This is a genomic window from Candidatus Omnitrophota bacterium, from assembly GCA_041650805.1.
GTDB lineage: Bacteria > Omnitrophota > Gorgyraeia > 2-01-FULL-45-10 > 2-01-FULL-45-10 > JBAZKM01.
The window spans coordinates 115,343-173,013 of the sequence record JBAZKM010000004.1 but is presented as its reverse complement, the minus strand read 5'-3'; the positions used below and the strand labels follow the sequence as shown (position 1 = coordinate 173,013).

Below are 57,671 nucleotides of genomic sequence, written 5' to 3'. Positions count from 1 at the left end.
GGCCTCTTCCCTGGTCATGCCTGAGACCTTCTGCAGCTTCTCCTTCTCCTCCTGCAGCATCGCATTTAGCTCGTTCTCTTTGGCACGGGCCGCCTTCTCCTTCTCTACCAGGGACTGGTCCCTCCTCTCCACATCCTTTTCCTTCCTGTCCAGTATGTCGAGCTTCCTGTCCAGATTCTCCTCTTTTTGCAGCAGCCTCTTCTCAAGGACGATGAGTTCCTGGCGGCGCTCCTTTGTCTCATTCTCAAACTCGTTCCTCATCTTGAGGAGACGGTCTTTGGCCTCCAGTTCCGCCTCCCGGCGGATCTTGTCGGCGTCTACCTTGGAATTTTCAAGTATCTTTCTGGCCTTGTCCTCGGCGCCCTTCAGCTGCATCTTGGCATGGTATTTCCTTATAAAATAACCGAGCGCAAAGGACAGAGCGGCCCCGAACACGGATAGCCCTATGTAAATCACCGTATTTTCTGTGTGCATTTTTACCTCCCAAAATTACACTGTTGGATTTCAGCTTTCAGCTGTCAGTCTTCAGCTTTCAGCTTTTATTTTTTTGCTGATAGCTGACGGCTGAAAGCTGATAGCTCAGTTTTACGCTGTGATGGTTTTCCAGACGGGAATATCGTGCGGGTCTTTGGGAAGATCGGCGATCACCTGAAAATCGAATGCAAGCCCTATTGTTCTGGTCCGTTCGGAGAGACACGACAGGAACCGGTCGTAATAACCGTGCCCCCGGCCCAGCCTGACGTTATCTTTGTCAAAGGCTATACCCGGGACTACAACCAGATCTATATCCTCCAAAGGAACCTCTCGTACCTTGCCCGCTTTGGGCTGGTAGATTCCAAAGTGCTGCTTTTCCAGATCTTCAAGTCTATTCTTTATTTCGCCTGCTATCAATCGTTTCTCTTCCTTTAAGATCACGGGAACACATACCCGCTTTCCCGTCTTTAGCGCCTCGTCTATCATAGAAAGCGTGTCAACCTCGTCCTTCAGCGAGACGTAAAACATCACAATTTCCGATTTTTTAAACTCCTCCGCGTTTAACAATTTCTTTTTTATTATACCACTCTTCCGGGATTTTTCAAGCTCAGAGTGATCTTTGAGCTTTGCGGTGATCTCTTTACGTATCTTGTGCTTCACGGGTCTATCTTTTGCCTTTTTTCTTGAGGTAATCGTCTATTGCCGATTTGAGAGCCTCTTCGGCCAATACCGAACAGTGCATCTTGATCTTGGGAAGGCCGCCCAATGCCTCGGCTACGGCATGGTTTGAGACCTTAAGCGCCTCCTTTATGGTCTTGCCCTTGACCAGCTCCGTGACCATGCTCGAGGTCGCTATAGCCGCCCCGCAGCCGAAGGTCTTGAACTTGGCATCGGTAATGACCTCATCCTTATCGACTTTTATGTACAGCCGCATTATATCCCCGCAGACCGGATTCCCCACGTTCCCTACCCCGTCGGCGTCGGGTATCTCTCCGACGTTGTGCGGGTTCCTGAAATGCTCCATCACCTTCTCCGAATATTGGCCTTCCATCGTATTCTCCTCGTATTAGCAACTTCAGTCCATAGCCCACGGTCGACGGTCCACAGCAAAAGCAAGATCTGTGGACCATGGACTGTGGTCCGTGGACTATTTCTTTTCGTACAACGGCGACATATCCCTGAGCCGTGTTATGATCGGCGGCAGTATCCCCAGGATATAGTCCATATCTTCCTTTGTATTGTCCCTGCCCAGCGAAAATCTTATCGACCCCTGTGAATCTGCGGGGTTTATCCCCATCGCCGTCAGGACATGCGACGGTTCAAGGCTCCCGGAGGTACAGGCAGAACCGGTCGAGACCGCAACCCCTTCCATATCAAGGTTCAGGACTATCGACTCCCCTTCTAAAAATTTGAAACCGACATTCAGGGTATTGGGCAATCTCTTCTCCGGATGACCGTTCAGATCCACATCCTCTATCTTTGAGACGATCCCTTTATGCAGGTAGTCCCTGAGGTCTTTCAATTTCTTTGCCTCCGCCGGCGTCTCTCTTACAGAAAGGGACGCGGCCTCACCCAGGCCTACGATACCAGCGACGTTCTCCGTGCCGGCCCTCTTCTGCATCTCGTGATGGCCGCCGTGAATGAGCGGCGTTATCTTCGTCTTCTTCCTTATATATAACGCGCCGATCCCCTTCGGCCCGTATATCTTGTGGCCTGACATGGAGAGGAGGTCGATGTTCATATCTTTCACCGCAAAAGGCACTTTGCCGACCGCCTGGACGGCATCTGTATGGAAATATATACCCCTCTCTTTAGCTATCTTGCCGATCTCTTCTATCGGCTCTATGGTACCCACTTCATTATTGGCATACATTACGGTGATCAGTATCGTCTTGTCGGTGACCGCCCTCCTTAGCTCCTCCGTATCTATTATGCCATATTTGTCAACCTTTACGTAAGTGACTTTATACCCCTCTCTCTCAAGGAACTTGCACGCGTTCAATACGGCATGGTGTTCAACCGTGGATGTTATGATATGGTTCCCTTTTGATCTCATCGCGCCTGCTAAGCCCTTTATGGCAAAGTTATCCGCCTCTGTGCCACCGGATGTGAATATTATCTCTTCCGGGCTTGCGGCCCCCAGGAGCCCGGCGACCTTCTCCCTTGCCTCGTCGACGGCCCGCCGCGCCGTGCGGCCGAACTCGTGGACACTGGAGGCGTTTCCGTATATATCCTTATAATAAGGAAGCATCGCCGCCAGGACCTCCTCCCTCATCCTTGTGGTCGCGTTATTATCGAGATAGACCTTCTTCATAAGAACCTCCTCGTGGACCTGGCCGGCGCCTTAGCCGCCTTTCCGCACAGGTCTTCCAAAGTCATGGAGTCCAGACAGTCATTTATCGATTTCGACAGCTTCATCCATACGCCTTTCGTCACACAATCTTTACTGCGTTTGCAAAATCCTTTCGGTCTGCCGTCTGCCGTCACGCAATGGACCGGGGCCATATCCTTCTCAAGCGCCTTCACGATGTCGCCCACGGTTATATCATCCGGCTTCTTTGACAGGAGGTACCCGCCCTTCGGGCCGCGAACGCTCAGTACGAGGCCGTCCCGGCGGAGCTTATTGAGAAGCTGCTCGAGATAGTCGGTCGACAACCCCTCCCGTCTTGCTATATCCGATATGGGGATGGCCCCTCCCCGCGATCCGAGCGCTATGTCGACCATGGCCCTGAGCCCGTATGTGGATTTTGTCGATAATTTCATACTCTCAATATAGCAAAGCTGAGCGTTTTTGTCAAGTATAAATTATGCGTCTTTGCCGGGTGCGGCACGGCGCCTCTTTGCGCCGCGCGAAAGGCGTTCACGCGCCCAGAGATACGGCATTGAGAGGCCTCTAAGGCGGTAAAGAAGGCGCGTCTTCGCATCATACGGCTCAAGGCCGTAAAATTTCGCAAACTGCTCCTCCGGGATATGATATATGTAGGAGGCCGGTTCCCATAAACTGTCAAAGAGCAGGAAGTGTTTCATCGTGTATAATGACTTATTCCTCGCGGCGATACGCGCGGATAAAGCGTTCCGCCTTATCATGTTTTCTATCGCCTTCCTTTTGTAATAGGGCACGCCTAATCCCGCCGGTACACCCTGCGGGATATCGGATTTAAAAAATATTTTTGCCGCGGAGAGTATGAAGAATACGGCGGAGCTCATCTTCCCTGCCCTTGCCTCATCGACTATATAATCCCAGTCGAGCGCGTCGCCTTTATTTTTGAGGATCAGCGATACGTCCAATATATTCTTGAGCCCCAGCGTCCTGCCGAACCTCCGCTCGTGTAAGGCAAGGCTGAAGAGCGCGTCTTCATAGGAAAGAAAACTGACGCCGTGCCCGTCTACGGAACGCTCCCTGACCCTTTCCCAGAGACGCGGCAGGATATTCCTGTTCCCGCGTTTGAAATCGAGCCCGAAATGCACCTCTACATAGATGCGCTCCTTGACAAATGTAATGTGGCATTGGTTTAAGCGCCAGTACGCTTCATCCAGCCCGAACGACTCCTCCCTGTATCCCGCCTCCGTAAGCAGGGCCCTGGCCATATCCAGCGAGCGCTCTTCTACCAGGATGTCGATATCCGCCATCGGCCGGCACGGGTTGGACGCGTAAATATCCGCGAGGAAAGACGTGCCTTTGATAGGTACCATCGCCGCATTCCGGTCCCTGAAGGCCTTCGATATCCGCAGGAACTCGGCCCATAAACTCTGGCCTTTTGCGATAGCCAGGTAATAACTCTTCTCCAGGCGATCGCGTAATCCGGACGGCAGCCGGATCCCGGTATCTTTGATGCGCAGATGCACGAGCGGCGCTATGTCGTGATAAGCGATAAGCCTTTCGATCGTTCCCCAGTCCACCGGACGAGGAGCGTCCGAAGCCAGGTCGGCCGTCTCCTTAATATCATTTCGCATGATCGCGGCCAATAAGGCCGCCTCTTTACTTTTCATAAAGGGATACGAACAGGCCGTCAAATTCTCTTACGGATACCGGCCTAAAATGGGTGTCCATATACTCTTTGACCGAAACGGAATTTTTGTCAAGTTTGCCGCTCCGCTCGAAATCGGAAGCGATGAGCCATATCCGGCCGGCCTCCGGGAACGCTATCTTGTGAACCGGTATATTGTATCTCGACTCCTGGATCGGCCTCTGCCAGTCCAGGTCCGCATAACGCGGGTCGAAAAAATAGCGGTAGGATATCCTCCGCCCCCCGGAGTAAAAACCGAAAGGCACCATCGGGGCGGTATTGGTGAACGCGATGATATCCCCCTCCGCCAGGTTCTCTTTAATAAATCGCACGACCGGCTTGATCGGTTTTTTCCCGTATGCTCCGACGCGGTGAAGGCTCGACGGGGTGACCTCATCGGCATAATAGCGGTAACCGCCTACCAATAAAAGCGCCAGGATCGCCGCCCCGGCAACGGCCCTCATCTTTCCGGAGAACGACACGATACCGAGGGCCAGGATAATATAATAATAGGGGCTTGAGAATATCAATCCGCGGTCTAGATATACCGGGAAAAAGTGCCGGGAAAATAAAAAGGCGATCAAAAGGGGCGCGGCAAAGAGAACGGCGCAAATACCGAAAGGCAGGCCGAGCGATCTCTTATATGCGTATATGGACGCCGAGATCACAAGCGCTGCCGCGATGACATTTGAAATAAAATAAAGGGAGGATGAGCCGTTATAACCCAGCATGAAGTTCTCCAGTGTCGTAATGATCGATCCGGGCACAGGCAACGGCACCCAGAAACCGCCCTGTACGAACTGTAATTTGCTTATAAATCGCGGGAGGTACGGCAGGAATGAGGCTGTTGCGGCTGAGAAATACGCGGCTGCCCTGTAACCGGACCGTTCCCTCAGGAAAAAAACGGCGCATATCCCGTGGGACAGGAAGAGAAACATGTAAAAATAATGGGTATAGATACCGATCACGGAAGAGACAAGGAAAAGCACCCACGCCCGTCTTGAATTATCCGTGATAGCCGTTAACAAAAAGTAAGAAGAGACGGTCCCGGCAAATAAGAGCAGGCTGTAGTCGCGCGCCTCCTGCGCATACCACAGGTGGAAAGGGGAGAGGGCCATTATGACGGCGGCGCAGATCCCGACCGTGTCGCCGAAACACTTCCTCCCTATGTGAAATAACGGCACGATAGCCAGAACGCTGAAGAGGGCCGAGGGAAAGCGAAGCGCGAACTCTGATGCGCCGAAGACCTTTGCCCAGAAGTGGATAATTATGCCGTAAAGCGGGGCATTCCATCCGAATATGATAACGCCGGCGCTGCCCGCGGTATTGATCTCGTCATACCAGAAGTCATGGGCCCCGAGCCCCCATATCCTCAAGGACATGGCACCGAGCAGGACCGCAGGGAAGATCCAACTATTGACCCGTGTACGCATCGGCCTCGACTATGGCCAGATTCTCCATGGCCCTCTTATTTTTAGGATTTATCTTTATCGCCTTAAGGAGCAGATCTCTGGCCTTTGCCATATCCCCCCGTCTCATATATTCAACGGCAAGGTTATTATAGAGCATCTCGGTATGGGGGGCGTGCTTTATATTGTATGTATAAAAGGCGATCTCGTCCTTCCATATACCGGTCTGGCGCACAGTCAAAAATGAAAATACGCATATGGCCGCTGTAAAGAGGGCGATCGCCGATCTCCTTGCCCATGCTGTACTGGCGAAAGAAAATACGGAATAGATAACGAATAGCACAAAGCCCATCTCCGGTATATACAGCCAGTGCTCGGCAAAGAGAGAGTTCAACTGAAAGAATATGTTCAGGTACGGCACGAGAGCTATTATGAACCATCCGATCCCGAAAAATGCGATCCTGTAACCGGTAGAGCGCTTCCCCATATGCCATATATAAAATATGACGGGCGCCAGGAGACACAGGAAGAAGGCCGGCTCGATATAGCCCGCCTGGAATGCAGACCTCGGAAATTCCAGTTTATATGAAAAGTGGAGGCCGGCCGGGATGATAGAGAGCCGTATATAATCAAATAACAGGCGGGGTAACGCTATTATGTACGCGCTGAAGGCAACCGTCTCCTCTACCATGCGTTCCGTCGGTATGACGGTGTTCTTCCATAAGAACCAGACCACGGAGATGAGAAAGAGAGGCACGTAAAAAAATATATTAACGCTGCGGTAATTTCCGCGGTCTCTTATGCAGTATTCGAAGAATATCAGAAGAAAGGGAAAGACAACGGCTGCCTCTTTGCTCAAAAGGGCTGCGATAAAACTCAGGAGAAGGAGCGCATAGAAGACGGCCTTACCCTGTTTTCCGCCGGTCCAGTATCGGCGCTGAAAGGCCATCATCAAAAGCAGGAAGATGAACGACAGCGGGTCGGCCCTGCCGGAAATATATGCCACCGCCTCCGTGTGGACAGGGTGCACCAGATATAGAAGCCCCGTAAGCGCGGAGACGACAGGATCTCCGGTGATGAAATATATCGATCCGAAGACCAGGATGGTGACGAATATGTGCAGGAGGGTATTGGTCAGATGGTATCCGAACGGCTCGGAGCCCCACAGGAAATGATCGACAGCAAAGCTTATCGACTCTAACGGCCTGTAAAACCTCCCGGGCTGCCCGCTGAAATGCGTCAGATGGTGGGTGAAGATCGCCGGTATGTTGGAAAAGCTTTTTATCGCGGTATTATCGACGACATGGCTGAAGTCATCCAGTATGAAGCCGTTGGAAAGCGAATTGAAATATACGGCCATCCCGACACAAGCCAGGAGCACGATAATGATATAGCCCGGCACACCCCTCTTTTTTATTTCCGACCTATTCTCATGCATACCGGGCCCCATATTATAAGTATGCTACGGCCTATTGTACGGTGTGCTGGCGCGGTTTGGTGGATTTCGTGTGGTCTTTCGGCGGCTTCACCTCTTTCAGGAGGTGTAATCTGTTCTGTTTCTTCAGCTCGTTATATATCAATATCCATGCGCAGTCCCTGTTCCTGTCCACTTCGCACTTCCCCTTGTCCTGCCCTCCGCACGGGCCGTTAAGGAGAGACTTCGCGCACCTGGTGAGCGGGCATATCATCGCCGTAAGTTCCAGTACACAGTCGCCGCAGGCGGAGCACCGTTCGAGGAACGCCCCGCCGGAATCTATCGCACCCATGAAGAGCGTGTCGCATCCTATGTGCAGCTGCTTCTCCGCCCTTAAGTTCTCTTTCACCGACTGGGCCCCGAGGCCGCAGGCAAGTATCAGGATAGAATCCGACGACTCTATCGATTTCCTGTTCCTGGCAAGTTCCAGTTTGACCTTCGCGGCTATACATGGCGCTTCGGGCACACAGTATCCGGTGACCGTCTTTCCCTCTTTTTCAAGCGCCTCCTTGATCTTTTTGACATCCTCTTCCCCGCCCGTCTTGCATGTCGTCGAACACTCCCCGCACCCTATCAGGAATATCCTTGTCTGCCCTTCCAGGTATTTCAGGATATCTTTCAGTTCTTTCTGTTTCGTTATGATCATATTACCGCTTCGACCTTTTTCACTTCCGGCACTTCGCGCTTAAGTTCGCTCTCGACAAAATTGGTCAGCGTCATCTGGCTCATCGGACATCCCGAGCACGCGCCTTTAAGGCGGACCTTCACAACGCCCTTCTCCACGCTCACGAGCTCTATGTCACCCCCGTCCTGCTGTAACCCCGCCCTGATCTTAGACAACGCCTTCTCGACCTTTTCTCTCATTGTAAAAACCTCCGATTTGTATAGTATCTATTTCAATAACTCCTGTATATCCTTCTCAAATACCTCTTTCGTCTTATATCCGATATACATTTTCGATATCTTGGAATCCCTGCCTATAACGAACGTCGTAGGTATCGACCGTATCGGGCCGTAATTACCGCTAACCTTCCCGTCGTCGATCAGCACGGGATAATTTATGCCCGCCTTTTCCGCGAAACTCTTCGCCTCATCCCGGCTGACGAGCGCAACCCCTACCATTGCGAATCCCTTATCGCCGTATTCGCTCTGCAATTTTATAAAATCCGGTATCTCTTCCCTGCACGGCGGGCACCACGGGGCAAAAAAATCGAGGATCACGACCTTGCCGTTAAAATCCGAGAGGTTGAAGGTTTTGCCGTCGAGGTCCGTGAGGGAGAAATCGGGCGCCGCCTCGCCCGCCTCCATCGCACCGCTCTTTGCGCATGCGCCTGTCATCAACAATACTGTCGTTATCAATAATACTCCGATATGTCGCATATTCATATCACATCCTCCTCTTTTATCCTATACCCCATACCCTACTTAGTAAACGCTCCCAGAAGCCGTTCCGAGATCACGGCAAGATAATTCGTCGCGACGAGGGCTCCGATCATTATCAGGAATAGGCCGCCTACTATATTTATGACCCGGATGACCTTCTGGACCTTCTTAAAATATTCTATAAAAGAATTTACGAGAAGGGCCGTCATAAAGAACGGGGCCGCTATCCCGAGCGAATATACGCTTAAGAGCTTTGCCCCGGATACTACATCCGTCTTCGTCCCTGCCAATACCAGTATCGACCCCAGTATCGGCCCTGCGCACGGCGTCCAGGCCGCGGCGAATGTCACGCCTATAAGGAACGAGCCGATGTAACTTGCCCCTTTCGTTGAAACCGAGAATCTCCTCTCTTTCGCCAGGAAGTCCAGCCGTAATATGCCGGTCAGGTATGCCCCGAAGATCATTATGAGCACCCCTCCCGCGATACGTATGATCTTTTGATATCCGAAAAGAAGTTTTCCTATAAAGGTCGCCGTGAGGCCCAGGAGAACGAATACCACGGAAAATCCGAGGATAAAAAGAAGCGAGTGGATGACGGTCTTCTTCCTCACCTCACCCTTCTTTGCGGTATCCCTGAGGTCGCTGAACGAGACCCCTGTGATATATGCTATGAAAGACGGTATCAAAGGGAGGAGACAGGGGGACAGGAATGTCAGGAACCCCGCGGAAAACGCCACCATGTAAGAAACGTTGTCTCCGGTAGCCGTCATTGTTGCTGTGTCACCCTTATTTTGACTATCTGCACCTCTTCCCTGAGCGACTTGATGCCGTCCAGGACCTCTTTCTGGGCCCGGAGCACCTCATCCAGCTTCTTCAATACTTCGGGCGAAGAGCCCTCGTTTTGAGCCTTTGCCGGCCTGTTCGTGATCGCAAGCAAAAGAGATATCACGATCAAAGATATGAATAACCCCAGGAGAATCTTCTTCATCCTTCCCTCCTTCTTCAGTGCGCCGTATGGCATAGTGAGTGCTCGATCTGGCCTATTTTATGATATATATCCGATAGCATGTAAGTTACGCTTATAGTATAGACCACCACCGCTATTATGAGAAGTTTTTTGTAGATGGGCCTTGCCCCTTCCATTCCATACCTCCGATCTTATTGGACTGCCAACTGGAACCCCAGGCCCAGCAATAAAGAGGTCACCACGAGCGATGCCAGAAACACCGCAAGCACCTTCGTGCCGTATTCTTTTCTCAATACCAGCATCGTGCCGTAACTGGTGACGGGACCTATCAAAAGGAGCGTCATCCCGGCACCCGGGTTCATCCCCTGTCTCATAAGGCTGTCTACCAGAGGGACGCTCGCCGTAGAGCATAGATACGTGAATATGCCAAAAATTATGCTGAAGAGATACCCCAGCCAGCCACCAAGATACAATTTCACTATCCTGCCTAAAGGAACGAATGTGGCTACAACGGCGGCAAGCAGGATACCGATGATCAGCTCCAGACCTATCTCCTTCGGGAGTTGTATATATGCAAATCTTAGCACGTCGATCGTCTTTTGAGCAAATGTTTTTTTCTTATGGAACTGCTCGTGACCCGGATCCATTTCGCAGTGAGGACACGATATCCTGTCGGGCCTTTTGTGCTCCTCATAAGGTATCCTGTCCCCTATGATGCCTGTTACCAGACCCATGATTATAACGGCAAAGAATATATATACGGCAAAGAGTGGGCCCAGGACGCTGTATGCTACCATCAGCGCGCTGATGGACGTTGCCGGTGTGGCCACCAGGAACGCCAATATGGGTCCCAACCGGGCGCCTTTTTTGTAAAAACTCACCGCTATAGGGAGGCTGCCCCAACAACATACCGGAAGGAGGGTGCCTATGATCGTCGAAGCGAATATGGGCCTTATCCCGCCGGACCCCAGATATTTAAGCACCTTATCTTCCGGTATGCACTCGTGCACTATGCCGCTTATGAAAAACCCTATAGCGAGAGCGGGGATGATCTCATACAGGTAGTGCAGAAAGACGTGAAAGAAATGTTCCATATACAGTTACCCCTCTTTCACCGGTCTTTCCTTGAGCGGCTTAAAGCTAAGCCCCGAATCCGCTCCCGGCAGCGCCTGAACATATTCTGTCAGGAAGAATTTCCTGTCCTTTATCCACTTCTTCAGCGTTTGGGCTATCTCCACCGCCTTCGGATAGCTTGAGAGAGATGCGGTCGACACCTCTTTTCCCTTTACGGTTATCTTACCGCTCTTAAGCTGGGCGTAATTGACTTCGCCCAATGATCCTACCTTGCCGTTAGGATAGTCCTCACTGTAATCTATCACCTGCGCCCACAGGTCCTCGTCCCTGACAGCGGCGGATCTCAATATCCCCTCGTCCAGTATGGGTATCGGTATACCTATGCCTACGGTGAGTGTGACCCCGTATCCCTGGAACGAAGTCCCGACAAGCCAGTCCGGGGACATCTTTTTCAGGTCTCCGGTGACTGCCAGCGTGCCCGCGGGCGCCTGCGGTACACCGTTATCTTTTCTCTTTACCGAAGGATTGTGCTGGGTCCCCTGCCAATACACGTATCCTACCCCGCCGCCCAGGAATATCCTCGTCCCGATACCTATCGTCTTATAATGCGGGTCTTTCAAAAGCGGCGAGAGCTGTCCCGCGGAACAGTAGTTTGCGTTCCCCAGACCCGGCTTCAGTGCGCCCATATAGGTATATATGGTCTTCTTATCGGACAGGTTGACCGCTACATTATAGTTCTGGTAGCAGTTACGCGGGTTCAAAAGCACCGCCTCGTTCACATCATTTATGTTTATGTATGTCTTGATGTGCTTGCGGGGATAACAATCGGTGCCGTATGCGAACCCTTCGAGGATGACATCCTTGCCTCCGACGAGCTCTTCTATCACGTGCGCGCCCCCGTACCTGAACTCTCCCGGATACACCTTATTGCGCGGGTCTTCGTCCGACATGGCGGTAGCCCCCATATATATGTCGACGGCCGCGAACCCGGTATATGCCGGGATACCGTTCAACGTCACCTTCCCTCCGCCCAATTTTATCTTTGGTTTGGCGTGGCCGAGGTTAAGATAAGCCCCGCTTGAGCACATCGGGCCGAATGTGCCTGTCGTCACCACATCGACCTCCTGCGCGGCGGCCTTCAGCCCTTTCCTGTCGACCAGGTCTATGACCTCTTCAGCGGTCACGACCACCACCTCGCCGCTCTTTATCTTTTCGTTTATCTCTCCTATCGTCTTAGCCATATTATTTTGCCGCCTCCTCTTTATTAACCTGTGAAATTCTTCTCCGAAGAAAAATAGCGTTCTCCTGTATCGGGAAATAGCGTAACTACCCTCTTTCCCTTGCCCAGTGTCTCGGCTACTTTGAGCGCTGCCCACGCGGCAGCGCCGCTCGATATGCCCACCAGAAGCCCTTCCTCTTTAGCCAATCTCTTTGATATCTCGAACGCGTCATTGTCGTCGACCGTTATGACCTGGTCTATCACCTTCCGGTCCAGGACATCCGGCACGAACCCTGCACCTATCCCCTGTATCTTATGCGGTCCGGCATTCCCGCCGGAAAGGACGGCGCTCCTGGCCGGCTCAACCGCTACGATCTTAATGCCGGGATCGTGCTTCTTCAACGTTTCTCCCACTCCTGTAATGGTCCCTCCCGTACCGACACCTGCCACAAAAGCATCGATCTTTCCGTCCGTATCTTCAAGTATCTCCTGCGCGGTCGATACACGGTGGATCTCCGGATTTGCCGGATTTTTGAACTGCTGCGGCATAAAACTTTTCGGGGTCGTCGTGAGGAGCTCCTCCGCTTTTTTGATCGCCCCTTTCATGCCCTCAGTTCCCGGGGTGAGCACGATCTCTGCGCCGTACGCCTTAAGTATCGATATGCGTTCCGCGCTCATCGTCTCCGGCATCGTAAGCACGCACCTGTAGCCTTTTACAGCCGCTATCATTGCAAGGCCTATCCCGGTATTTCCGCTTGTCGGCTCTATGATCGTCGCGCCTCTCTTGATGGATCCTCTCTTCTCCGCATCCTCGATCATTGAAAGGCATATCCTGTCCTTGACGCTGCCGCCCGGGTTGAAACGCTCTATCTTCGCAAGTATCTCGGCCATGCCGGGGGCGACGATACGATTGAGGCGCACGAGAGGCGTATTCCCTATCAACTCCGCTATGTCGTTCGCTACCTTTGACGCGGGATGCCGGCCGCTCGATAGCTTATCTCTTTTATTTGCCATTTGTTCTCCTTCTTATCTTATATTATATTGAATACTCATAAGCCGATCTCAGGTTCAGCTTCTTCTCTTTATGCCGGACCGCCAGCTCTTCGAACGTCACCGTATCGACAACGGCGGATATCGCGTCACTGACCTCTTTCCATAAGCCCCTGAATATACATCTCGCGAGGTCCTTACATCCTTTGTACCTGTCTTCCTCTATACATGATATAGGCTCTATGGGCCCTTCTATGAACCGTATGACCTCTCCTACCGTTATATCCCCCGGCGGTTTCGCCAGGACAAACCCGCCCTTTACCCCGCGCTTGCTCTTAACGAACCCGCCCTTCTTAAGGACCAGCAGTATCTGCTCCAGGAATTTTTTAGGAATATCACCGGCGTTCGCGAGCTCCTGTATCGAAACTATCCCGCCGGGATCATCCATATAACGCAGCGACAACCCAAGAAGCGCCTTTAGCGCATAGTCTCCTTTATAACTTATCTTCACCTTAGTCCACCTCCTGGTACAAACACGATAAATATGATTGACTTAGTAGTGATTATACCTTATTTTTCCCTTTTGTCAATAACTTTTTTTAATTTTTTCTTTTTTGGGATACTCCTCGAACTTTCCCGGGATAGGTCCGCCGTCGGCGGGTATCTATTTGACGGCTTTTAACCAAACCTCCACGCTGGATGCCGGAAGCGTATGGCTTAGATGCGCATCGTACAGCCTGGGGAACCTATTGACAAGCCATTCGACCCCTGAAATTGTTTTGAAACCGCCTCCGAAATAGATCCTCCTTTTCGATATTTCGAATCTGGTCTTATACCTGTTGGTATTACAGAAGAACTCGAATGCCGAGTACGAAAGAGCGTGAAAATGTTCCGGTTCCGAATAACATCCTATAGCAGAAAAATGAGGATAGACGATGATGACAGACCCGTTAGGCCTTGTAATACGGTATATCTCCTCCATGGCTTTACATATATACAATATATGCTCTATCGAATGCCTGCAGATCACGATATCGAACGTGTCGTCTTCTATAGGGTACGGGAAAATATCCAGGTCATGGATTATATCTGCTGCCGTATTGGGGCTGCGATCGACACCCGTGGCTTTTTCGAACTTTCTATTTCCGCATCCTAAGTCCAAAATTTTTTTGCCGGAAAAATCCGATCTTTCATACATGTATCTTTGTTTTATTATATTCATCGCCTTATATCCTGACTTTTTCTACCTCCTGTATCGCCGCGGGCTTAACATACACGGTGGCATGCTCCGGGGACGGCAAGACCCGGCACACGACCCCGACGGATCCTTCTTTCTTAAATTTTGTATGATGAGCGACTATCGACGCTGCATGATCTATCATGGTCTTATCCGCGTTTCCTCTTAAAACAGAAAATGGGCCTTGGCGATCTTTCAGCTTTAAACATATATCACCGGGCCGGACCTGCGCCTCCAGGATGGCATTCTCCTTTTCGTCCCTTCCTATTATCAGTTTGACATTCGGCGAGAGCCGGAAATGGCGCCCGAATTTCAGGAGCCGCACATTGTCAAGCGTGAGGGAATCGTGGACCATCAGGTCTTTGATGCGCTTGGCAAATCCCGGGTCCGTCAGGAGACACCCGCCGGCCGGGCAGGGATAGTCGTTTATGCCGAACTCTTTGGCGAGGCCTATCTGAGGCTTGCGGCTACGGCCGGATATATCCAGCAGCTTCTCCCTGTCCACTATCCCTTCCGTCTCGGGTATCGTAGGCGCGAAGAGCTTTGCCGAAAGCGGCCGCACGATAAGCCCCTTGAGGCCCGCCTCCTTCTCTATCAGGAGTATCGCATCCCGCCTCTGGGACATCGGCCTTTCGCCCAGCACTTCTCCCGTGACGATGAAGGACGCCCCGACTTCCTTCATGTACTCTTTAGCTTTCCTGAATATGAATATCCTGCAGTCTATACAGGGGTTCATATTCGACCCATACCCGTGCTTCGGGTTCTTTATTATTCCCAGATACTCTTCCGTGATATTAAGAACTTTTAGAGGTATACCAAGCGTCTCTGCCGCTTTTGTCGCCGCATGCTGGCACCCCTTATTGGTGCACGTGCAGAATACGGTAAGAAAATTTATCGCCTCGACAGCTATCCCCTGCTCAAGCATGAGTTTTGTGGCCAGAATGCTGTCAAGCCCTCCGGATAATAACGTCAACGCTTTTCTGTTCATCTCTTCTCTCTTCAAAACCCGCGTCTATTTTCGAAAGGTCCGTTACCTATTAAGGACTCCGGAGGGACCATGTTCTGATTTGAAAATAACGCGCGGAAATCTTGATCATTATCCAGCAGGCTTCCGGCGCTTTCTATTTTCATGGCGGCCGGGTTTTTTAAATAATAGACCATATCCGTGCCCAGCACCGTCGATAAACGATGGGAAACGGTTATAACGGTCATACCTTTCCGGAATTCTTTCATGCGCATCAGTATCTCCTCTTCGCTTGCCGAATCCATCGATGACATCGCTTCATCCAGGATCAGTATCTTAGGCCTTTTGATCAGCGCCCGGGCTATAGATATCCTCTGCTTCTGCCCTTCGGAAAGCTTACAGGCGTCTTCTCCGATGACCGTTTCATATCCTTTTCCCAGGTTATTGATATACCCATCCATCCCTGCGATGCGGGCCGCTTCTTCCACTTCTTCTTTGCCGGCTCCGCTGGTGCCGTATCTTATGTTGCCGGCGATCGTGTCGTCCCACAGGAACGGTGCCTGCAGCGCGACCCCTATCTGCATCTTAAGCGATCTCAATTTTATATCCCTTATGTCATTACCGTCGATATAAACGGCTCCGTTCCTGGGATCGTAAAGCCGCAATATAAGATTTACTATGGTGGTCTTGCCGCACCCCGAAGGTCCGACAAGAGCAACATTGCCTCCGCTCTCTATGCTGAATGATATGCCCTTCAGGATGGACCGCCCCGGCTTATACCAGAAATCGACGTCCCTGAAGACTATACCCGGCCTTTTGAATACCACATCCTTCGCATCGCTCCGTTCGGGGATCTCATCGTCGCATTCCAGTATCTCGTCAAGGCGCTGGCAGGATACGAGCCCGACGGCTATCATCTGCGAAAATACGGCAACCTGACCCCCCAGCCCTATCAGCTGGACCAGATAGACCGTCGTAGCGGTAAATGTCCCGAGCGTTATCTCTCCCGTTATGACCTGATACAACCCATAGAGCGCTACGATACCGATCACGATCTTGCCCGTTAACTGATTGGCAAGGCCGCTCATAATATCCAACCGTATATTGTCGGCCTCTATCCTGATGTTACGTATAAGCTGTTTCAAGTAATTTCTTGTAGTCCCGGTCTCTTTTCCCAGCGCCTTTATCAGGTGTATGCGGGAAAATGCCTCCGCGAGCCCTTTAAGGATGCCCTGCGAACTTTCGATCAACGACCGCCATGACCTCTTCATCTTATTGTTGAAATGATACGTCGGTATATATATAAGGGGTAGTATGAATAAGGAGACGACCGCCATCTTCCAGTTGAGGAATGATAATATGATAAGGATGAAAAAGAGCTGAGGAAATACGGATACCGCCTGAGGCGGGACGCTTGTGATGAAATTTCTTACTCTTTCCACATCGTAATTTATTTTATAGAGATGCTCACCCGCAGACCTCTCCCTGAACCATCCGAGGGAGAAGGTCTGTATCTTTTTATGTACCGCCCTGTTAAGATCAAATCCCGTCTTCAGCCGTATGAACCTTTCCAGGGATTTCCTGACTCCGTCTACGAGGGCGCTGAGCACAATGATGACTATCGCCGCCAGTGCCAGGGTAAGGAATAGCCCGACCTCCTTGCGGGCTATCGCATTGTCGACAACCAGCTTGGTGAGATACGGATTTATCAGATTGAGCAGGCTGCCCAGGACGCTTGCGCCTAGCAGCATGAACCACTTGTTCCGATACGGCACCAGGAACCTTATAAAAGTCCAGAATATCCTGATATTATCATTCTTCATACACAACGTATTTTACCATAAAAGCGGCGCCTGCGGTCTCTTTAATGCAGCCGCCCGATCTCCCGCAGCTTGGAATATCTCAAAAAGACCTCAAACGACTGCATTACGGCTATGACGAGACCTGCAAATCCGTCCTTAAACCCCTGTTTAAATATATAGCCCTTAAGAAAACGGGCGCACGGCCTTGTGAGCATATGATAGCACCGGACCTTTTCGCGGCGCTCCAGCATGTCGTGTGCCGATAGAGTGCTGTAAAGGTTGAATTTCTCCATATGGTGTCTTATGTCGCGATAGGTATAATGCTCCATGAAATTGCCGAGGAGGCCTGCCTCTCCTCCCAACACGAACTCCTCGTGCACCCTGTGCGAAGACCATTCCCCTGCGCCCTTCCTGACGAGCCTTAACTTCAGATCCGGCTGCCACTCCCCGTACCTTATCCACCTGCCCAGGTAAAAAGACCGCCGCGGTATATAATACCCGTCGTACAGGCCTTTGTCGGCATCCAGCCTTTCCTTTATCTCGGAGGCAAGCACATCCGGCACCCTCTCGTCCGCGTCTATGAAGAAGACCCATTCACATCTACTCTTCGAAAGCCCAAAATTTCTCTGTGCGCCGTAACCCTGCCATTCCTCCCGGAAGACGGTTGCATTATGCCCCTCTGCTATCTCCGCCGTCCTGTCGGTGCTGAACGCGTCCACAACGACGACATCATCAGCCCATTTTACGCTGCGCAGGCATTCCCCTATGTTCCTTTCTTCATTATATGTAATGACAATACAGCAGATCTTTTCCATTTGTCAGGCTCGATCCTTTATCTTCCCCCGGACGGCTTCCATGACTTCTTCGACGTTTATCGACCTCAGACATCGGTAGGTACCAAAACGGCACGTGCGCCTGAAACACGGGCTGCACGGAACGGGATCACGGATGACCGTATCTCCCTCCCCCAGAGGTCCTGTCCATCGCGGGCTCGTCGAACCGAAGATGGCGATTATCTTTGTGCCGACCGCACCGGCGATATGCATAAGCCCGGAGTCGTTAGTTATAAGAACGGCGCATCTTTTGATCAATGCCGCCGCTTCGGGCAAGGGCCGGTCTATACAGAAAAAGAGGGAAGTGCTTGATGCCCTCTCCCTGATCTTTTGACAGATATCTTCTTCGCCCGGGCCTGCGAATATGACCACTTTCGCTTCATATTCTTTTATCAGGGCGGAGGCAAGGTCGGCATATCTCTCTCCGGGCCATCGTTTTGCCGGGCCATAAATGGCGCCTGGGGCCAGGCCTATTACAATATCGTTAACGCCTATATTATTCTTTTTAAAAAGTTCGTCTCTCCCGGATAACATCTCTTCTTCGACGGCAAGGACAGGCGCGTCGAAGTTGACAACGGCACCGAGCGTTTCGGCGATATGCATATAGTTCCTGATCATGTGCTCTTTCCTGACAGACGCATCATATTTCAGGATATGGCTCAGAAAGATGCCGCGCCATCTCACATCATACCCGGCCCTGCAGGGTATCCCCGCGAGAAAAGCGAGCAATGCATATCTGAAGTAATGGGGGAGGACGATCATGGCATCGAACTTCTCTTTCCTGATCCTGAGGAATAACCTTATATATGACGCTAGATGATATGTCCCGGGCGCGGTGAAATCCCATACTTCATCTACGGCACGGTTACTCCGCCACAACGGCGACAGGTGAGGCCTTGTGACCATTACGACACGGCTATCCTTGAAATACCTCTTCACCGAGTCGATAAGCGGTCCTGACATTATGGTATCCCCTATCCAGTTCGGCCCGAATACGAGTATCTTTTTTATATTTTCCGTCCGTCTTTCTTTTTCCATCATTTCTCTCACCGGCACAGGGCTTCGTTATCTTTCACAAATTTTCCGGCTTTCCTGAAGATCTCTTCTCTTGCCCCGTCGTCATATAATGCCCGTCTTATCGTCGGCACTAACTCTCTCCGGTCATGCACCGCGAAGGCGGCCCCGCTCTCCAGATATGGCATCGACTCATGCTTGCCAAGATAGGGCCACAGGTCCAATATGACCACCGGTTTCCCAAGGCACATCGCCTGTAAGCCGGTTATCGACGTATTGAATGTTATCAATAGTGCGGATGACTTTACCAGGTCTAAAAAATCGAAATTTTTGACTACGCTCACATTCCTGAGTTTCGCTCTCCGCGCTGCCCATAGGCTCCTGAACCTGGACTCGCTTGGATGGAGTTTTATCATAAGGTGATACTCCGGAAAGTTTTCCATGGCCCTTATCAATAAACGGTGGATCATGTCGCTGTCGGGGACCGGCGGCAGGGCCTGGCTTGTAAAGAGCAGGATCCTTTTCGACTTATCTATTCCCGATCTTTTACAGATCTCGTCCTTCTCCATGAATTTTTTACCGGAAAGGCTGTCGGCTATGTACGTGTCCGCTATCAATACCGTATCACCGGGCATCTTCTCCATCGACCTTCTTAAAAAACCGTTCCAGACGGGGTCGTAGGCGGCCCTGAGGGGCGAGGCTATCATGAGCCGGATATTCCTTTTTGTCGCTATCCGTGCCGCTAATTTTCCGAATTTGGTAGTATCGTCTCTCAACAATACGGCCCCCGGCCTTTCTCTGTCTAAAATAGATCCTACGGTCAGCTTGAAACGCACCAGTCGCCTTATGCCGTATCTCGACAGATGAGATCTTACGAACTTTTCTATATGAAATTTGACCGGCAGACCCGTTATCTTCATAAATCGTCCTGCCAGCAAATGAGGCCCGATCTTCTTCACTCTATCGTATAGGTCCCGGGATAATTTAACACCCTCTCTATGCTTCTCCCTGTCAAAATATTCATAATGGGTCGCATAATATAAATTTTTTATGCTGCATATAGACCTGAAATCCTTCGTCAGTTCATCGGCCCTTATGAGCGTTATCGGATATCCCGCCTTCTCTTTCGAAAGATTACTGACCGAACGGATGAAGTGGAAAGGAGTGGAATATGATATGGCCACGATCCTGTCCCGCGCATGCGGTTTCCCGTCCCGGACCGCGGGGGTTTGAAATTTAAGGATAAACCGTTCTTTAAGGTCCTTGGCCCAGTCCAATAAGATGAATATATCCGGGGTCTTCTTAAGGATGTTTATCACCGGATACGGGACATTCACCAGATAATTAAAGGCCGATCTAAAGGCCGATCTCGTCCCGGCCACAAATCCAGGCGGGCATATTGTTACCTCCAGGGAATTTATATTTGCTGCCGATCTGAGGATATCTTCCGCGAGGTTATTCCTGCTGAATATTATCACCCTGGCGGGTCTTACCGTATTTATGACCCTGGTAAATATCTTATACAAAAAATATTGCTCGAATACCTCTTCGCAAAAGTGCATTTTTAGTAGGTCCCATAAGACGATATCGCCGGACTGTAAAAATTCGTTTAAAGAGCGGCCCCCGGGACCCGTTCCCGATTTGACGGCGCCGAAATTCTCAACCATCTCTATCAGCTCATCCGCGAGAGAAGCATATTCTTCCCTTGCGAAATGATCTCTTATGCTGACGTACGGTATCCCTGAATCCTGAAGGATAGATATGGCCTCCGGATCCATGCCCAGGATGACCGTCTCATCCGTTTTTGAATTCAACTTATCCTTAAGAGATGATAATTCTTTCGGCGAGGGCCCGCGAAAAAGGGCTATCAGTTCTTTCTTCTTCATATCGTTATCCAAACTCGGCCTTCCTCAATCTCTTCATTACCGGGATCTCGCTTTTGTAGACCTTCTTCTCCCCGTTCCCGGATGCTACAGGTATCGTCCTTATATACCTGACCAATAACTCCAGCCCTCTCGGTTCCAGGCTGGCCGCGTGGTCACTGCCCCACATCGCCCTGTCCAGGGTTATATGCCTTTCCACGAGACAGGCGCCCATCATGGCGGCCATGACCGAAGTTATGACACCGGTCTCATGGCCACTATAGCCCGTCGGACACTTGAACTTATCTTTCATCCTTTCGATCACTCTCAAGTTCAGTTCACCTACGGCGGCCGGATAAGAAGAGACGCAGTGCAGCAGCACGAGGTTTCTCCTGCCTATTATCTTCACCGCGCGGGCGATCTGCTCCATGGTGCTCATGCCGGTGGAAAGGATGACAGGCCTATTTTTCGATTTAATATATCTGAGCAATCTCTCATCCGTAAGGCAGGCCGATGATATCTTATAGCAAGGCGGGTTGAACTTCGAAATGAAATCGACGCTCCCGGTGTCCCAGCACGAGGCGAACCACAGGATGCCCTTCTTCCGGCAATACCTGTCGATCTCCCTGTACTCTTTTGGTCCAAATTCCAGGGCTTGTTTCAGGTCCCTGTTGGTCGTGCCAAAAGGGCTTTCTACGGGCAATGCCAGCTCCTCTTTGCTATATACCGCTTCGATGGTCCTCTTCTGGAATTTGACGGCATCCGCCTTATGCAGGACGGCGATATCTATCAGTCTCCTGGCGATATCTATATCGCCGTTATGGTTCCGCCCTATCTCGGCCGCTATGAAGCATGGTCTATTATCACCGACGATGCGGTTACCCAGTCTTATAACAGGCACTAGCTTAGCTCCTTTTGGGCCGCTGCATGGTTCTCCCTGAACCCGCAGCGTCTGCATAACGGGACTTCATCCATCCTGCCTTCCAGGTGCAGCCTTCTTATCTCTTTTAAACGGGCGCCCCCCCAGATATCTTTTATGCTCTGGACGCGCGCGTCCCCTAATTTCACCTCATTATCGGAATCGATACAGCATAACCCCGCTTCGCCGTTCCAGAATACGGGTATGCGCTGCCATAACCGAGAACAGATTATATCCGACCTCTCGGCCCGGTAATTCATCTCTTCTCGCAACCTTCTGTTCGCGGGAACAAAACAGTCGATAGTGGCAACGGTATCTGCCAGAGGCCTCCACTTCTTCAGGAATTCTCTCTCTTCTCCCCTGTTCCCTTCCGTCCTGACCATCTGGACCCTCACGAGAGGCCGCGGCAACCTCTTCCGCCTCCTCTTATCAAGGAACCTGTGTATGTTATCCATAATAAGGCCGTAGTCGGCCCCGACCTCTATATCCTCGACCGCTCTTTTTGTATGCCCGTTCACGGAGAACATTATCTGGTCGAGCCCGCTTTCAAGCAGGGCCTCGGCAAGGTCCTCTCTCAGCAAGGTGGCGTTCGTCGTGAACATCACATCTATTATTCCTTTCCGCTTTGCGTATCTTATCATCTCCGTTATCCTTGGGTGCAAAAGCGGCTCCCCCCTGAAGTGTAGCTTTATCGCATAGAGGCCGTTCCCGGCGCCCTCATCTATGATCTTCTTATATAATTCAAAGTCCATATAACCTTTTTTATCGGTCAGGGTATTTTGCGCACACATCCTGCACCTCAGGTTGCATATATTGGTCGCCTCTATATCCAGATGCATCGGAAAAGACGGCAGGAAAAGGCGTTTTGTGGCAAGGAGCCATTTGAACCGGTATATCCAATAACCCGGGTCAAGGCCGATCCTTCCGATAATGGCCATGCGGTCCCTCTGTTGTCTGTGGCCGTGATCTATATTATCTTTGGTCATATCTTCTTCTTTGATCTCAGGACCTGCTCTGCCAATAAGAGATCCGCCTTATGATCTATCTCGATGGAATCCTTCTCATCCATAACAAAAAAATCTATCTTACCCCATAGCCTGTTCCCGTGCTCGACCAGGGTTTCTCTTCTGGTAATGTAGACAGCCCCGTTCTCCTTGTATAGAGGCATGACGTCCTGAGAGCGCCTTCTCTTGTTTATGTCATACAACGGCTTTATCCTCTTATTCTGCAGTCTCCAGCGGTAAGCCCTGTCCTCGCAAACGGTTAAAAGCGAATCGGCCCCGCTCTTTATGAACCTTTCGATGCACCCGTCTATGATCTTCGCGCCCCTCAGCGGGGAGGTCGCCTGCAGCAGCACTACTATATCGGGGAGATACCCCTCTCTTCTTTTCAGATACTCAAGCGCGTGCAGCAAGACCGGTTCGGTAGGGGTCCTGTCCCGAGCCAGCCGTCCGGGCCTCTTTATGACCCCGGCCCCGTATCGTCTGGACATCCCGATGATCTCTTTATCTTCGCTTGATACGACTACCCTGTCCAGATATCTGGACCTGAGCGCTTCTCTTATGGTATAAAAGATGAGGGGTCGCCCGTCCAGGCGCGCGATATTCTTACGCGGGATCCTTTTAGAATTGCCCCGCGCCGGGATGATGCCCAAGATATTGCGTTCTGCCTTCATATCCCTTCCCGCTGTTTTGATCACCTGAGCGCAGACCATATATCGCATTTTGCGCACATGGGATAATTTTTAAAATCCCTTACCGTGTGCGCCCTTCTGAACCTATGATACCCCTCTCCGGACCAGATATCATTAATAGATGCCCTGCAAATATTACCCAGGACCATCTCCCCGTTAAAATCATAAGTGCAGGGCGTAACATCCCCGTTCCATAGCACATGCATACGGTTCCGGTAGATCATCTGGCATTTCATCCCGTTCCCGCTATAAACAGTCTTATTGTATTCCCTTCCGGTAACGAAGTTGTGTAAAAAGGCATACTGTATCCTCAGGTGCCGTATCCACTGTAAATAAAATTTAAGGGAGAGAAAGGCATTCATGGCAGGCCCCCTTCTTGTATCTATCAGATATTGTATGGATACGGAAGGGTTACTTTTTTTTAAGCGCCTTTTCAGCAGTAACAGGTTCTTTATATTTCTCGACGACTCCTCAAAATTCAGTCTTCTATGGACGCTTTCGTATTCTTCCTTATTAGTGCCGTAGAAACTTATTTTGAGCCGGTCCAGGCCGGAGAGTATGAGCTCTTTTGAAAATTCCGTTGTCAAGAGATGAGCATTTGTCGAACACCTTACAACCCCCACGTTCTTTCCTTTGGCATATCTTATCCTATTTATGAGGCCGGGGTCCAATAACGACTCGCCGAAACCGAATAAGGTCAAAAAACGGAATTCCCTGTGTCTGACACATTCGTCGACGATCCTTTCATACAGCTCCCTTTTCATCTCTCCCAGGGGCCTCGTCAATTTTTCGCGCGGGCACATGACGCAGGCCGCGTTACAAAAATTGGTCGTCTCGACGAAGAGATCCTGCGGGAACCCCAGAATGGCCGGATTTTTGGGCGGTTTGGCGCCCGTCCCTCCGGAGGACGGGATAAGACGGTCTCTCAATCTTCCGCAAGCTGTTAAGATAGGATTTTGTTTCACCTGCCACCCTGCGCTATTTTGAGCCCGCCCTCTGTTATAGGAGCAGGCGATATATTATTTTACCATAATAGCCTCTTGTACAATATTATTTTAGCCTTATAGAAAATCTGCTGTGACAGCGGTTTCTTTTGGGGTATAATCAACGGCATGGAGAAGGATATCTCCCCCAGGATCGATCTGCGCACGCTATGCTGTCCCCGATGGTATCTGCCATGGAGCCCTTTAGTCCAGCCGAGATGGGGTATCGGAAAAAAGATCATACAGCTCGAGATCACGGAATTTTGTAATGTCTCATGCATAAATTGCGAGTGCTGTTTTGAACACGCGCCCAGCGGAGGGGCCATGTCCGGTGAACAGATCAGAAAATTTGTCTACGAATCGATCGATCTGGGCTGGAAGTGGGATCTTATAAAGATCCGCGGCGGAGAACCGACACTGCATCCGTTGCTTTTTCACATAGTCGAGTCGTTAACCATATACCGGGATTTCAATCCGGACTGCAGATTTTCCATAATAACGAATAATTTTTCGGATGAGACGAAGAGGACATTGTCCGGGATGCCCTCGTGGATCACGATCCTCAGGAAAGACAAAAAAGGCGCCAACGATAATGCGGTGCCGGGACATGACAGTATCAATATTGCCCCGGCGGACCTCTTCATATACAAATTTGCGGATTTCAGAAAAGGCTGCCCCCGGACCGTACACTGCGGCATGGGGTTATCCAGATACGGTTACTACCCCTGCGCCCCGGGGATACATGTGAGCAGGATATTCGGCCTTGATGTCGGCATAAAAAAATTGTCCCTGGTAAATGATGATGCAATGAGAAGGCTGCTGGGGGTCCTCTGCAGGTATTGCGGTCATTATAAACAGCCTAACGATCATCCCGCTAAAAACATCGTTTCGGCCAGCTGGAGAAGGGCCTTCAAGAAATACAGAGAAGAGAGGCCGGATCTCTCTTTGTATTGACCATTTTTTCTACGGCCTCTAAAACCTTAGCCGTACCGATGTCGTCAAAACAGATACTCCTTTTCAGTTTACACCTTTTTTCGCCCCACCGGCTGCATGGGCTGCATGGTACATCGCTGTAAAGCGCGACATTCCCGTCCCCGACAGGCCGGAATCCCAGCTTCGGATGGGTCGGGCCGAATATGGAGATGACGGGCACGCCCCTAGCGGCGGCCAGATGCATAAGGCCGGAGTCGTTAGCGATAAAAATGTCACACTCGTCTATCAGGCGTATCATCTCTTTTAAACCCAGCCCGATCGCTAAGCGCGCCTTTCCGGTATCGACGCTTTTCCCGATACGGTGTATCAGCTCCGATTCCTTTCTGCTTCCAAAAATGGTAAGCAAATACCCTTTTTCTTTTTGCAAAAGTTTGCAAAGCTCCGCAAATCTATCTTCAGGCCACCTTTTGACCGGGAAGCTCGCCCCGGGATGTACCCCTATGCGGCACCTGCCGTCTTCTTTAGAATGGATGGCGCGCGAGGCCGGTTCTTCGTCTTCCGGCAAAAATACCGCGGGGGGAGAATATGCGGACGGCCCCAGTTCGGCCAGGGCGGCATAAAAATCATCGACGATGTGCCCGGCCGCACCGATCGCACCTCCCCTTGCCAGGGCCGCAAAGTCCTTTCTCTTCGCTTTGATCTTACGACGGGCCGGTATGGCCAGCTGCAGCATAAAAGCCCAGAAAGACGAACGCATGGGGCTCCAGCCGGAAGGGTGAAGATCTACCAGCATATTACGGCCCCTGCCGAACTTTATACGCATGCCCCATATCTGCATCATACCCATTATGAAATTTTTGTCTTCGAAATAGACGCGGTCATCTATGAACGGATTATGCTCGATAAGGTCGGCGTATCGCCGCGCGGTTATAAAACTTAAATGAGCGCGCGGGAACCGTTCCCTGAACGCTTTCAGCACAGCGGTGCTCAGGACGACGTCTCCCAGCGAGCTGAGGCGTATTATGATGATAGCGTCAAACTCCTGCAACATACGTTATCGTATGATCCTCTCTCTTTGTGTATCAGCCGGAAGGACTCTTCTACCTTATTCCGGCACAGGTCAAACAGCTCTTCCTTCCTTACACCGCGGCCCTGCGATACCCTTTCCAGCAGACCGCGTTCTTCGCGAGATACCCCCGGATCCTGCATTAAGAGATCTGTGATCCTTTCCGGCGAGGTTGCGATCACCTTCCGCTTCAGGAATATATATACTGCCAGGGTCCTGTAAAGGCAGAACTCCCTGTAGTGATCCGGCTTATCGGGGCGCAGGGCGTCGCGTATCGCTCCCGAAAAGACCGGTAGGCTGTTATATGCGCTATCGATGAGGGCCTCCCGTGACGGGACCGTCAGGCGGTCCATTATCCCGTCACCCAGCAGGACCTTCCCGGTGCGCTCTATGTGGAAATAGCCGAAAATGGACCGGAGGTCGGACAAAAATATCCCGTCCAGTATATCGGCCGTCACGATGGCTGGAAATATCGCGTCCTTCTTCAGCTTTCTATGATACTCGCCTGCCGCGTATCTTATAAGCGACGGGAAGAGATCGTTCTTCAGCCCCTCTCCCAGGATTATCCACAACCTGTATGCGTCTCTCTCAAAAGGTTCCGGCGCTAAGATGACCGACTCGATATCTCCCTCTCCTGCGCCAAGACCGCCGCAGAAAGCATCTGCGGCCTCTTCGATCCTTTTTTCTACGCCATTTTGCCCGATAACAACGGAAAACTCTCCGGGGCCGCCCGCACTGCTGCCCATTAAAGCGCTTCTCTTCCGTAACCTATCCGACGCGCAGAGAAGGCCCTGCCGTAACCCTTCTACCACGAGGTCCCGACGGGTCTCCGGGGAGGCGGGATGCCTGTCCATCCGCGCCGTTATCTCTCTAAGATCACGAAACGGTCCCGTCATCTCATCCGCGGACCGCAGGATCTTCCTGAATGAAGAGCGGTACCTGTGGAGCGGGCCCGGACGCGATCTCTCCTCCAGCAGCAGTATATACGCATACATCCAATCACCGTGTCTATATCCTTTTATTTCGGCTGAACGTCCCATATCCTCCCGCAAAAGATGTCCGCCTTCTTCGCCGGGACCCTCGACAGGCATGATATTTTCCCTTAAGTAGCTCAACTGCCCCGAGCTGTCGCTGATGATGGCGGCAAACTCCTGCCTGTCGAAGATATCTATGTGTCTGAATATTGAACGGAAACCGGGATAGCGGAATACCTCTTTCCAGAACTTATTCAGGAAGACGGTCTCTTCCTCCCGGCCTAAGAGACGCGTCACTATGGTTATATCTATATCGCTCTCCCAGGGGGTCCAGCTGCCGTCCGCAAAACTGTTCCGCACATATACCGACTCTATCTCCGGGAAGCCGCCGGCCACCTTCCGGATAAAGGTCCTGAAACTGGAATCATATATCCATCGCCCGATCTTCTCGAAACGGCTGACGGAATTCGAGAGTACGAGCATCCGGCGCATAGCCTCACGGAAGCCCTTCATCGAACCCCCTCTCCTTTCCCCTCATAGAGAAACACCGTTATCCTGTCGTCGAGAAATATCTTATCGATAAATTTCCGCTTGATAGGCGCATGCTCATCGTGAAGATACTTCCTGGTCTCGACCAGCACAAAATTGGCGTTAAGCCATTTGCCGAACGCTTCGCTGCGTCTCTCCAACTCTTCTTCGGTCATAAGACGGGACATCAATAGACCCGGCGCGTTCTTTATATACCATACGCGCCTTACGGATCTTCGGTGTGCCTCGAGCGCCTTTTCGGAGACATTGAAGACGAAGCCCTGCATCTCCTTTTTCAGGGAAAAAGAGATAGTATAGAAAAGCTGCCGGTCGGTCTTTCCGTAGTAATATAGGAGAGGCATATTAGGCCTTACCGTTACTATGATGTCGCCTTCCCTGATGTTATCCCTGATATATGATGCGACTTCCCGCCACGGGTCGAGATAGATGTTATTATGATACTCTCTACCGGTATAGTAATTAAAGAGGGAGTAGCCGCTCGATGCTATTATCACGAGGATACACGCCGTCTTAAATACCCTGTTCCGCACACCGGATAACCCGCAGGATATGAGGGCCGCATAGAACGGCAGCGCCGGAAAAAGATATCTCGGGAAAAAACTTTTTAAGCTGTTCAGGGCCAGGACCGGGATGAACAGGAAGACTAAGAAGACAAGGGACCTGTCTCTTCCGTGCGATAGGGACCTGCGTAATCCAAGCCAGGCCATTGCGGCGAAGGCAAAAAAAGACGGGATCGTGATATGCCACGACCACGGCAAGACCGTCTCCCCGACGCTGAATACGAAAAATGTATAAAATATCTTACTTAACGGGCTGTACGGCAGAAAATTATACTTGTCCCTGAACAGGGCGAAGTAAAAGATGTTCTTAAAACGCCCCTTCATAAGGAGCTCTATCAAGACCAAAAATAGGGCGGCCATGAGTATGATCATAAATGCGAGCTTCTTCTTCCCGTCTCTGCCGCCGGTGCCGGAGAATACCGCATGGACCGCTTCCATGGCTAACAGGTATAACAATCCCTCATGAACCAGTAATCCCGATATCGCGGTTATGACATACAGGGCCCAGCGGCGTGGACTCTTCCCGCGCAGAAGGGAAAAATAACAGTAGAGATTGCACAGCGAAATGAAGAGGAAGATCGCGTATGGCGTAGCCTGCCGGCACATAAAGATAAAGAACGGCGATACCGACATGATAAGAACGGACAATGACGCTATCTGCTCATCGAATACCAGGCGCATCAGAAAAAAGAGGATAAAGAGCGAGGATACGCCGAAGGTGACCGAGAAGAGGCGCAGGGAGATCTCCGGCGGTCCGAATTTAGGCCAGAGCCGCAGGAGGAAATAATATAAAGGGCTGGTCCTGTACTGGAGGCCTTCTGTCTTCAACGACGCGAGATTGGCGCTGCCCACCTCGTCGTAAAAGAGATCTCTCTGCCCCAGATCATATGTGCCCAGGAATACCGCCAGGACCAGGATCAGAGCATAGAGCACACGCTCTCCCCGGACCGGCCCGCTACGCGCAATATGTAAGCTCATTGCATATACCCCAGACTTTTCAGGTCTTCGATGAACGCGGGTGTCAATTTTATCTTCCTTGTATTCGCCTCTTTACCGGCCCCGCGCCCGGCAGCGCGGTAATCTTCCAGTATCTTTGACATGCGCGCCGTTTCGGAAGGTTCGGCGTCAGCAATATCGTGCCGTTCGGCCGGATCTTCGGCGATGTTGTATAGCTCTACGCTCCTATGGCCGGGGAGATCATTTACCACCAGTTTATGGTCCTCTTCCCGTACCGCAAAAAATTTCCCGCCTTCCCTGTCCTGTAATTCGCTGTATGCGATCCTGTCCATAACGTCTCCGCCGCTCTCGAGCACCCCCAGGAAGCTCTTGCCGTCTATCTCCTCCGGCATCTCCGCGCCGAGGGCATCCAGGACGGTGGGCATCAGATCGATATGCTGCACCAGGCCGTCAAATGCCGTCCCTTTACCCTGCCGGGATGGGAATATCATCATGAGCGGGATATGGACGATCTCTTCGTACATATAATGGCCGTGCGTGGACCTGCCGTGCTCAAAGAAGGCCTCACCGTGATCGGCCGTTATGACGATGACGGTATTTTCGTACAACCCCATATCCTTCAGTTCCCTGACCAGGCTGCCTGTAAGCTCGTCATAAAAGGCGATAAGACCGTCATATTGCGAGATCGCGCCTTTGAGCCGGGGCCCCGAAATAGTTCCGGCGCTCTCCTCCCGCTCCTCATATTTAGGCACTTTTGTCATACCCTCCTCAAAAAACAGATCTCCGTAAGGAGAGGGCGGGTTATACGGGTAGTGCCCTCCCATGAAATGCACGTAAAGGCAGAATGGGTTGTCCCTGTTCCGCCTGAGCCAGGAGACGCTCTCGCGCAGCACCTGTTTTGCATAAAATTTCCGGAAATAGAGCACCGATCTCTTATCCTTTGATATGACGTATTTGTGGAGAAAAACCTTTATTGAATCTCTTACCTCATAAAACATCCTGAGGGACTCTCTTGCCCAGCGCGTGTTCTTATTCAGGAGCAGGCCGCTCGTAAAGATATAATCCACTCCCCCGGTAAAGGCAAAGCGCCGTTCTACAAAAGGGGATTCCGATATGACCGCTGTGGCGAAACCGCGTTCTTTCAAAACGCTGAATAACGTTGTCGTGTCGGGCGGCAGATCTTCGTCAAAAAGGAATATCCGGTGCCTTGACGGATAGAGGGAAGTGAGCATGCTGTGGACCGCGGGGACCGTACAGGAGGACTGGCTATAGGCGTGTTTGAACAGGGTCCCTTCCGACGACAATGAATCGATGTTAGGAGAGGTCTTCCGGGGATACCCGTAACACGAAAGATGGTCAGCCCGTACGGCGTCGAGGACTATTATCAGAAGATTGTAATGAGACGCCTGAGGGCCGGAATGGCCCATATGCGGGCATGCCGACAGCATGATGGCGGATATGAAAAGCGCCGACAATAGACATATACGGATATTCCTATGAGGTCTCACGGCCTCTCCTGCCGGGCATATTTATCCGGCATGATCTTCTCTTCCGGGAAGCAGTCGTAAAAACGATAGTGGCATATCTCAGGGATCCCGGCATCACTATTGATCGATCTCCCGCGCTCTTTAAGCAGGCCTTCGTACTCTTTTCCGGTCAGATCGGTAACCCCTACGTACCGCACCTCTCTATTCAACACATAACGCATTGCCGGCTCCGGCAGCCGCCCGGAAGATAATGCCAGTTTACCGGTATGATATGTCATAATGGCGTTCGCCTCCGGCACAAGAGCGGAAAAGTTATAGCCATCCGTTCTGTCTTTTATATACTCTCCCACGGCTTTATATATCCTGCACATCTCATCCCGGGGATATCCCTGTGCGGTGCTCGGATAGCCTGTCTTCAGGATAGAGAACGGCGGATGCAGGAGGACCATCGGCCTTATAGCAAGCGCCGCAAGAGCAAAGACGGCGGCGGCCGTTCTCAGATGCCTCATCCTGAACCTGTCATACAGGGCACACATTACGATCGAAATGATGACCGCGTATATACAGAAGAGGGGCGCCATCCGCCTCCAGGCGGGGGAGTTCAGGAGAAAGACGGGGATGAAATACAGGAAGAAAGAGGAGAGTAATATGATGAGCCCGTGCCTCCTCCTCTCTTCTGTCGCCTGTTGCCGTCTCATGAACAATGCGGCCGCCATCATAAAGGCCGCAAGGACCGGGATCACTATGTCGACGCGGTTCTTAAAGAATCCGCCGGCCTGTCGAAAGAGATCTATATGGTGATCCAACCTCGCCGTAAGATTATACCTGAAGAGCAGATACCAGACATTATGCCCCTGGCACCACAGGAAACCGTCGTATCTGTCCGGCGTAAGCCACACCATTACATACCATATAAGGGAAAGCAGGATCCCGCCCATAAGCGCTAAAAGCGCAAGGCCTATATACGTTTTGCGCTCCCTCCAGTATATGATCGAGAGGCCCGACAAGATCCCCAGCAGGATCGCTATCTCCGGACCTCTTGTCAGCATTAGAAGTGCGGTCAAAAAGATAGCGGCGATCAAAGGCCTCTTGTCCCTGTCATATGTGCCTTTTATAAAGAGATAAGCGATGAGCGTTGTATAACAGAGGGAGGCGGTCTCAAGCAGGATCGAACTCGATAGTATGATATGGGCAGGATATGATGCCAGCAAAAAAGCGGCCAGCAGCCCTGTCCTCCTGTCGAACAAGACCCTTGCGAAGAGATAGACGGCAAGCACGGTCGCCGAACCGCAGATCACGGAAAAGAACCTCATGCTCTCTTCGTTGCATCCGAAAGGCCGGGCGCATAGCGCGCTTAACCAGAAGAAGGCTGGCGGTTTATTTATCAATATCTTCCCCGAAGGGGTGCCCGGATCGAAATGATGGATAGACGGTCCGTTAACGCATACCGGATATAAAAAATTTTTTGGATCATTGCATATGTTTTTAACTGTCGATGCGTACCAGCCTTCGTCGCCAAAATAACCTATCGGCTGCACATTCAGATAAGCGCCCCGATAAAAGATCGCCAGGAAGAGTATCGCCAGAAGGATCGTGCGATCCGACATCCCCGCCCGGGCATTCCCATTATATCTATTCATGGCTTTTCGTTAAAATACCCGCTATGGTCTCGGCGTTCTTTTTTTTGTCGCGGCCGAGCAGACACCTATAGACCTTCGAACGGCAAAGCAGTTTCAGGGAAGCAAGCGTCCGGGAGAATAGTATCGGCACCTTGCCGAGATCGCGTATGCCGTTACGCAGGAAGTACTCTACTACCTGGGGAAGGCCCAGGCCTATAACACCGTCCCTGAATAAAAAACGGAAAGCGCTCATCCTGCCCATCGGCTCTACTTTTGTCTCATCCGAAAAGACCCTTTCGCCTATCAATATCAGCCATGGTGCGCCGGCGCTCCCGACTTTGCCGCTTATATGATCGATGTCGAGCAATATCTTTGTGCCGTAACGCTGCCGCGGGAATTCCCGCAAAAGTTCCGGGGGGAGTACGGGCGCGTCTTCCTTATCTATACCGAGCCTCATGGGGAACGGCAAGACGGCCCCGCTCCTGTCGACCAGTATGATCTCGTCGGAAAGCAGTTTTATCCCGTCCTGTTTCAACAGCTCAAGCGCAAGCGTCGTCTTCCCTCCCCCCATAGGCAGCAGGCAGAGGACCGCTTTGCCGCTTACGGATAACGCCAGGCCGTGGATCCTGTGCATGCCTCTCCTGTCAAGCAGCTCTCCAACCCTTGAAAGGACGAGAAGATAGCTTATCTCGTGCAGAAGATCATTGTCGGCGGAATATATCTGCGCCCTCTGGCCGGCATGATCGTAAACGGTCAGGGCCCTGTTGCGGTAATCGACATACCTCTTCCCTTTGACGTCATATACGATAGATGTCGGAAGATAACGGCTGGCCCTGACCCGTGGTACCGTCTCGTAGGGAGGGGGCCGGAAGAGTATCTCCACGGAGATGTCCGGCGGACACTCTCCCGTTATAAAATAGGCAAAATCCCGTTTTAAGTCCCCGGCCACCCGATCGGCATCGGCTCTTATGGCCACCTTTACGCCATGAAAATCGAACCATGCACTATACATATCGGTCCTATCGTCATCTTTCTGTGCACCTTCTGAAAAAGGCGTATATAAATCCTGCCCCATACGACAGGTGTAAAACGGGGAATACGCATGCCGAGATGGGCGCGAGAAGGATATCCCTGCCTTTCAGGGATATCTCAAGAGAGAAAAATATATCCAGCGCCATATATACGTAAAGCGGCACGAGATACGGTCCACTGTGTGCCAGTAAGAGAGATAAGAGATACAGGGCGAAGATGGCCGGCAGAAAGACGAACGGCGGGGTCGATGCGGGCATGCGTAATGTCTGCTGCATCCTCCCCCTGCCGTATTTAAATACCTGCCGGGCGAATTCAAACAGGTCTTTTCTCCTGTCGTGATAAACTGCGAGGCGCGGGCTGTAAAGCATCTTATGGCCCTTTGTGCGCATGCGCTGCAAAAGTATATTCTCTTCATTGCAGACTATCTTCTTATCGAAAAGGGCACCCTCCAGTTCCAGCGCCCTTCTTCTTATGGCCAGATTGCAGAGTATTAGGGCGCTGTCATCGACAAGCGTCTCTGCCGGCAGCACAATATACCTGCGCCTCATCCCGGCCGATCCGAACGGAGAGGCAAGGGCATGCCCTATACATTTCTGGAAGGGGGTATTGCCCGGAGGGGTCAGGTTGGGGCCTCCTGCGATATCCACATCGGCCCTGCGATCGAATATCCTCAGCGCCTCCATAAATATATCTTTCCCGGTTATGACATCGTCATCCAGAAAATACAGTATCTCCCCCAACGCGCGTTTTATGCCCTCGTTCCTCGCTTCACCGTTGCTCGTCCGGCTTATGACATAATGCCGCATATTTAAAACGCCCGAGGATGCGGAAGCCGGGAGATCCGGCGTCTTATCTTCGGTGCCGTTCACTATGACGATCAACTCGTGCTTATCCGGGACCGTGCTCGCCGAAATGCTTTCTATGCACCTGCGCAGCGACTCGGGGCGGTTATGCGTGATCACTATGATACTGAGCCGGATCTTCATTTTCTATTCCTGCGCAGCCGGTCCGGGCTGTCTCTGCGTTACCGTTGAAACAAATTCGCAAAAATTTTTCCTGAATTTATCTTTGCCGAACCTGAGAGACCTCTCCCTGATAAAGGTGCTGTCAAACGATATGAGCTCGGATCTCTTTACTGCAGATACGAGCGCTTCTGCGGAAGGTTCGTCGAAGAGCACGCCGGTTCTGCCGTCCAGGATTATCTCAGCCGCGCCGCCTTTCCCGTAAGCTATCACCGGCCTGCCGCAGGCCTGCGCCTCGGCGAAGACGAGGCCGAAGTCTTCGACGCCGGCATAGACGAAGCCCCTGCAATTTTGATAGTTCCGCACCAGTTCCTCGTCGGGGACCCGCCCGAGCAATTCAATATTGCCGCGCGCCATCTTCCGCAGCCTCCCGGATTCCGGGCCTTCCCCGATTATCTTGAGAGGGCGGCCAAGCCGGTTAAAGGCATCCACTACCACGTCGATCCGCTTATAGGCCTTTAGCCGGGCGACCGTAAGATAATATCCTGCGGTGCCGCCAGGATCGCCGGCGGGCCTGAAGAGGTCCGTATCGCACGGCGGATATATTATGCTGGACTCTCTGCCGTAATAATCTCTTATGCGTCCGGCTACGGTACCGGAAACCGCGGCGAAACGATCAACGCTGCCCGAAGCCCTGATATCCCATGCGCGCATCTTCCCTGCCCAGCCGGGCAGCATCGCCCGCGCGAAGAACGGTATGTAACTGCGTGAGAGATAGTCGTCGTACAGGTCCCAGATATAGCGCAGAGGGGTAAGGCAATACGATATGTGAAATGCGGGCCTGTCGATCATTATCCCTTTAGACCAGGCGTGGGTATTGCTTATAACCAGATCGAACCCCCGCAGGTCGAAAGACCTGACCGCCCCGGGGAATAAGAATATGAAATTTCTATGGTTCCTCCTTGCGAACGGCACTCTCTGGACGAATGAAGGCCTTATATCCCAATCCCCGAACTGCGGGAGCGCCTCTCTGTCGTAAAGAATGGTGAATACGGGGGCTTCGGGGAATATCTCATGGAGCGACTCGAGGACCCTCTCGGCCCCCCCGTACTGGTTCAGATAGTCATGCACTATGGCCGTCTTCATATGCCAAAACTCTCATATTTGTACCGCCCCATGATCTTGAATATGTCCCTGTCGCGGACTTTTTTAAATTTCCGGACATGTACACGTTCAGTCAAGACGCCGGAGACGCAGGCGATGTTCCAGGACCACGCCTTCAGGGAGGCAAAGAGAAGGCCGCCTCTTCGGCATTCCGCCGAACGGGGATCTCTTTTAAACCTTTCGAATTTGAACTTTAAGAGCCCCGCCAAATTACGCAAGAGCGTGAAAAGCTCATAATTCTTGAGCATTATCCTTATCCTGTTACGCTCGAGCATATACTTCGCTTCCGGGTCATCTGACCGGATAGTCCCGCCGAAGGCATGATATGCGACAGAGCCCGGGACATATATCGCTTTATATCCCGCCAGATTTATCCTCCACCCCAGATCCACATCCTCATATATGCTGAGGAGGGTTTCGTCAAAATACCCTACGCGCTCCAGCGCGTCGCGCCTGACCAGTATTGCGGCCGAACATCCGAAAAATATCCTCTCCTCCTTATCATACTGCCCCGTATCTTCCTCAAATACCCCGCGGTCCCAGGCATCACCGTAAATGTTCATCACGCCGCCGGTGCTGTTCACGATACCCGGCCTGTCTTTAAAAAGTAGCTTTGACGCGCATATTGCTGCCGTATCGTCGGCCAGCGCTGCCGCCACAAGCTCCGAGAGCCAGCCCTTATCCGCCTCTATATCATCGTCTATAAATACGACGAACGCGCCTGAGGACTCTTTAGCCCCCCTGTTCTTCGCCGCTGCGGCTCCTTCATTCTTATTATTACGGATCAGCCTCGACCCCTGAAAGGCGCCCACGACCCCCGCGATCCCGGCCGCGTCATGCGAGCCGTCATCCACCACTATCACCTCAAAGCGGTCTCTGGGATATTCAAGCTGCCCGAGATGAAGCAGACACCTCCCGAGCCGGTCTTTCCTGTTGAAAGTGGGTATGACGATCGATACGAATGGTCTATTTTTCACTGTCTTTTCAAGAAATATTTTTTGAGGTCCAGATAAGTCGAGGAGAAGAACGATAAAAGGTCGAGCAGAATAAGGGCGGGATCCCCTCCCCGCACGTTCTCTGCCACCAATTTCACCGTATTTGCGCTGTTGAATACGGGCCTCATGACATAACCGGGCCTATAGTCGTGATATTTCCAGTTCCAGTATGTGCGGAGAGCGGATATGACGGTATCTCTCCTGGTATGGGCTGCGCCTGCGTCCGGCTCATATACCAGTTTAAGCCCGCAGGCCTTGAGCCTCAAAGAGATGTCGACATCTTCATAATTATTCCTGTATATCCTGTCATTGTAATATCCGGCCTTCGCGGCGGCATCTTTCCGTATGACGAGGTTGCTGCCTGAGAGGAAAGGCGGATCGGTCTTAAGGGAATCCCCCCAATGGTGCTTGAGGCGCGTCGCCCGCCACCTGTCGGCCAGACGCTCAACGTTCTCTTCTACAAGGCGTCCCCCGACCGCCGCAACGCGGGGGTCCGAAAAGTGTTTCATGCACTCTTCGAGCCATCGCGGCGACAGGACGCAATCGGCATCTACGGAGGCCACGAGGCCGTTCCCGGCATACCTTAAAGCGGCGTTGCGGGTCGAGGCCAGGCCAACGTTCCTGCCGTTCTCTATTACCCGGACCGGGAACGATGCCGCAACAGCGGCGCTGCCGTCCTCCGATCCGTCGTCTATCACGATGATCTCGTCTACCGGATGAGTCTGCATCTGTACAGACTCGATGCATCTCGCCAGAGAAGAGGCGTTATTATGACACGGTATATATGCGGAAACTTTATATGCCATCTTGATTGTGCGGACCGATCGCCTTTCCGTACGCCTCGAGGAGCGTTTCGGCTGCGCGCCCCCAATTATAATATTCCTCCGCCCTTTTACGCGCCCTGGCCCCCAATTCAGTGCGCAGTCTTTCGTCGCCCAGCAACTTAAGGATGCCTCCGGCCAATGAGGCAGGGGATCCTGCCTCCGTCAATATGGCGCAGTCGCCCACCATGGCGCGCACGTCCCCCACGTCGCTTGCTACGATCGGCCTCCCGGCCGCCAGGTATTCGACTATCTTAAGCGGGCTCTTGCACCTGGTGACATCATTATCTTCAAAAGGGGCAACGGCTATATCTGCCGAGGCGATATAAGCCGGGACCTTGTCATGTTCTACGGCCCCGGTGAATATCACCCTCTCTTCTATGTCGAGGTCCTTTGCCAGTACCTTCAATTTCCCCAACCCCGCACCGTCACCTACTATCATAAAATGTAACATCTCCCCCTTCCTCTCCAGCACGATCTTCGCCGACCTTAGGAAGAGGTCGGCATACTGCGCCCCGTGCAGCTGCCCCAGGTAGAGGGCGGTGCGCCCTTTTAGGCCGAACTTCCTCTTTATCCAGTCGGGGTTGACCGTGGGGTTGAATGACTCCGGATCGGCGCCTACAGGCACGTCGAATATCCTCTCTTCCTCTACACCCAGCCCGATGCATAGCCGCCGCAATTTTTGGCTGCTCACGGAAACGGTATCGGCTATGCGCGGGAGGGCCGTCTCAAGCGTATGCAGGAAGGTCCGCACGGCAGCCGAAGGCGGTCTTACCATATCGCAATATATCTTCTCCTCCCAGTCGTCCCAATCGTAGTGGACCGGCTTATCGTTCGCGAGCGCGCCGAAGACCGCGGGTATGGCACAATAATGGAAACACTTCTGGAAATGTACTACATCCGCCCAGCGCGCAAGTCTGGAAATGGCTATGCCGTGCTTCACGAGCGATGACGGTCCTCCCCGCCTTGGTAACGGGACGAACTCTACGCCGTCTCTCGAGAACGGCGCCTGGCAATGGCCCGCATCTTTTAAAAAATAGACCAGCCTGACTTCATGCAGGCGTTTTGTGAATTCGCCCGCGAGACTCGTTATCCGCCGTGTCCACGGTTCCTCCTTCGAAAAGACGTCATGAGGGTGGAGCAGGAGTATCTTCATCTCTTAATCCCCGAATATCGTCGACTTTTTAAGCAGCCTGTAGATCTTCGAAAAAACGGTAAATAATACGGCTGTGATGAACAGGTACGCGAGGAGAAATAACTTATTGTTCTTTTTCAACTATCTTCCCCTTCAAAAATGGCATAAACCGCATGGCGTTCTCTATCATATAGAGCGCCCCTTTTTCGTATATAGTAAGCGCCTGTATCCTCCTGTACATCTCCATGTTGCGCCCGATGTTATCGCATCCCCGGAAACACCCGATAGCGGAATTGGGGTCATTGCCTATCAAGGCGAAGGCGGGATCCTCTTTGCGCGCGGATTTTGTCTTCATCCTGAAATACGCCTGTCTCTGCCCGTTCCATATATCCGGGAATCGTTCCTTATGTAGATTTCCGACCGGGATCCTGTGCGCTTTCAGACAGCCTATCACGTTCCCGTCGGCCATTATTCTCGTGAATAGCCATCCTGCATAGCACGGGGTATTTTCCAGGATCTTCCTGTCATATTCCCCCCTCAACGCGTCTTCCGATGATAGCCTCTTCAGAAAAAGCGGAAGTTGCGAAAACTCCAATTTGCCGTATTCGCCCAGATACGCGATCCTGTCCTTCGCTTTATTGAACTGGTCCAGGACCTCATCCCGCTCTTCTTTCGACAACAATAGAACGTCTGTCTTGTGCGGTATCGTATCTATCACCGCGAACTCTATGGCGTCTGCCTTCACCTCAACGGCGAAGTCTATCATGGCGGATATTTCGCGATGATTTATATTCGATATCACGTTGTATATCTTGACGAACGGTTTGGGCCTGCCGCTCTTGGCGAGAGCCAGGCGTTTCAATAGATCCCTGAGACGGTAAAAGATGGATCCGTCCTTGCCGGGATGCGTCGCGGCATACGTCTTCGCGTCTCCCGCCCACACGCTGACCGTTATCTGGTCTACCTCAAGGGCGATCAGCTCATCTATCATCCTGTCTTCTACAAGGGTGAAGTTGGTATTCAGGGCGCATGACATCTTCTTCTCTTTTATATACTTTATGATCTGAGTTATGTGAGGATGCATGAAGGGCTCTCCTCCGCCCGCAATATATATCTCCCTGGTGCCGAGGGCATGAAGATCGTCGATCAGGGACTTCACCAGGGGGAGCGGCAGGAGATGCTTTCCTGCGGCCTTCCCCGCATCTTCTCCCAGGAGAGGCGAGTTGCACCAGCACCCTATGCAGGAATTGTTACAGTTGTCCGTTACGTCCAACTGGGCCATATGAGGCCCCAGGTAAGCGGCAGAACCGTTCAGCACGCCCATCAATGTCAGGCGGCTGTGGAGATACCGCCTTGCCTTCTCTTTTATATTTTTTAATTTTGCGATCCGGGAGCTGAGGGAGGAATACGCCCTGCTCCGGCATTTCATATAACGGTGGACTTTTATCAATGTAAATGCCGCTCCAAACCCCCTTAAGCTCGTGATGAGCTTATGCAATGGACCGCCGTACCTGTAATCCCCCCTCCTCCTGCAATGGTCTTCCCAGAGCAGGTACGCCTTTTCTCTCGCAGCGGCCAGATCTCTTGGAGAAAGCGCACGATCACAAGCGGGGCGATCCGGGTATGGCTCGAACTTTGACCTTCGCCTTGATCTCGCGCGGCGAATGGGTCGCGGGTCATCACATGCGGAAAGCGGCGGGGCCGAAGTATTGGAATACCCGCAATCGACGCCGAAATCGGAAAAAAGTTTTGATATCTTCCCGAGGCGTTCTTCGCGCAACTCAAAGGTATTGCCGTCAAGGCCCTGCCACCTCATAGAGTCGATGCCTCCCTGCTCCGGGGCGGCGATATTGTACTTCTGCGGCCGGCGCTGAAGGTCTGACCCGTAATTCACCAGGCACGTATTCAGGGAACTGACCGCGTTTATACAGGATATATGCCGCTTTATGAAATCATATGTCTCCATAAAATCGGATTCCGATTCCCCCGGGAAACCGACTATTATGTTTATAAATGCCTTTATCCCGGCGCGTTTCGTATTCTTCAGGACCCGGCTGACATCTTTTTTTGTGAAGGACTTCCGCATCCTACGCAATACATTGTCTGAGCAGCTCTCCACGCCGTATATGAGCGTGTTACAACCGGCCTTCTTCATCTTCGCTAGGAGGCGGCGCGTCAGGCTCCTGTTGGGGATCGCCTGCGAGTCCCAGACTATCTTCATATCTTCTTTGATGATCATATCGCACAACAATTCCAATTCGCGCGCATTCCCGTTGCACAGGAGGTCCTTAAGACTGAAGTTCGCCACTTTATTATGCGCGGCGTGATATCTTATCTCCTCCATCACGTGCCGGGCCGTCCTCTGCCGGTATGGAAATAACATCCCGTGATCATTGCAAAAACTGCACCTGCCGATACACCCCCTGCTTGTCAAAAGCGGGAGACGCGGCAGCGTGAAGAGATCGAGATGGAATTCCTCGAATGTCGGAAAGGTCATCGTGTCCAGGTCCGCTATCGGCTGCCGGGGCATATGGCCGGAGAGTGGGCCCTTTTCGTTGATTATCGTCCCGGGCACATGCCTTATCCCGCCCTTCTCGTGTAAATCCTTCAGTACTTCGGCAAGCGCTTCTTCGCCCTCGCCGACAACAAATACATCCGCTATATCCTGCGGTATAAGTGCCCTCTGTTCCTCCGTGCTGCATCCCGGCCCGCCGAATATCATGACCCGCGTCCTGTCCCTTTTCCTCACCCGCCTGGCCAGTTCGACCGTAAATAACCTGTTCGCGTAATGGACCGAGAACCCTATGCACTTCGTATCCGTGGAGATTATCTCCTCTGCAAGCTCATCGAACCTGTCTCCGAAAGCGTCCGACAGTTCGGTATCGAAAGATCTTTCGTGGACCCACAGCTCATATGCGTTGGTATTCCACCATCTGCGGTATTCATGATTTACCGTATTGAAGAGGTATATATTGGCGTCGAATACGAGCGCCCTGTACCCTTTATGCTTCAGGTAACTTGAAAGATACGAAATGCCCAGGGGGGGCATGGTGATATCCCATGGCGGGCACAGGACCAATAATATATCGGCCCGGCCTTCTCCCGCGCGATCCTTTATCGCGCCTTTCTTCGCCAATCCTTTGTGGCTGCGTTTGGCAAATAAGGGGTCGTACAGTTCCGTGAAATACCGTGTGCCCGGGAAGGGCGTGGCTATGGAGAACTGGGCGGAATGCGGGTCCAGGCCCAGTGCCAGGTCGATCGTCTCTTTGATCGTCTTCCGCGTCTCCCCCGGCAGGCCGAACATAAAAGTGAGGTGGACCTTGATGCCCAGGGATTTGGTATATGCAATGATATCTTTCGCGTATAATAGATCCAGTTTCTTGCCGCACTTATTTACAATATCCTGGTCCGCGGATTCGAACCCGTATTTAACCGCGCATAGGCCGAGGCCCTTCAGCTCGTTAAGGATATCCCTGTCCATGGAGTCCGGCCTGGTCATCATCGCCCACGGTATATTAAGGTCCGCCTCCCGCATCTCGCGGATAAATTCCTTAAGCCATCCCCTGTTCAACCCGAATGTATCGTCATCAAAATAGACGGACCTAAAGCCGAGATCTCCGGTCAGATGTTTCATCTCGCGGACTACGTCATCCGGCGACCTCGTCCTATAGTTCCGTCCTCCGTACATGACTTGCGGCCACAGGCAAAAAGTGCACCCGTGCGGGCATCCCCTCGATGCGATCATCTGCGCCGAAGGCATCGGGATGCCGCCGGGCGTATCGTTATATCTTTCCATGGGCAGGCCGTCCCGAAGCGGCCACGGCAATGCATCGAGGTCCTCTATCAGCGGCCTGTCCGCGTTCTTTATTATCCTGCCGCCCGCGCCCCTGAAATTCACCCCCGATATCCCCTCCGGGCCCAGGCCGTCCCTCATGGCGCACGCCAGCTCTAAAAGCGTATATTCATACTCGCCCCTGAGCACAAGATCTATGCGCGTATTCTTTTTCAGGAACTCCTTCGTCCTTATAGCTACTTCCGGCCCGGCCAACGCGACTTTTATGCGCGCATCTATCCTGCCAATGATCGTCATGTCATTATTCAATGACACTGCGGCGGTCTCGGCCACAATGAGGTCCGGGCCTATCGCCTGCACCTTCTTCAGGAATTCCTCTTCGCGGATCTCTTCTGCGATAGCGTCGATGATGGTCACATCGAAACCATTCTTCTTCAGTAGGGCGGCGGCATAAGCGAGGAAGAACGGGAACGGAAGGTAGCGAGCCTCGGTGCGGTCTTTGATGTGCGGCCAGCGGGAGCCGGCGCGCACCCCGCAAGTATTCTTCTCGCGCCATGGCATGTTAGTAAGAAGTATGCGCATAAGATCTTCTTTGTCGATTACGCTGTTTAATCGGCGTTAATTGATATCCTGCCTTCGAAATACCTGTATTGGTCAGGCGCAAATTCAAAATCGTTATCGCTATCGGCCCTGACATACTGTAATACCCGTGCCCTGAACGAACTGTCGGAGTTTATGACCTTTGCTATATACGCACTCCGGTCATAAGAACAATGGAACGATACGGACGGCAATGCCCCGCTCCCGTCCCCGGCGCATAAAATGCTCAACGGATCCGGGGTGACGGCGTCCTGCTGCCATATGGTCTGCCATTCGCGCCCCCTGGGAGAAAAATCCTCCGGCAGCGATCCATGATGGCTGCCGGAGGCGCGCCAATTCATGTATCCGTCCGTTACCATGACATTTATCTGTTTATTCCGCAGATGCACCTTCTCTTTTATCTGCATATCCACGGTCCAGTTTATCGTATTATCGTCTTTCATCTCTATCTGCCATACCTGGGCTATGGGCAGGTTTTTCCAGGTACCCATAGCGACCATCTTCGTCGAACCCAGATAGAGGCACCCCCATCCGTCAAAGGCGGAATCGTACCAGGTATCCCCCGAAAGAAGGGACGTGTAACATCCTAGCCCCTTGGAGATCATGCGCCCGTTCCATAATAATGATATCCTCCCGTTGTCGAACGTCACCTTCAAGCGGCCTCTCTCCAGCATCGCGCCGCCCCTCTTCCTCTTCATCATCTCTTCGTATATCTCAATGCCTCTGGCCGCATCCGCGTCGGCCTCGATCGCGCCCTTTCTGAAGACGATGACCCTGTCGCATAGCGCGCCGATAAGATACATGTCATGCGAGACCATTATTATGGTCTTCCCTCTCTTTTTGAATTCCTCTATCTTGTCGATGCACCTTCTCTGAAAATTTTCATCCCCCACCGACAACGCTTCATCGAGCAGCAGGATATCGGGTTCCACGTTTATTGCGACCGAAAACCCCAGGCGCACATACATCCCCGCAGAATAGGTCTTGAGCGGGGCGTCTATAAAATCCTCCAGCCCGGAAAAGGCAACGATCTCATCGAATTTAGAGTCTATCTTCTTCTTGCTCAGCCCCAATATGGCCCCGTAAATATATATGTTCTCTCTTCCCGAAAGCTCCTGGTGAAAACCGATGCCTATCTCTAACATCGCGGAGACCATCCCATTGACCGATACCGTTCCGGCATCGGGTCTGAGTATCCCCGTTATGAGATTCAATATGGTCGTCTTTCCCGAACCGTTCTCCCCTATTATCCCGACCGTCTCGCCCTTTCTCACGGTAAAATTTATACCCTTGAGGGCCCAGAATTCGTCGGATGGGGCGCGCTTACGCAGGAGGATGTTCAATGCCCTGTCCTTCAGGCTGCTTTCGCGGAGATGGTACCGCCTGAATTTTTCTCCGACGTTCTTAAAGACGACCGCTGTGGCGGGATCCATAAAAAATCCTCATATATATTTTGCCAGAGATGGCTCATACTTTCTGAAGATGAGATAACACGCTGAAAGCAAGACCGCCGATACCGCCGCTATCCCGAATAAGCTTTCGGCGGAAGGGACTATGCCGTCAAATAGCATGTTCCGGTACATGGTGATGATCGAGGCCATGGGATTCAACATATATAAACCGTGAAAACGTGACGGTACCATGGATACGGGATAGAATACGGGGGTCAGGTAAAACCAGAGCATGAGCGAGATCTCCGTCACATGGCTCACGTCCCTCAGATATACATTGGCGCATGATAAAAAAAGGGCAAGGCCTGTAGTGAATAATAAGTGGGCCGCGAGCACCACGGGCAGGCAAAAGATCGAAGTGAGGACATGGGGCCGGAGGACGATCACCAGGGGAAGCAGCACGCAAATACCTATCAAAAAATTGACGAAGTTGCTCACTACGTAAGAGATGGGAAGTATCTCCCTGCGGAAGTAGGCCTTCTTCACGAGGGGGGCGTTATCGACGAGCGACCGCGATGCGTCGCCCAGCGATGCCGAAAAAAATCCCCATGGCAGCAGCGCTGAGAGCAGGAAGAGCGGGTATCCCTTTATCCCTATCTTCACGATATATGAAAAGACGATATACAGTATAAGCGTCGTAAGGAGAGGGTTCAGGAATGTCCAGAAAAACCCGACAACGGACCCTTTGTAGCGGACTTTAAGATTTCTGATGACGAGGCTTCTTAATATCTCTAGTGTATTCGATGGAAAATTCATAATGACCCGGGGACGAGATCCATTATCATTATTATACTATCATATAATAAAATGTCAATTTTATGCTATAGCTCCCGTACCGAAAAATATCTACATAAGAGTTGAACGGGGGAAAATGGCTGATATAATACATAGATGTGATCATCCTCGCATATATCGATCCCGGGAGCGGGTTCACTTTCGTCGGCATTGCCGGCTGGCTCGTCACATTTTTATTGGGCCTGCTGGGGATCGCGGCCCTGTTTCTCAAGAGGTCTTTCGGATTCCTGAGACGCCATAAAAGATATGCGTTCATACTATTCTTTTTGCCGATAGTTATCATCATAATCGCGGGGGTAACGATGACCAATAAGAAACCTTTATGCGACAGAAAGATAATCGTGTTGGGGATGGACGGGTTGAGCCCGGAGATAATGGAACCGATGATGGCGGGCGGGCGGCTCCCCCATTTCGCTTCTTTAAAAGAGCGCGGCTCTTACAGGCGCCTTGCCACCACTAACCCTCCGCAGTCGCCCGTGGCATGGACAGCATTCGCGACGGGACTGAATCCCGGGGAGAGCGGCGTATTCGACTTCATAACGAGGGATCCGAAAAATTATAGGTTGCGCCTGGCCACTTCAGACATAAGCCGCTCCAAGCCGCAGAGTGTCGTAAAGAGCAAACGATTCTGGGATTACGCGTCCCGGGCAAGGATACCGGCCACTATCATAAATTGCCCGCTGACCTTCCCCCCGGACAGGATCTACGGGAAGATGCTCTCCGGCATGGGGGTACCGGACATACTGGGCACCGAGGGCACCTTCTCTTACTACACTACTGGAGCGATCGTCACCGGCAAAGATACGGGCGGGAAAGCGTTCCATATAGAAAGGTCGCCCGTAATATATACGGATATCATAGGCCCCAGGGTCTCCGGGTTTTCGGGCACCCTTTCCAACGCGAAAGTGCAGCTGAAGATATCTCCCGCCGATGATGGGAGGAGCGCTTTATTTGAATTCCAGGGTCAGCGGTTTAAACTTGCCGCGGGAGAGCGGAGCGGCTGGAAAGAGACAACTTTCGACGTAGGGACATTCGGGAAGATACGGGGAATATTAAAATTTCATCTCCTGGAGGTCGATCCGGATATTAAACTTTATATAAGCCCTATCAATTTTGACCCGCGGGACCCATTCTTCCCCATCTCGTATCCCGCGTCATACAGTAAAGAGATCACCGACGCTATAGGACTTTATCACACACAGGGAATGCCGATAGACACCTGGGCTGTCAATGAAAAGAGGGTCTCCGAAGAGTCGTTATTGGACGAGGCGGACGAGGTCCTGAGAGAGAAGAAGGCGATATTCGACTACGAGTTGAAGCGTATGGAGAGGGGCATCCTCTTTTCGTATTTCGGGCTGACCGACTCGATACAGCACATCTTCTGGCGCTACCGCGACCCTTCGCACCCGCTTTATGAAAAGGATGCTCCCGCGCGTTACCGGGAGATGGTAGAGACGTGGTACGAAAAGATGGACGGGATAGTCGGGGACGCGATGGATAATATGGGCGGGAAAGATATAATGATCGTGCTGTCCGATCACGGATTCGATACTTTCAGGAGGGCCGTGCACGTCAACAGCTGGTTGAGGGAGAACGGTTATCTCGTCCTTAAGGATGGCTCCGCAAGGTCCGGCGGGGAACTGCTGAAGGATGTCGACTGGACAAAGACGAAGGCCTACGCCATCGGTTTCGGCGCTATTTATATAAACCGGGCCGGCCGCGAAACAGGCGGCATAGTAGAGCCGGGGGAAGAGACGCGGCGCCTTAAGAAAGAGCTATCGGGAAATATTAGGAGATGGCGTGACGGGAAATACGGCGCGCCCGTCATAAATGCTGTCTATGACGGCGAGGATATATTCCATGGGATCCACGCGAAAGACGCGCCGGATCTCTATATAGGGTTCAATAAAGGGTGCCGGGCATCCTGGCAGACCGCATTGGGTGCTGCGCCCGAAGGGCTGATAGAGGATAATATGAAGAAATGGTCGGGAGACCATCTCTTCGACCCGGCGCTCGTCCCGGGTGTCATATTTTCGAATAGACGGATAACGAAAGAACGGCCGTCGATCTACGACATGGCGCCTACGATCCTTAGGAGCGCCGGATTAAATAAGAAAGTTGTGGAGAGATGCGATTTTGCCGGGGAGTATATATTCCCTGAAGAATGACCGGATCATTGCCCGCCCTTCTTCAGGCCTTCAAGCCATTCCTTGATCTTCTTTTCGTATCCGATCGCTGTGGGGACATAATAGACCTTGTCCGAGGGCTTGTACTCCTGTTTCACGTAGTGGTCTTTATAATCATGGGCGTACTTATAACCTTTGCCATGGCCGAACGCCTCCGAATCGAGGTTAGCGTCCTTCAAATGGTCGGGCACTTCCAGGACCTTCCCCTCCTCCACATCTTTCAGCGCGCTTTCGATACCGAGGTATGCCGCGTTCGATTTCGGGGCACATGCGACATAGACCGCTGCCTGCGCCAGCGGGATGCGCGCCTCGGGCATCCCGACGAACTCGGAGACCTGGAGCGCGGCGTTCGCGATGACCAGCGCCTGGGGGTCGGCATTGCCGACGTCTTCCGCCGCGCATATCACTATGCGGCGCGCGATGAACCGGGGGTCCTCGCCGGCGTAGATCATCTTCGCAAGCCAGTATAGCACGGCGTCGGGATCGGAGCCGCGCATCGACTTGATGAACGCCGATATGGTGTCGTAATGGCCGTCCTCGTCCTTGTCGTAGACAACCGCCTTCTTCTGGATCGACTCTTCGGCCACCTTAAGCGTGAAACGGATCTTCTTGTCCTTCCCGGGCGGAGTGGTGAGCGCGCCGACCTCAAGGGCCGACAATGCGCGGCGGCCGTCCCCTTCGGAGATCCTGGCCAGGTGCCTTAACGCCTCTTCGTCCGCCGCAAGCGGCATCTTCCCCAGCCCGTTCTCCTTGTCCATTAAGGTCTTTTTGAGTATCGAGACCACATGATCGTCGTTCAATTTTTTGAATTCGAAGACCTGGGAGCGCGACAGCAGCGCCGCGTTCACGTAAAAGAACGGGTTGTGGGTGGTGGTGCCTATCAGGACGGGGTTGCCGGCTTCCACGTCCGGCATCAGCACGTCCTGCTGGGCTTTGTTGAAACGGTGTATCTCGTCTATAAGAAGTATCGTCCGCCTGCCGTCGAGGGATTCGCGCCTCTTTGCCGCATCTATTATACGACGCATATCGGCGACGTTATTTGAGGCGGCGTTTATACGCTCGAAATTCGACTTCGTCCTTTCGCTGATTATAAGGGCGAGCGTCGTCTTACCGCAACCGGGAGGACCGTACAGTATAAGGGACGCTATCTTGTCGGATTCTATCAGGCGGCGAAGGAGTTTATCCCTGCCGAGGATATGCTCCTGCCCGACGAAGTCGTCGAGCGTCTTCGGCCTCATCCTTATCGCAAGGGGCTCCGTCTCTTTCCCCGCCCTTTTCTCTTTAGTGAACAGGTCCATAATGGCCGGGCATCTCTTTCTTTACATTATTTCGTTAAGAGCGTTATTGTAATTTTTGATCTCCCGGAATCTCTTATATTCCTTTCTATTCCAGATCGATGCGATCTCCGTGCCGGATACGTTGCCGAATTTCAGCGTCCCGTCGAAGTCGCAGTTACACGGCACGACGTCGCCGTTCCACAGGATCTGTACCATCCTGTCACAGACGTCGTTACAGGCATCCCTCCCGGCGGCCGGATGCCTGACGCCGGCGCAATCTTTTTCATGGACCCAGCCGCGCCACCGTTCTCCTCCCTGCATCCTGGTCTTGGCATGCCGCCGCCATCTCAGCCGGAATCCGATATCCGGCAGATGAAATATCTCTCTGACAGGATACCCGAAGAACCGCGCCGAAGAAGGGCCGACCTGACAATGCCTCAGGCCTTTTATGTAGAGCAACGGTTTCCTGCTCTTCGCTCTCCGCTTTTCTTCTATAAAATTTCTTATATTTTGAAGCGTTGTTTCATAGTTAAGCGTGCGGAAGACGGCCTCATACTCTTTTTTATCTTTCCCGTAAAAACTTATTCCGATCTTGTCCAGCCCGGAAGATATGACCTCTCTGCATTTTTCTTTCGTCAATGAGTAGCCGTTGGTGCTGACATACACATTCTCTATGCCTTTATCCTTTGCATATCTTATCTTCTCTATGAATCCGGGGTCTAAAAACGGTTCGCCGAATCCATAGAGGCTCATCCCTTTAATATTATAGCCGGAGCATTCGTCGACTATCTTCCTGAAAAGGTCAAAGCGCATTATCCCCTGACCGCGCGTTAACTTTTCTCTCGGGCACATGATGCAGCTTGCATCGCAATGGTTGGTATTTTCTATGCAGACGATCCTTGGAAAGTCAGCCGGTCCCATAACGGATAAATCTTACCCCATTTCCCGGGATTTGGCCATAAAAAAATCCCCGCAGATGCCGTGTGAAGATGAATGATCTTGATCCTGTTATGTTACAGGTGGGTACCCTCGCCGATATGCCAAGGCATCCCGGCAGTTAGGTACCCTTTTTAAGTGCTAATGGCTCAAGATTATTCACTTGAATCACGAACACCGCAGGGATTTTTTACTCCTATAAAAAGTATAGCACAAGAATTTTTGAAAAGCAAATTGAGGATGTTGGAGTTATCTGAGCCTGGCGCCGAATTTATTTTCCAGGGCACCGAGGACGGCGGCGTGGGCAGAGGCGACGTCTTTTTCTTCAAGCGTCTTTTCGGAACTGCGGTATTCGAGGCGATATGTAAGGCTTATCTTATCCTGCGGGAGCTGTTTGCCGGTATATCTGTCGATGAGCGCCGTCTCTTTAAGTATAGGGCCGCCCGCGTCGCGTATCGCGGAGATGATACCGGCGTTCCGGGCATCTCTGCTCACGACTATAGAGATATCCCTGAATATGGACGGGTATTTAGGCAGCGGCATGAATCTCTTTTCGGGCCGGCCCTCCCCGATCATCCTCTCGAGGTCTGCCTCAAGAAAATAGACCCTCTCCTTTATATCAAAATCCGATAACAGCTTCGGGCTGAGTTCGCCCATGACACCTGTATTCTCTCCGCGTATCTCTATATTCGCGCATGCGGTCTTCAGGAACCTCTCGTCGGCCGCGTCGGAGACGGATAGGCCTACTGCGCCGGCTTCACATAACAGCTTTTCCAGCGGGCCCTTGACGTCGAAAAATGTGGACGACCGCGGCCTGTCCGTCCAGTTCGAGAATGCCTCTCCGGTGATACCTAAAGAGAGCCGTTTCTTTTCTACAAAACCATTCTCATTCCTGGTATATACATTTCCTATCTCGAAGAGCCTCAGGTCCTTCTCTTTTCTGTTCATATTCCATACCATGGTATTGAGCATCCCCGGCAGAAGGCTTGGCCGCATCACCTCCTGGGCGCCGGAGAGGGGGTTCTGCACTTCGACAACATCACCGCCGGCTACCCGCGCCCGTTCGAGCTCCTTCCTGCTCAATAAGCTGTAGGTGATCGTTTCGGTAAAACCCAGGCATGCCAGGGTATCCCTGATCTCCCGTTCGGCCATCATGGCAGGGGTCCTTCTCACGGGTTGTTCCACGACCGGCGGTATGGTGACCGGCATCTTATCGTAGCCGTATATCCGAGCCACCTCTTCTATAATATCTACCTCGTTGTTGAGATCGCATCGGAAACCGGGGACCGTCAACTTCATCATATCCCGCGCCGCCGATCTCACGCGGATCCCGAGCGCACCCAGGATCTTTTTTATTGAAGCCGCCGGGATATCAAGGCCCAGTACTTTGGAAAGCCGCGCCGGACGCAATGTAACGGTCTTTCCCGGGTCCGGCTTCTTTCCTGTATCCATAATCTTCCCGGCATTGCCGCCGGCCGCATCGCGGATAAGCGCGGCCGCCCTTTCCGAGGAATACAATATATTTCCCATATCGACGTTGCGCTCGAACCGATAGCTCGATTCCGTAGAGATGGTGAGTTTGCGGCCGGTGCGCCGGACCGAGACCGGATCGAAATAAGCCGCCTCCAGTAATATATTCCGCGTTGAGGCGGTGACCTCCGTATTAAGCCCGCCCATTACCCCGGCGATGGCTATCGCCCTTTCCGCGTCCGCGATGACCAGCATAGTATCATCCAGGGTCCTCTCCAGGCCGTCTATAGTGACTATCTTTTCTCCCTTCTTCGCCCGCCTTACTATGACCTGCCCGCCTTTCACCTTATCGAGGTCGAAGGCGTGCATAGGCTCACCCGTCTCAAAGAGGCAGAAGTTGGTTATGTCTACGATGTTATTGACGCTTCGAAGTCCCATCGCCTCTATCTTCGCTTTAAGCCATACGGGCGATCCTCCGACCCTCACGTCCTGTATGACCCGCCCCGTATATCGCGGGCAGAGGGTCTTGTCTTCGACCTTTATCGAAACTTTGCTGTGGGCTGTGGGCTGTGGGCTGTGGGCTTTTACCGTGGACCGTGGACCGTGGACCGTGGACGGGATCTTAAGTTTACGCCCCGTAATAGCACCAACTTCCCGCGCGATGCCTATTACGCTGAGACAGTCGGACCTGTTGGCGGTGACCTCTATCTCCATCAGGCGGTCTCCGTTCTTCTCTTCGATCGATTCGACGGGGAGTCCTGCCATCGTGAGGAGCTCCGCGAGCTTCTCTGCGGGGACCCTGACGTCCACATACTCTTTCAGCCAATTATAACTTATGCGCATATCAGAATTGCCTTAAGAACCGCATATCGTTCTCGAAGAACATGCGTATATCCGGTATACCGTACCGTAAGATTGCTATTCTTTCCACACCCATCCCGAACGCAAACCCGGTCACTTTCTCCGGATCGTAACCTGCGTTCTTGAATACCTTCGGGTTGACCATACCCGCCCCCATTATCTCGAGCCACCCTTTTCCTCCGCACATACTGCACTTTTTCTGGTGACCTGGTGACCTGGTGACCTGGTGACTACATATGATACACGATATATCGACCTCGGCGCTCGGTTCTGTAAAGGGGAAGAAGCTCGGCCTGAACCGCATCCGCGTCTTTTCGCCGAACATCTGCTTGGCAAATACCGAAAGGACACCTTTAAGGTCGGAGAAATGTATATCCCCTCCCACAGCAAGCCCTTCCACCTGATGGAACATGAATGAATGAGACGCGTCCGTGGCGTCCGGCCTGTAAACCCTGCCCGGTACCACTATCGCGAACGGAGGTTTATTTTTTTCCATGAACCGCGCCTGCACCGGCGATGTATGACTCCTGAGCAAATACTGTGGGCTATGGACTGTGGACTGTGGACTTTTTAGATAGAACGTATCAAATGCGTCGCGGGAAGGATGCTCCAGCGGTATATTCAATGCCTCGAAATTGTAATGCTCCGTCTCTATCTCGGGGCCCTCGACGACCCTGAACCCGAGCGATATGAATATTTCACATATATCTTCTATGGTCCTGGTGATAGGATGGGTTGTCCCGGGTTCCTGGTGTATGCCGGGCAGGGTTATATCGATCTTTTCGCCGTCCGTATCCCCGTCGCCTGAGACGGCTGCGAGCGACTCTTCAAGCGCACACGTAATCTGCGATTTAACGGCGTTTATTATCTGGCCTACCCCGGGCCGTTCCCCGGCCGGAAGCCCGGCCATCTTCTTGAATACGTCGGCTATTACACCTTTACGGCCGAGATATTTTACCTTTAAACCCTCGAGCGCCTCTCTGTTGCCGCCCGCGGACTTTATCTCTTCAAGCGCTTCCGTCTCTATCTGTTTTAAACGGTCTTTCATCTTTTCCAGTAACGGTGATATTTATGCCTTCACCATCTCGACAAGCTTACCGAACGCCTTTTTGTCGGATACTGCAAGCTCCGCCAGCATCTTCCGGTCGACCAGTATCTTCGCCTTCTTAAGGGCCTGCATGAAACGCGAATAAGATATCCCGCATTCCCTGCATGCGGCATTTATCCTTATGATCCAGAGGGACCTGAAATCCCGCTTCTTCGCCTTCCTGTCACGGTAACTGTACATCCTACCCTTTGCGACCGACTCCAGCGCGCGGCGGTAAAAACGGTGGCGCCCGCCCCACTGGCCTTCAGCCGCATCCAGCACCCTCTTCCTTCGTCTCTTCGTCGCAACAGCATGTTTTACTCTCGACATTGTTCCTCCTCGTTATAACTAACGGTTGAAAGCTGATAGCTCTCCTATGCCCCGTATGGCAGTATGTTCCTGATCATACTTGCTTCGTCGCCTCTGATATACCCGGCCCTTCCAAGGTGCCTCTTCCTCTTCCCGCTCTTAGATGTCAAGAGGTGGCCCCTGCCGGCCCTGAAGTACTTGACCTTACCTTTTTTCGATATCCTTATCCGCTTCTTAGCGCTTCGATTCGTCTTTAGCTTAGGCATGTCGTTCTCCGTGTTATATGTTAGGTCCACGGTCGACAGTCCATAGTCCACGGTTTTTACTGTGGACTATCGACTATGGACTGTAGACTATTTTCTATTTCGCCCGTATGACCATATTGAGGAAATTGGCGAACATCGACGGCGGCTCCTCTATCTCCCCCACTGCGGATATGTCGCTCGCGAGCCGGTCCATGACCTTGCGGCCCAGGTCGACGTGGGCCATCTCCCTGCCCCTGAACATCATCGATACTTTGACCTTGTCGCCGCGCTTGAGGAACTCCTCGAGATTCCTGAGCTTGAACTGGTAGTCGTGCTCCCCTATCTTCGGCCCGAGACGCATCTCCTTTACGTGGATCACCTTCTGTTTCTTGCGCGCTTCCTTCTCGCGCTTCTCCTGCTCGTATTTATACTTCGAGTAGTCGATGATCCTGCAGACCGGCGGAGTCGCGTTCGACGCGACCTCGACCAGGTCGAGCCCCGTCTCTTCGGCGCGCTTCAGCGCATCCTGGATGTTGAGCACCCCCAGCTGCTCACCGTTTTCGCCTATCACCCTCACTTCTTTAGCCCTGATCCTGAAATTTATCCTGAGATCCTTCTTTGCGATAAGTGATCGCCCCCTTTCCTATTTTTTTGCTTCGATCTCCCCTTTAACCCTAGATATGAATTCACCTGTATTTAAGACCGTTAAGCCCTTTTTACCCTTCTCCCTTAATGATACGGACCCCTCGGCGGCCTCTTTCTCTCCGACAACGAGCATGTAGGGTATCTTCTCGACCTCGGCGTCCCGGACCTTCTTCTCGAGCCGCTCATTCCTGGGGTCGAGCGTGACCCGTATATCGCTGGAGGCGAGCGCCTTCTCCACGGACCTGGCGTATTCCAGCGCCTTATCTGAGACCGGTATTATAACACATTGGGTCGGCGCAAGCCATAACGGAAATGCTCCGGCATAATGTTCTATCAAAGCCCCCGTGAAGCGCTCCAGGGAGCCCAGGATGACCCTGTGTAGCATGATCGGGCGGTATTCCTTGCCGTCCTCGCCGATATACTTAAGCTCAAACCTCTGCGGGAGCGCGAAGTCGCACTGTATCGTGGCGCACTGCCATTCGCGTTTCAGGGCATCTTTAAGTTTGATGTCTATCTTCGGTCCGTAGAAGGCGCCGTCGCCGGCATTGACCTCGTATTTTAATCCCTTTTTGTTCAAAGAGTTCACAAGGGCCTTCTCCGCCGCCTCCCAATCTTCGTCCGACCCTATCGATTTCGCGGGCCGGGTCGAAAGCTCGACCGCAAAATCTTCGAAACCGAAGACCTTAAGCGTGTCGACCACAAAATCGATGACCTTTATTATCTCATCCTCCGCCTGTTCCCTGAGGCAGAATATGTGCGCGTCATCCTGGGTGAAGCCCCTGACGCGGAGAAGCCCGTGGAGGACACCCGACTTCTCATTGCGGTACACGGTGCCCAGCTCGAAGTACCTTAACGGCAGGTCCTTGTAGCTCCGCATCTTCGATTCATAGACGAGTATATGGCCCGGGCAGTTCATCGGTTTTATGGCATACTCCTGCCCCTCTATCTTGAAGATATACATATTCTCTTTGTAATACCCGTAATGGCCGGACCTGATCCAGATGTCGCTCTTCATGATGTGAGGCCCGACGACAAGTTCGTAGCCCCTCTTCAGGTGCTCTCTCCTGATATACTCTTCTATGATCATCCTGAGCAGCGCGCCCTTCGGATGATAGAGGACGAGCCCCGGCCCGACATCCTCCTCAAAGCTGAATAGCCCGAGCTGTTTGCCGAGGACGCGGTGATCGCGCTTCTTCGCCTCTTCTATGAGCGCCAGATGGACCCTGACCTCCTTATCGGTCCCGAACGCCGTGCCGTATATACGCTGGAGCATCGGGTTCGTCTCTATGCCGTGCCAGTACGCCCCGGCTATGGAGAGGAGCTTGAAGGCCCTGATCTTCCCGGTCGACTCTATATGCGGACCGCGACAGAGGTCGACGAAGTCGCCGTCCCTGTAGATACTGACCTTCTCGTCCGGTATCCCCTTTATCAGCTCGACCTTGTAGCTCTCGCCCATCTTTTCGAAGAGCTTTACCGCCTCTTCCTTTTTCAGCTCCTCGCGTTCGAATTTGTAGTCCTTCTTCACGATCTCGCGCATCTTCGCCTCGATCTTTTCGAGGTCTTCGGGCACGAACGGTTCCGGCTTATCGAAATCGTAGTAGAAACCGTCCTCTATCGACGGCCCTATACCGAGCTTCGTACCGGGCCACAGGCTCTTAACGGCCTGTGCCATGACGTGCGATGTAGAATGTCGTAATGTGTTTAAATCCATCTGTATTCTCTTTCTTTAATTTAATAAAATGCGGGTGGTGCCGGAAGAGGGGGTCGAACCCTCATGCCCTTTGGGGGCGAGGGATTTTAAGTCCCTTGCGTCTGCCAATTCCGCCATCCCGGCCGTGTATATTATGTTATTCTATAATTACCATATATAAATATCAAGAAGAAAAAGAGTGGGCAGATTTTTTGCCAACACCTCTTACATGGCCGCGAGGCCAGGGGCTTCGCCTAATTTTGCTTTCAAGAGTATTTAAGGTTATCTTGGTTATGTCTTTGTCTTTTCTGAGTTTTACGAGTTCGTTTGGTGCACTTGAGAGGTAACTATATTATTCGCAAAATTTATACGGCTCAACCCCATGGCCTCGCGGCCATATGCGATGAGAGTCAAAAAATCTTGTATAGTGGCACAGGAAAACATAGTAAAATTTTTACGGGTGACGCGACCGAGCCTTTTGGAGTATAGGGCACTACGGCGCCTAGAATCCACGATCTGTCATTGATACGCCTCGAGAGCGTTGAATGCCCTATAGAAACAAAAGGCGAGGGAGCGGCAGGACCCGGAAAAATTTTATTGAGCGGAATAGGCATTAGGCTGACGTGGCGACGATGAGCTGCATGTCGCGCCACTCTTTGAGGCTGCCGTAATCGATCGGGCGGATGCGGAGCGGTTTAAGGAGGTTATTTATGAAGTCGTTCATGCTGGCGGGCGGGATATACCCCTCTCCCGCGACCTTCTCCAGGAGGTCTTTTATGCGGGCGAACGACCCGTCCCTTGCATCCTGGTCATCCGTACCGTACCAGAACGATACCTCTCTCGCCAGCGCTGCGCGGAGCATTATGTCAGGGTATGCGAGGTCCGTATACGCGTCGGGGACGATCGTATACCCATTCTTTTCGGCGTAATCACCCTTGGCCTGCGCGGCCATCTTCATCCCCTCTTCCATCTCGGGGGTGAACGCCACTATGCGGCCCGGCGTGCCGGCGGGGGATCTTGCGAGCTCCGAATCTAGGGACTCTTTTGCGTATTGCATGGCCTTCGTATAATTCTCAAGCGTCTTCACCGGATCGTTAATGTATATCTCAAACCGTATTATCTGCTTATTATCGTCTCTCTTACCGAAACCGTTCTGGGCGAGCCCCATGCTCAAGCCGTTGAAGAACTTCACCCCGTCCGCTCCGGCAGGCACGCCTACCACCGTCTTAACTATCGCATCCCTCCGTTCGGTCTTCGGGAACGCCTGCGCGACGACGGCAGCGCGATCGCTTATCTCCCTGTCCGGAACCGATAAAGTGCCACCGGGCGCCGGGGTGGCGATCGGCCCTTCGGCGGCGCCGAGATTAGGGTCATATGCTGAGGCCATATCTTCGGAATGCCTGTTCAGCAGGATTTCGGCCAGGCGCGCGCTTCTCTCCCCAAGAGGCGGCTCTATACTGATGCCTCCGGGGACGGCGTTGTCCAACCTGACCTCCTCCGGGGACGGCATATACTCAAAGTCGGCGGCCTTTTCAAGCACATCGAGCGATCGGTACGGGTCATATCCTGCCCATGCCATCAGCTCCAGCCCCGCCTCATCGGCCATATGTTCTCTGTTCCTCAATGCTTCGGACATCCTCGTCCTGAACTCTCCTCCGCGCCTTTCCATCTCTTCGAATATGCTCATCTTGAATTTCTTCTGCCGCCATTCGTGGTCACATTCGTGGGCCACCAGCCACGCCAGCTCCTCTTCATCCAATGCTTCAAC

General features: G+C 52.2%; 53 protein-coding genes, 1 tRNA gene and 1 other RNA gene (2 of these 55 running past the window's edge). 2 read left to right on the top strand and 53 right to left on the bottom strand.

What is annotated here, in order from left to right; translation table 11 throughout:
- The 28 genes from rny to WC515_04095 form a co-directional block, all read right to left on the bottom strand.
- A protein-coding gene (gene rny / locus WC515_04230; protein ID MFA5146564.1) for a ribonuclease Y crosses the window boundary here: on the bottom strand, positions 1–474 show its start. It extends 1,098 nt beyond the left edge of the window; 474 of the gene's 1,572 nt are visible here — the first part of the coding sequence; it begins with the start codon at positions 472–474; the stop codon falls past the left edge of the window.
- 111 nt (positions 475–585) lie between these two features.
- Positions 586–1,134 carry a 5-formyltetrahydrofolate cyclo-ligase gene (locus tag WC515_04225; protein ID MFA5146563.1) on the bottom strand — a complete coding sequence of 183 codons (549 nt, stop codon included), beginning with the start codon at positions 1,132–1,134 and terminating at the stop codon, positions 586–588.
- A 4-nt stretch (positions 1,135–1,138) separates the two neighbouring features.
- A complete protein-coding gene (gene nifU / locus WC515_04220) occupies positions 1,139–1,525 on the bottom strand; it encodes a Fe-S cluster assembly scaffold protein NifU (GenBank protein ID MFA5146562.1) in 387 nt (128 codons plus the stop codon).
- Between the two features lie 96 nt (positions 1,526–1,621).
- On the bottom strand, positions 1,622–2,788 hold the full coding sequence (gene nifS / locus WC515_04215; protein MFA5146561.1) for a cysteine desulfurase NifS: 1,167 nt from the start codon (positions 2,786–2,788) through the stop codon (positions 1,622–1,624).
- Positions 2,785–3,237 (bottom strand): Rrf2 family transcriptional regulator, encoded by a 453-nt coding sequence (locus WC515_04210; GenBank protein ID MFA5146560.1) that lies wholly within the window; start codon positions 3,235–3,237, stop codon positions 2,785–2,787. Before WC515_04210 ends, nifS begins: the two co-directional genes overlap by 4 nt.
- A 42-nt stretch (positions 3,238–3,279) precedes the next feature.
- Positions 3,280–4,464, bottom strand: a complete 1,185-nt coding sequence (locus tag WC515_04205) for a nucleotidyltransferase family protein (protein MFA5146559.1) — start codon at positions 4,462–4,464, stop codon at positions 3,280–3,282.
- Positions 4,454–5,914 carry a glycosyltransferase family 39 protein gene (locus WC515_04200; protein ID MFA5146558.1) on the bottom strand — a complete coding sequence of 487 codons (1,461 nt, stop codon included), beginning with the start codon at positions 5,912–5,914 and terminating at the stop codon, positions 4,454–4,456. The genes WC515_04205 and WC515_04200 overlap by 11 nt, the downstream gene beginning before the upstream one ends.
- Entirely contained in the window at positions 5,895–7,328 is a 1,434-nt protein-coding gene (locus tag WC515_04195; protein MFA5146557.1) for a tetratricopeptide repeat protein, read from the bottom strand. Before WC515_04195 ends, WC515_04200 begins: the two co-directional genes overlap by 20 nt.
- 31 nt (positions 7,329–7,359) lie before the next feature.
- On the bottom strand, positions 7,360–8,010 hold the full coding sequence (locus WC515_04190) for a methylenetetrahydrofolate reductase C-terminal domain-containing protein (GenBank protein ID MFA5146556.1): 651 nt from the start codon (positions 8,008–8,010) through the stop codon (positions 7,360–7,362).
- Entirely contained in the window at positions 8,007–8,228 is a 222-nt protein-coding gene (locus WC515_04185; GenBank protein ID MFA5146555.1) for a NifU family protein, read from the bottom strand. The genes WC515_04190 and WC515_04185 overlap by 4 nt, the downstream gene beginning before the upstream one ends.
- 27 nt (positions 8,229–8,255) lie before the next feature.
- Positions 8,256–8,750 (bottom strand): TlpA disulfide reductase family protein, encoded by a 495-nt coding sequence (locus WC515_04180; GenBank protein MFA5146554.1) that lies wholly within the window; start codon positions 8,748–8,750, stop codon positions 8,256–8,258.
- 35 nt (positions 8,751–8,785) lie between these two features.
- On the bottom strand, positions 8,786–9,517 hold the full coding sequence (locus tag WC515_04175) for a cytochrome c biogenesis protein CcdA (protein MFA5146553.1): 732 nt from the start codon (positions 9,515–9,517) through the stop codon (positions 8,786–8,788).
- Positions 9,514–9,735: a hypothetical protein gene (locus WC515_04170; GenBank protein MFA5146552.1), complete on the bottom strand. Its 222-nt coding sequence runs from the start codon at positions 9,733–9,735 to the stop codon at positions 9,514–9,516. Before WC515_04170 ends, WC515_04175 begins: the two co-directional genes overlap by 4 nt.
- A gap of 14 nt (positions 9,736–9,749) precedes the next feature.
- Positions 9,750–9,890: a hypothetical protein gene (locus tag WC515_04165; GenBank protein MFA5146551.1), complete on the bottom strand. Its 141-nt coding sequence runs from the start codon at positions 9,888–9,890 to the stop codon at positions 9,750–9,752.
- 15 nt (positions 9,891–9,905) lie between these two features.
- Positions 9,906–10,808 (bottom strand): permease, encoded by a 903-nt coding sequence (locus tag WC515_04160; protein ID MFA5146550.1) that lies wholly within the window; start codon positions 10,806–10,808, stop codon positions 9,906–9,908.
- Positions 10,809–10,814: 6 nt separating this feature from the next.
- Complete coding sequence (locus WC515_04155; GenBank protein ID MFA5146549.1) at positions 10,815–12,029, bottom strand: homocysteine biosynthesis protein; 1,215 nt, start codon at positions 12,027–12,029, stop codon at positions 10,815–10,817.
- 23 nt (positions 12,030–12,052) lie between these two features.
- On the bottom strand, positions 12,053–13,021 hold the full coding sequence (gene cysK / locus WC515_04150; protein MFA5146548.1) for a cysteine synthase A: 969 nt from the start codon (positions 13,019–13,021) through the stop codon (positions 12,053–12,055).
- A 22-nt stretch (positions 13,022–13,043) separates the two neighbouring features.
- Positions 13,044–13,508, bottom strand: coding sequence for an Rrf2 family transcriptional regulator (locus WC515_04145; protein MFA5146547.1), 465 nt, complete (start codon positions 13,506–13,508; stop codon positions 13,044–13,046).
- A 153-nt stretch (positions 13,509–13,661) separates the two neighbouring features.
- Positions 13,662–14,219, bottom strand: a complete 558-nt coding sequence (locus tag WC515_04140; GenBank protein ID MFA5146546.1) for a class I SAM-dependent methyltransferase — start codon at positions 14,217–14,219, stop codon at positions 13,662–13,664.
- Positions 14,220–14,223: 4 nt separating this feature from the next.
- The gene (locus WC515_04135; GenBank protein ID MFA5146545.1) at positions 14,224–15,222 is read right to left on the bottom strand and encodes a hypothetical protein; all 999 of its coding nucleotides are present in this window, start codon (positions 15,220–15,222) and stop codon (positions 14,224–14,226) included.
- 11 nt (positions 15,223–15,233) lie between these two features.
- Positions 15,234–17,021, bottom strand: coding sequence for an ABC transporter ATP-binding protein (locus WC515_04130; GenBank protein MFA5146544.1), 1,788 nt, complete (start codon positions 17,019–17,021; stop codon positions 15,234–15,236).
- 41 nt (positions 17,022–17,062) lie between these two features.
- Positions 17,063–17,815, bottom strand: a complete 753-nt coding sequence (locus WC515_04125; GenBank protein MFA5146543.1) for a glycosyltransferase family 2 protein — start codon at positions 17,813–17,815, stop codon at positions 17,063–17,065.
- 3 nt (positions 17,816–17,818) lie between these two features.
- Positions 17,819–18,871 (bottom strand): lipopolysaccharide heptosyltransferase II, encoded by a 1,053-nt coding sequence (gene waaF / locus WC515_04120; GenBank protein MFA5146542.1) that lies wholly within the window; start codon positions 18,869–18,871, stop codon positions 17,819–17,821.
- A gap of 8 nt (positions 18,872–18,879) precedes the next feature.
- Entirely contained in the window at positions 18,880–20,733 is a 1,854-nt protein-coding gene (locus tag WC515_04115) for a hypothetical protein (GenBank protein ID MFA5146541.1), read from the bottom strand.
- Positions 20,734–20,737: 4 nt separating this feature from the next.
- Positions 20,738–21,610, bottom strand: a complete 873-nt coding sequence (locus WC515_04110) for an N-acetylneuraminate synthase family protein (GenBank protein ID MFA5146540.1) — start codon at positions 21,608–21,610, stop codon at positions 20,738–20,740.
- Complete coding sequence (locus WC515_04105; GenBank protein MFA5146539.1) at positions 21,610–22,614, bottom strand: radical SAM protein; 1,005 nt, start codon at positions 22,612–22,614, stop codon at positions 21,610–21,612. The genes WC515_04110 and WC515_04105 overlap by 1 nt, the downstream gene beginning before the upstream one ends.
- Positions 22,611–23,303, bottom strand: coding sequence for an acylneuraminate cytidylyltransferase family protein (locus WC515_04100; GenBank protein ID MFA5146538.1), 693 nt, complete (start codon positions 23,301–23,303; stop codon positions 22,611–22,613). The genes WC515_04105 and WC515_04100 overlap by 4 nt, the downstream gene beginning before the upstream one ends.
- 20 nt (positions 23,304–23,323) lie before the next feature.
- Positions 23,324–24,286 carry an SPASM domain-containing protein gene (locus WC515_04095; GenBank protein ID MFA5146537.1) on the bottom strand — a complete coding sequence of 321 codons (963 nt, stop codon included), beginning with the start codon at positions 24,284–24,286 and terminating at the stop codon, positions 23,324–23,326.
- Between the two features lie 147 nt (positions 24,287–24,433).
- Here WC515_04095 and WC515_04090 point away from each other — a divergent pair, with 147 nt between their 5' ends.
- Positions 24,434–25,258: a hypothetical protein gene (locus WC515_04090; GenBank protein ID MFA5146536.1), complete on the top strand. Its 825-nt coding sequence runs from the start codon at positions 24,434–24,436 to the stop codon at positions 25,256–25,258.
- Here the strand turns inward: WC515_04090 and WC515_04085 are convergent.
- From WC515_04085 to WC515_04020, 14 genes are all read right to left on the bottom strand, one after another.
- A complete protein-coding gene (locus WC515_04085; GenBank protein ID MFA5146535.1) occupies positions 25,215–26,288 on the bottom strand; it encodes a glycosyltransferase family 9 protein in 1,074 nt (357 codons plus the stop codon). The genes WC515_04090 and WC515_04085 overlap by 44 nt on opposite strands.
- A complete protein-coding gene (locus WC515_04080) occupies positions 26,258–27,790 on the bottom strand; it encodes a hypothetical protein (protein ID MFA5146534.1) in 1,533 nt (510 codons plus the stop codon). The genes WC515_04085 and WC515_04080 overlap by 31 nt, the downstream gene beginning before the upstream one ends.
- Complete coding sequence (locus WC515_04075) at positions 27,787–29,319, bottom strand: glycosyltransferase family 39 protein (protein MFA5146533.1); 1,533 nt, start codon at positions 29,317–29,319, stop codon at positions 27,787–27,789. Before WC515_04075 ends, WC515_04080 begins: the two co-directional genes overlap by 4 nt.
- A gap of 41 nt (positions 29,320–29,360) precedes the next feature.
- Positions 29,361–30,851 carry a sulfatase gene (locus tag WC515_04070; GenBank protein MFA5146532.1) on the bottom strand — a complete coding sequence of 497 codons (1,491 nt, stop codon included), beginning with the start codon at positions 30,849–30,851 and terminating at the stop codon, positions 29,361–29,363.
- The gene (locus WC515_04065) at positions 30,848–32,470 is read right to left on the bottom strand and encodes a glycosyltransferase family 39 protein (protein ID MFA5146531.1); all 1,623 of its coding nucleotides are present in this window, start codon (positions 32,468–32,470) and stop codon (positions 30,848–30,850) included. Before WC515_04065 ends, WC515_04070 begins: the two co-directional genes overlap by 4 nt.
- The gene (locus WC515_04060) at positions 32,463–33,461 is read right to left on the bottom strand and encodes a hypothetical protein (GenBank protein ID MFA5146530.1); all 999 of its coding nucleotides are present in this window, start codon (positions 33,459–33,461) and stop codon (positions 32,463–32,465) included. Before WC515_04060 ends, WC515_04065 begins: the two co-directional genes overlap by 8 nt.
- Before the next feature lie 13 nt (positions 33,462–33,474).
- Complete coding sequence (locus WC515_04055) at positions 33,475–34,467, bottom strand: glycosyltransferase (protein MFA5146529.1); 993 nt, start codon at positions 34,465–34,467, stop codon at positions 33,475–33,477.
- A 3-nt stretch (positions 34,468–34,470) separates the two neighbouring features.
- Positions 34,471–35,589, bottom strand: coding sequence for a glycosyltransferase (locus tag WC515_04050; protein MFA5146528.1), 1,119 nt, complete (start codon positions 35,587–35,589; stop codon positions 34,471–34,473).
- Positions 35,586–36,584 carry a glycosyltransferase family 2 protein gene (locus tag WC515_04045; protein MFA5146527.1) on the bottom strand — a complete coding sequence of 333 codons (999 nt, stop codon included), beginning with the start codon at positions 36,582–36,584 and terminating at the stop codon, positions 35,586–35,588. The genes WC515_04050 and WC515_04045 overlap by 4 nt, the downstream gene beginning before the upstream one ends.
- Positions 36,581–37,408, bottom strand: coding sequence for a glycosyltransferase (locus WC515_04040; protein ID MFA5146526.1), 828 nt, complete (start codon positions 37,406–37,408; stop codon positions 36,581–36,583). Before WC515_04040 ends, WC515_04045 begins: the two co-directional genes overlap by 4 nt.
- Positions 37,398–38,579 carry a glycosyltransferase family 4 protein gene (locus WC515_04035; GenBank protein ID MFA5146525.1) on the bottom strand — a complete coding sequence of 394 codons (1,182 nt, stop codon included), beginning with the start codon at positions 38,577–38,579 and terminating at the stop codon, positions 37,398–37,400. The genes WC515_04040 and WC515_04035 overlap by 11 nt, the downstream gene beginning before the upstream one ends.
- 103 nt (positions 38,580–38,682) lie before the next feature.
- Positions 38,683–42,933 (bottom strand): radical SAM protein, encoded by a 4,251-nt coding sequence (locus tag WC515_04030; GenBank protein ID MFA5146524.1) that lies wholly within the window; start codon positions 42,931–42,933, stop codon positions 38,683–38,685.
- A 26-nt stretch (positions 42,934–42,959) separates the two neighbouring features.
- The gene (locus WC515_04025) at positions 42,960–44,384 is read right to left on the bottom strand and encodes an ABC transporter ATP-binding protein (GenBank protein MFA5146523.1); all 1,425 of its coding nucleotides are present in this window, start codon (positions 44,382–44,384) and stop codon (positions 42,960–42,962) included.
- A gap of 9 nt (positions 44,385–44,393) precedes the next feature.
- On the bottom strand, positions 44,394–45,158 hold the full coding sequence (locus WC515_04020; GenBank protein MFA5146522.1) for an ABC transporter permease: 765 nt from the start codon (positions 45,156–45,158) through the stop codon (positions 44,394–44,396).
- A gap of 137 nt (positions 45,159–45,295) precedes the next feature.
- On the opposite strand from WC515_04020, the gene WC515_04015 reads away from it, so the two are divergent.
- Positions 45,296–47,365: an alkaline phosphatase family protein gene (locus WC515_04015; protein ID MFA5146521.1), complete on the top strand. Its 2,070-nt coding sequence runs from the start codon at positions 45,296–45,298 to the stop codon at positions 47,363–47,365.
- Positions 47,366–47,370: 5 nt separating this feature from the next.
- Here the strand turns inward: WC515_04015 and WC515_04010 are convergent, their stop codons facing one another.
- From WC515_04010 to WC515_03960, 11 genes are all read right to left on the bottom strand, one after another.
- Positions 47,371–48,681, bottom strand: coding sequence for a replication-associated recombination protein A (locus tag WC515_04010; GenBank protein MFA5146520.1), 1,311 nt, complete (start codon positions 48,679–48,681; stop codon positions 47,371–47,373).
- Positions 48,682–48,702: 21 nt separating this feature from the next.
- Positions 48,703–49,581, bottom strand: a complete 879-nt coding sequence (locus tag WC515_04005; GenBank protein MFA5146519.1) for a radical SAM protein — start codon at positions 49,579–49,581, stop codon at positions 48,703–48,705.
- 42 nt (positions 49,582–49,623) lie between these two features.
- Positions 49,624–49,785, bottom strand: a non-coding RNA gene (gene ssrS / locus WC515_04000) — 6S RNA.
- A 60-nt stretch (positions 49,786–49,845) separates the two neighbouring features.
- Positions 49,846–51,909, bottom strand: coding sequence for a phenylalanine--tRNA ligase subunit beta (gene pheT, locus WC515_03995; protein MFA5146518.1), 2,064 nt, complete (start codon positions 51,907–51,909; stop codon positions 49,846–49,848).
- Between the two features lies 1 nt (position 51,910).
- A complete protein-coding gene (gene pheS / locus WC515_03990) occupies positions 51,911–52,975 on the bottom strand; it encodes a phenylalanine--tRNA ligase subunit alpha (GenBank protein MFA5146517.1) in 1,065 nt (354 codons plus the stop codon).
- 21 nt (positions 52,976–52,996) lie between these two features.
- On the bottom strand, positions 52,997–53,344 hold the full coding sequence (gene rplT / locus WC515_03985) for a 50S ribosomal protein L20 (protein MFA5146516.1): 348 nt from the start codon (positions 53,342–53,344) through the stop codon (positions 52,997–52,999).
- Between the two features lie 44 nt (positions 53,345–53,388).
- Positions 53,389–53,589 (bottom strand): 50S ribosomal protein L35, encoded by a 201-nt coding sequence (gene rpmI, locus WC515_03980; protein ID MFA5146515.1) that lies wholly within the window; start codon positions 53,587–53,589, stop codon positions 53,389–53,391.
- Positions 53,590–53,683: 94 nt separating this feature from the next.
- Positions 53,684–54,172, bottom strand: coding sequence for a translation initiation factor IF-3 (gene infC / locus WC515_03975; protein ID MFA5146514.1), 489 nt, complete (start codon positions 54,170–54,172; stop codon positions 53,684–53,686).
- Between the two features lie 39 nt (positions 54,173–54,211).
- A complete protein-coding gene (gene thrS / locus WC515_03970; protein MFA5146513.1) occupies positions 54,212–55,924 on the bottom strand; it encodes a threonine--tRNA ligase in 1,713 nt (570 codons plus the stop codon).
- Between the two features lie 35 nt (positions 55,925–55,959).
- A tRNA-Leu gene (locus tag WC515_03965) sits at positions 55,960–56,047 on the bottom strand.
- A 469-nt stretch (positions 56,048–56,516) separates the two neighbouring features.
- Positions 56,517–57,671, bottom strand: partial view of an FHA domain-containing protein gene (locus tag WC515_03960; protein MFA5146512.1) — the end only. 18,048 nt of this gene lie beyond the right edge of the window; 1,155 of the gene's 19,203 nt are visible here — the last part of the coding sequence; the start codon falls outside the window, past its right edge; it ends in the stop codon at positions 56,517–56,519.

Bases quoted from the DNA above. Each gene is read 5' to 3' on its own strand.
- WC515_04165 (MFA5146551.1), bottom strand. From the start codon at position 9,890: ATGGAAGGGGCAAGGCCCATCTACAAAAAACTTCTCATAATAGCGGTG.
- WC515_04170 (MFA5146552.1), bottom strand. From the start codon at position 9,735: ATGAAGAAGATTCTCCTGGGGTTATTCATATCTTTGATCGTGATATCT.
- WC515_04180 (MFA5146554.1), bottom strand. From the start codon at position 8,750: ATGAATATGCGACATATCGGAGTATTATTGATAACGACAGTATTGTTG.
- rplT (MFA5146516.1), bottom strand. From the start codon at position 53,344: ATGTCGAGAGTAAAACATGCTGTTGCGACGAAGAGACGAAGGAAGAGG.
- WC515_04050 (MFA5146528.1), bottom strand. From the start codon at position 35,589: ATGAAGACGGCCATAGTGCATGACTATCTGAACCAGTACGGGGGGGCC.
- WC515_04030 (MFA5146524.1), bottom strand. From the start codon at position 42,933: ATGCGCATACTTCTTACTAACATGCCATGGCGCGAGAAGAATACTTGC.
- WC515_04140 (MFA5146546.1), bottom strand. From the start codon at position 14,219: ATGAATATAATAAAACAAAGATACATGTATGAAAGATCGGATTTTTCC.
- pheS (MFA5146517.1), bottom strand. From the start codon at position 52,975: ATGAAAGACCGTTTAAAACAGATAGAGACGGAAGCGCTTGAAGAGATA.
- WC515_04020 (MFA5146522.1), bottom strand. From the start codon at position 45,158: ATGAATTTTCCATCGAATACACTAGAGATATTAAGAAGCCTCGTCATC.
- WC515_04060 (MFA5146530.1), bottom strand. From the start codon at position 33,461: ATGTATAGTGCATGGTTCGATTTTCATGGCGTAAAGGTGGCCATAAGA.
- rpmI (MFA5146515.1), bottom strand. From the start codon at position 53,589: ATGCCTAAGCTAAAGACGAATCGAAGCGCTAAGAAGCGGATAAGGATA.
- WC515_04125 (MFA5146543.1), bottom strand. From the start codon at position 17,815: ATGGAAAAGATCTGCTGTATTGTCATTACATATAATGAAGAAAGGAAC.
- WC515_04195 (MFA5146557.1), bottom strand. From the start codon at position 7,328: ATGCATGAGAATAGGTCGGAAATAAAAAAGAGGGGTGTGCCGGGCTAT.
- pheT (MFA5146518.1), bottom strand. From the start codon at position 51,909: ATGCGCATAAGTTATAATTGGCTGAAAGAGTATGTGGACGTCAGGGTC.
- WC515_04100 (MFA5146538.1), bottom strand. From the start codon at position 23,303: ATGAAGGCAGAACGCAATATCTTGGGCATCATCCCGGCGCGGGGCAAT.
- WC515_04190 (MFA5146556.1), bottom strand. From the start codon at position 8,010: ATGATCATAACGAAACAGAAAGAACTGAAAGATATCCTGAAATACCTG.
- WC515_04200 (MFA5146558.1), bottom strand. From the start codon at position 5,914: ATGCGTACACGGGTCAATAGTTGGATCTTCCCTGCGGTCCTGCTCGGT.
- WC515_04085 (MFA5146535.1), bottom strand. From the start codon at position 26,288: ATGTTGCAGGAGTTTGACGCTATCATCATAATACGCCTCAGCTCGCTG.
- nifS (MFA5146561.1), bottom strand. From the start codon at position 2,788: ATGAAGAAGGTCTATCTCGATAATAACGCGACCACAAGGATGAGGGAG.
- cysK (MFA5146548.1), bottom strand. From the start codon at position 13,021: ATGGCAAATAAAAGAGATAAGCTATCGAGCGGCCGGCATCCCGCGTCA.
- WC515_04115 (MFA5146541.1), bottom strand. From the start codon at position 20,733: ATGAAGAAGAAAGAACTGATAGCCCTTTTTCGCGGGCCCTCGCCGAAA.
- WC515_04135 (MFA5146545.1), bottom strand. From the start codon at position 15,222: ATGAACAGAAAAGCGTTGACGTTATTATCCGGAGGGCTTGACAGCATT.
- WC515_04185 (MFA5146555.1), bottom strand. From the start codon at position 8,228: ATGAGAGAAAAGGTCGAGAAGGCGTTGTCTAAGATCAGGGCGGGGTTA.
- WC515_04160 (MFA5146550.1), bottom strand. From the start codon at position 10,808: ATGGAACATTTCTTTCACGTCTTTCTGCACTACCTGTATGAGATCATC.
- WC515_04040 (MFA5146526.1), bottom strand. From the start codon at position 37,408: ATGGCATATAAAGTTTCCGCATATATACCGTGTCATAATAACGCCTCT.
- WC515_04205 (MFA5146559.1), bottom strand. From the start codon at position 4,464: ATGAAAAGTAAAGAGGCGGCCTTATTGGCCGCGATCATGCGAAATGAT.
- WC515_04080 (MFA5146534.1), bottom strand. From the start codon at position 27,790: ATGAAGGGCTTCCGTGAGGCTATGCGCCGGATGCTCGTACTCTCGAAT.
- WC515_04065 (MFA5146531.1), bottom strand. From the start codon at position 32,470: ATGAATAGATATAATGGGAATGCCCGGGCGGGGATGTCGGATCGCACG.
- WC515_04025 (MFA5146523.1), bottom strand. From the start codon at position 44,384: ATGGATCCCGCCACAGCGGTCGTCTTTAAGAACGTCGGAGAAAAATTC.
- WC515_04055 (MFA5146529.1), bottom strand. From the start codon at position 34,467: ATGAAGATCCGGCTCAGTATCATAGTGATCACGCATAACCGCCCCGAG.
- waaF (MFA5146542.1), bottom strand. From the start codon at position 18,871: ATGGAAAAAGAAAGACGGACGGAAAATATAAAAAAGATACTCGTATTC.
- thrS (MFA5146513.1), bottom strand. From the start codon at position 55,924: ATGGATTTAAACACATTACGACATTCTACATCGCACGTCATGGCACAG.
- WC515_04035 (MFA5146525.1), bottom strand. From the start codon at position 38,579: ATGAAGATACTCCTGCTCCACCCTCATGACGTCTTTTCGAAGGAGGAA.
- WC515_04130 (MFA5146544.1), bottom strand. From the start codon at position 17,021: ATGAAGAATGATAATATCAGGATATTCTGGACTTTTATAAGGTTCCTG.
- WC515_04090 (MFA5146536.1), top strand. From the start codon at position 24,434: ATGGAGAAGGATATCTCCCCCAGGATCGATCTGCGCACGCTATGCTGT.
- WC515_04005 (MFA5146519.1), bottom strand. From the start codon at position 49,581: ATGGGACCGGCTGACTTTCCAAGGATCGTCTGCATAGAAAATACCAAC.
- WC515_04010 (MFA5146520.1), bottom strand. From the start codon at position 48,681: ATGGACCTGTTCACTAAAGAGAAAAGGGCGGGGAAAGAGACGGAGCCC.
- nifU (MFA5146562.1), bottom strand. From the start codon at position 1,525: ATGGAAGGCCAATATTCGGAGAAGGTGATGGAGCATTTCAGGAACCCG.
- WC515_04155 (MFA5146549.1), bottom strand. From the start codon at position 12,029: ATGGCTAAGACGATAGGAGAGATAAACGAAAAGATAAAGAGCGGCGAG.
- WC515_04210 (MFA5146560.1), bottom strand. From the start codon at position 3,237: ATGAAATTATCGACAAAATCCACATACGGGCTCAGGGCCATGGTCGAC.
- WC515_04105 (MFA5146539.1), bottom strand. From the start codon at position 22,614: ATGACCAAAGATAATATAGATCACGGCCACAGACAACAGAGGGACCGC.
- WC515_04175 (MFA5146553.1), bottom strand. From the start codon at position 9,517: ATGACGGCTACCGGAGACAACGTTTCTTACATGGTGGCGTTTTCCGCG.